This is a genomic window from Streptomyces sp. TAA040 (assembly GCF_000424845.1).
On record NZ_AUKR01000023.1, the window covers coordinates 1 to 56,827 of the forward strand.

The following is a 56,827-nucleotide window of genomic DNA, read 5'->3' on the forward strand; positions in this document are numbered from 1 at the left end:
CCTACCGGAACCTCGCCATCGGCGCCTTCCGCCTGGCCGGCGTCCGCAACATCGCCTCGGGCCTCCGCCGCACCGCCCGCGACCAGACCCGCCCCCTCACCCTGCTCGGCCTCAACTGATCAAAAGGGACGACATCGAACTACGCCGAAGCCCTGGTGCAGGATCGGCCAGGTCTCAGCGCAGACGATGTCCTTGTCGTCCAGGCAGATCCCGGTGTGCCGGCCCTCGGGCCACCCTCGGGTGTGGCTCGGCCCAGGCGTTGTGCGCGGTCGCGCGGAACGGTGCAGATCTCATGGGCCGAACGGCGGGCGAGGAGCGTCCGTGAGTCGGTCAGGTGGAGGGGCCTTTCGAGGACGGGCGGCGTGCGGCGGAGCCGGTGCGCGTACTCAGATCAGTCAGGAGCTGGGCGAGGTCGCGGAGGCCCTTCACGGCGCGCTCGGCGCCAACTCGCGGAAGGGTGCCTCACACGTGACGTGTGCCGAAGGAGTTCGCGGACGTCATCGTGACGGGCATGGTCGCCCTCGACACCGTGAGCGGGGACGGCGCGGCGGTGGTGGAGCACCAGCTCCAGGGCCGCGCGCCGGATGAGATCACCGGCGGCTGGGGACATCCGGCTCCTCCAGGTCCTCGCGATCAACGGGGACATGGGGGAACTCGCCATCGCGGTGTACGGGGCACGGGTCCGCACGGTGAGGCAGTCGAGGTGACGCACGCGTGGGAGGACATGGAAGCGCGCCTCGGTCGGCTCACCCTCACGGCCGCGGCCGCGCTGGACGACCTCACCGGCGATGCCTGGGACACGGTGGACGAGCGGCTGCGTTTCCTCGTGGCGAGGGTCGCGGCCTGGGCCGGACATGAACCTCAGCTGACCCGCTCTACCCTTTGCATGGAAGGGCCCGCATAGCAAGCCGTGCGGGCCCTTCCATGTCATCCCTTGCTTTGCGGACGCACACGTCCTAGTGGGGCGTATCCCACCTCTCCGGGGGGGGAGATGAGTGGGAGACAAATGGGAGATGATCATGGCGTGGTGCTGCAATCAGGCGCTAGAAAATGCTAGATAGCGCTACCTGTGCGGCCCTGGTTCAGCCGCCGGATTCGCCCGCGTGTGGGCTCAGCACACCGGCCCCGACCAGCACGAACAGCAGGATGCCCAGCACGATCCGGTACCAGACGAACGGCATGAAACTCTTGCTGGAGATAAACCTCATGAACCAGGCGATGACCGCGTAGCCGACCAGCCCGCCGACCACGGTCGCCAGGATGGTCGGGCCCCAGGACACGTGCCCGGCCGCTTCGCCGCCGATCTCCTTCAACTCGTACATGCCGGAACCGAGCACTGCCGGGATGGCCAGCAGGAACGAGTAGCGCGCCGCTGCCGCCCGGTCGTACCCGAGGAAGAGACCACCGGTCATGGTCACGCCGGAACGGGACATGCCGGGAATGAGCGCGAGGGCCTGCCAGAGCCCGTAGAAGATGCCGTCGCGAACGGTGAGCTGCTCCAAGCCCTTGCGCGGCGCGGCGGCACGGTGCCGCCCGCCCTTCTCGGCGCGGGTGGTCATCCGGTCGGCGATGCCGAGCGCGATGCCGAGCGCGATGAAGCTGAAGGCGATCAGCCGCAGGTCCCGGAACGGCCCCTCGATCTGGTCCTTGAGGGTCACGCCCAGCACCCCGATGGGGAGGGTACCCACGATGACCAGCCAGCCGATGCGGGCGTCCAGTTCCCGCCGGGCCTCCCGGCTGAAGAGGGACCGGCACCAGGCGCCGACGATCCGCACGATGTCCTTGCGGAAGTAGATCAGGATGGCGATCTCGGTGCCGATCTGGGAGACCGCGGTGAACGCCGCACCGGGGTCCTCCCAGCCGGCCACCACGGTGACGAGCCGGATGTGGGCGCTGGAGGAGATCGGCAGGAACTCGGTCAGCCCCTGGACGAGCCCGAGGATGATGGATTCGAACCAAGACATGGCGGGGTGTGCTCGTCCTTGTGATCGTCGGTCAAGTTGGATCAGATGCTATGGCCCGTCAGGAGCGGGCCGGTGGGCGGGTGCGGTCAACCGGCCGCCGGCCCGGGCAGCCGGCGCCGCCGGCACCAGGCCGCGACGGCCCCGGGGATCGCGATGAAGCCGAACGCGACGAGGAACGCGGGAGACCCCGGCTCGTCCGCCCGGCTGCCGGCCACCACGTACGCGGCCGTGTTCGGCACGCTGCCCAGCGCGGTGGCGGCGAGGAAGGCCGCCCAGCGCATCCGGGACACGGCGGCGCCGTAGTTGGAGGCGGCGAAGGGCACTCCCGGCAGCAGCCGCAGTACGAGCATCGTGCGGAAACCGTGCCGGCTGAGCTGGCGGTCGCCGGCGGTGAGCACCCGGCCGCGCAGCAGCGGGCGGAGCGCGTCCCGTCCCAGGAACCGGCCGAGGCCGAAGGCGATGCCGGCGCCGAGCACCGTACCGGCGAGCGCCGCCGCGACGCCGGCCTGCGCGCCGAACAGCACCCCCGCGCCCAGGTTCAGCACCGGCCTGGGGACGAAGGCCGTCGTGCCCAGGCCGTAGGCGGCGGTGAAGACGGCCACCGCCGTACCGCCGGTCAGCGCCGTCGGCCACGGCTCGGTCAGCAGCCGCTGCGGCTGCTGGGCCAGCGCGGTCGCCACCGCTGCGGACAGCAGCACCAGGAGGAGCACGAGGCGGGCCGAGGGCGAGCGCCACAGCGGAACGGCCGGGGCGCCGGTCGGCACCGGGGTGTCGGTGACGGGCACCGGGGGAGAGTATCCGACGAAGATGGCGCGCCGGATCCGGGCCGGTGCACTGCGGCCCGCCCGGGCCCGCCCGGCCCCTTGGACCGCGAGGTGCGCCGCGGCCCGGGGGCCCGCCACAATGGGCCGGTGAGCGAGCCGATACCCGTCGTCCGGGACGTCGACCACGGGACCGCCCGGCTGCTGCCGGACGTGGACCGCGCACGCGCCTGGCTGCTGACCGTGGACGGCGCCCCGCAGTCCTACGTCGACCTTGACGACCCCGCGCACCTGGAGTTCGAGTACCTGCGGCGCGTCGCCCACACGGTCGACGCCGCCGCGGGGCGTCCGGGGGAGGAGATCGAGGTGCTGCACCTGGGCGGTGGGGCGCTCACCCTGCCCCGCTACCTCGCCGCCACGCGCCCCGGCTCGCGGCAACTCGTGTGCGAGGCGGACGCGGGCCTCCTCGCGCTCGTCGACACGCACCTGCCGCTGGCGCCGGGAGACGGCGTGCGGGTGCGCGCGGCCGACGCCAGGGCGGCGCTGGCCGGGATCCCGGCCGGCTCCCAGGACGCGGTGGTGGCCGACGTCTTCTCGGGCTCGCGGATACCGGCGCACCTGACCACCGTGGAGTACGTCCGTGCCGCCGCCCGGGTGCTGCGCGAGGACGGGGTGTACGTCGCCAACCTGGCGGACGCGGCGCCGTTCGGCTTCCTGCGCGGTCAGCTCGCGACGGTTGCCGCGGTCCTGCCCGAGCTCGCGCTGCTCGCCGAGCCGGCGGTGCTGCGCGGCCGCCGCTACGGCAACGCCGTCCTGGCCGCGTCCCGCACGCCGCTGCCGCTGGCCGAGCTGGCCCGCCGCGTGGCGGCCGACCCGTTCCCCGCCAGGGTGGTGTACGGGTCGCGGCTGGACCGGCTCGTTCGCGGTGCGGCGCCGGTTCAGGACGGTGCGGAGGCGCGGTCGCCGCTGCCGCCCGGCGGCTCCTTCACCGTCGGCTGAACGCGGCCGTCAGCGCCGACGGCTGTCGTCCGGTCCGCGAGGACCGCCGCCTCCGGCGCGGGGCGTCGGCGCATCCCGCGCACCTGCGGCACGCAGAGCACCGCGGCGGTCAGCACGAGGATGAGGGCGGAGCAGGCCCACAGCGCGGGGGACCGGCCGAAGGCCGCCTCGGCGGGCCCGGCCAGCGCCGTCGCGACCGGGACGAGTGCGAGGGAGCCGAGCCAGTCGTAGGAGGAGACCCGGGAGAACTTCTCCTCCGGGATCTCCTGGTGCAGGGTCATCATCCAGGTGACGGCGAACACCTCGATGCTGATGCCGCTGACGAACATCACCGCGACCAGCGTCACCGCGCCCACCGGGACGGCGAGGGCGGCGGAGGGCAGGGCGAGCGGGAAGACGCACAGCGCCCCGACCAGCAGCATCCGGTCCGGTCTCCAGCGCGTCATGACCAGGGCGCCCACCACCGTGCCCGCTCCGAAGGCGGCCAGGGCGAGCCCCCAGGGCCGTGCGCCGCCGAGGTGCTCCTCGGCCACCTGCGGTCCGTACACCGCCTCCGCGGCGGCCACCATCCCGTTCACGACGGCGCACTGCAGGACCACCGCCCACAGCCAGGGCCGCCCGGAGACCTCGCTCCAGCCGTCCCGCAGATCCCTCAGCAGCCCGCCCCCGGGCGCCCGGGCTGGGGCCCCGCTGACGTCGAGGAAGGCGCGCAGGGCCCCGGCGAGGGCGAACGCGGCGGCGTCCACGGCCAGTACCCACCCGGGTCCGACCGCGGCGACCATCGCCCCGCCCAGTGCGGCCCCGCCGATCGCGGAGCCGTTCATGCCCATCCGGAAGACGGCGAAGGCGCGGCCGGCCTGCTCACCGGTCACGGTGGCCAGCACCATTCCCTCGGCGGCCGGGGAGAAGAACGCCTGACCGGTGCCGCCGAGTGCGGCCAGCAGCGCCATCTGCCAGAGCTGGGCGTGGCCGGTGAGCACCAGCGTGGCGAAGGCGGCCTGCGAGACGCAGTTGAGCGCGTTGGCGGCGACCATCACCCGGTGCCGCGGGAAGCGGTCCGCGACCGCCCCGCCGACGAGCACGAACACCACGAGCGGCACCGTGCGGGCGGCTGCCACCAGCCCGACGTCGGTGCCGCTGCCGCCCGCCTGTAGGACGGCGAAGGCCGCGGCGATCAATGCGCCGGAACTGCCCAGGCCGGTGATGACCGCCGCCGCGGTCAGCAGCGTGTAGTTGCGCCCCGCCCACTGTGGGCGGCGCCACCGCCCGGCCCGGGAGGCGGGCGCTCCGGGCCCGCACCCGGGGACGGCCGGCACGTCCTCAGTCCGACTCGTTGTAGGGGCGCAGGCTCTCGGTCATCTTCTCGATGGTCGCCTCCGGGACCTCGTCGTCCACGCCCGCGTCGGTGATCAGCACCCACAGGCGCAGGTCGCGCGAGCTGTCCAGCCAGGAGATCGCGACGGCCTTGCCGTCGGCGTCGCACTTCTCCGAGGTGTCGACGCCGGTCATCGTCGCGGTGGCGATGTGGCCCTTGATGCCGTGGCTGTTCGAGAACGTCTCGGAGCCGGTGTCGTCGAGCTTGTCCTTCTCCTCGCCGTGCCGGTAGAAGACGAAGCTCCGGGCCGCGTTCAGCGCGGCCTCCTTCGTGTTCCGCGACCCCTGCGCGCCCTTCGTTCCCACGACGGCGCGGCTGGAGGTGTCCGAGCAGTAGCCGTCCATGAAGTAGGCCGGAGCGCTCATGGCGACCTGCGGCGTCGCGAACATCGCGTCCTCGTCCTCCTTCTCGCCCCAGCCGACGATGGTGCCGGGCGACTCCGCCTTCCAGCCCTCGGGCACGTCGAAGGCGCTGTGGTGCTTGGGGTTGACCACGACCTCCCACCCGTCGACGACCGGGTCGGGCTTCGGCTCGTCCGAGGAGCCGCGGGGGCTGTCGGGGTTCGGCGCGCGTCCGTTCTCCTCGTCGTCCGCTCCCTGCTCCTCTTCCTCGGAGCCGCCCGGAGCGCCGGCGGAGGCGGACGGGCCGTCGGCGCTGTCGCCGCCGTCCTCGCGCAGCAGGAAGAAGCCGGTGGCCGCGGTGGCGGCGATCACGGCGAGCGAGGCCACGACGGCGATCACCGCGTTGCGCTTCGAACCGCCCCCGCCGGGCCCGTCCGGCTTGCCGCCGAGAGGCCCGGGAGGGCCCCACTGCCCGGGCGGCTGGTAGGGATTGGGCTGCTGATGCCCCTGGTGCCCCGGCTGCTGGTACGGGTTCGGCTGCTGGTACCCCGGCTGCTGATACGGGTTGGGTTGCTGCTGGTTCTGCTCGCCCCCGGGCGGCTGCTGTCCTGGCCACATGACCTGAACTCTAGGCACGCCCTGTTGACGGTGTCATGACGGCCCCGGGTTCGCCGCTCGGCCGTTCACCGTCCCTTCACCGCCGCACCCCTCCACCGTCTGACCTACTCGCTGGTAATGTCGTGCCATGTCCAGCAACCAGCCGTCGATCGGCGCAATGATGGCGGCCACCGTGCCGATGGCCCGCACCCTGAACCTGGAGTTCGTCGAGGCCGCTCCCGAGCGCGCGGTGGTACGCCTCCCGGACCAGCCCGACTTCCACAACCACGTGGGGGGCCCGCACGCCGGAGCCATGTTCACCCTGGGGGAGTCGGCCAGCGGCGCCGTCGTGCTCGCCGCCTTCGGAGAGCAGCTCTCCCGCGCGGTCCCGCTGGCGGTGCGTGCGGAGATCGGGTACCGCAAGCTCGCCAGGGGACCCGTGACCGCCACGGCCGAGCTGGGCCGCCCGGCCGCCGGGGTCGTGGCCGAACTCGACGCGGGGGAGCGCCCCGAGTTCCCGGTGCGGGTGGCGCTCAGCCGGGAGGACGGCGCCGTCACGGGCGAGCTGACCATTGTCTGGACCCTCCGCCCGAAGGACTGACGGGGTCCGAAGGCGCTGGTCCCGCCACCCTCCCGCCCTCCGCGGCCGTGCGGCCGGGCCCGCACGATCGGATACGCTTCACGGGGTGTGCACCCGATGCGCGGGCGCGTGCGGGGACCGGCCACACCACACCGGGAGGGTACGGCGTTGGACATCCAGGGCTGGCTCGCGACGATTCCGCCGCTTGCCATCTACTCGCTGCTCACTGCGGTGATCCTGATCGAGATGCTCGGGGTCCCGCTGCCCGGGGAGATCATTCTCGTCAGTGCGGCGCTGCTCTCCTCCCAGGGCTACGTCGACCCGGTCCTGGTCGCCGTCTGCGCGACGGTTGGCGCCTGCGTCGGCGACACCCTCGGCTACCTGATCGGACGCAGAGGTGGGCGGCCGCTGTTCGGCTGGCTCGGCCGCAAGTTCCCCAAGCACTTCTCGCCGGAGAACGTGGCCATGGCGGAACGCTCCTTCGAGCGGTGGGGCGCCTGGGCCGTCTTCTTCGGCCGCTTCGTCGCCCTGCTGCGCATCTTCGCGGGACCGCTCGCCGGCGTGCTGCGGATGCCGTACTGGAAGTTCGCGCTCGCCGACATCCCGGGCGGCATCCTCTGGGCGAGCGGCACCACCGCCGTCGTCTACTACGCGGGCGTCGTCGCCGAGGAGTGGCTCAAGCGGTTCTCCTGGCTGGGACTGGTGATCGCGGTGCTCGCGGGCGTCGGCTCCTTCCTCTTCATCAAGCGCCGTGCCCGCAGGACCGTCGGTTCCCGGAGTGGTTCGGAATCCGAGGCGGCCGACTCCGCCCGTGAGCCGGTGCCCGCCGGCGACTGACCCGCTGCCCGGACCGGCGCCTCCCCGGGCACCCGCGGCCCCGGTCCACGCGGCGCCCGTCGCCGCTCCGTTCGGGCACTGAGCAGCGGGCGCGCACCTCAGGAGGAACCCATGGCATCCCAGCCGCTGATCGCCGCCGTGGCCGGCCAGGCGCCCCGCGTCGACGCGGAGGCCTACGTCGCCCCCACTGCCGTCGTCCTCGGCGAGGTCGCCCTGGAGCCCGGGGCGAGTATCTGGTACCAATGCGTGCTGCGGGCCGACGGCGGCCCGATCCTGATCGGTGCCGGCAGCAACATCCAGGACAACTGCACGGTCCACGTGGACCCCGGCTTCCCGGTCGAGGTGGGGGAGCGGGTCTCGGTCGGCCACAACGCCGTCCTGCACGGCTGCACGGTGGAGGACGACGTACTCGTCGGCATGGGCGCCACCGTGCTCAACGGGGCCCGGGTGGGCGCGGGCTCGCTCGTCGCCGCCCAGGCCCTGGTGCCGCAGGGCATGCAGGTGCCGCCCGGCACTCTGGTCGCCGGAGTGCCCGCGCGGGTCAGACGCGAGCTGACCGAGGAGGAGCGCGCGCACATCGGGCTGAACGCCGCGCACTACACGGAACTCGCCGCGCTCCACCGGGAGGCGCACCGGCCGTGACCCGGCGCGCCCGGGTCCGGAGCGGCCCCCCCCGGGTGGGGTGGAGATCACAGTGCCCCTCCTGCGCGGCGGTGTGCGGGTCCGGTCTACCGTGACGGGGTGCGATCCTGCCGCGAGTTCACGTCCTCGCTCCTTTCCCGGGGAGTGCACCGGTTCTGGCGCGGCATGCAGCGGGCCGGTGCGGTCACGGCCGAGCACCCCGGTCCCCACCGCTTCCGCCGGATCGGCCCCGGCACCCGGCTCGCGTTCCCGCAGGGCACCCTGTTCGGCACGGAAGCGATCGAGATCGGAGCGCACTGCGTCATCGGGGCGGAGGTCACCCTCACCGCGGGGATGATGCCCGACCAGGACCTCGGACCCGACACGGCCCTCCGGCTCGGCGACGGTGTGGTGCTCGGTCGCGGCAGCCACGTCATCGCCGACACCTCGGTGGTCATCGGCGACGACGTCTTCTTCGGCCCCTACTGCTACGTGACCTCCACCAACCACTCGTACGACGACCCGGACCAGCCGATCGGCCGCCAGTGGCCCCGGACCGCTCCGGTGCGGATCGGCTCAGGCAGCTGGCTCGGCCACGGGGCGGTCGTGCTGCCCGGCACCAGCCTGGGCCGCAACACGGTGGTGGCGGCGGGTGCGGTGGTCCGCGGCGAGGTGCCCGACCACGCGGTCGTCGCCGGGGCACCGGCCAGAGTGGTGCGGCGGTGGGACTCGGAAATGGGCTGGCAGCCACCCATGCGTACCCCCGCCCCGGCGCCGCCGCCCCGGGGCGTCACCCGGGAGCAACTGCTCGCCCTCGCCGGGTCCGGGGAAGGCTCCGAGGAGGCGTCGGCGGGCCGCTCCGGTGCGCTGCCGGAGGTGCGCGCGGACGGAGCGGGCGCGGGGCCGTCGGGCGAGGGCCCGTGCGGGTCCGGCGTGGAGAGCGGGAGACCGCGGTGACTCCCCGCACCCCGCGGAGGCTGTACTTCGTCCTCGCCGTGCTGCACGCCCTCGCCCTGGCCGCCCTCGCCGCACGCCACCTTCTCTGAACGACCCGCGCCCGGTTCCGGGCGGCCGGCGCCGGAGCCCCGCTCGCGATCGCCCTCTGCCCCGTCGCTGGCACCCGCCAGGTCAGCCGGTGGCCAGCAGGACGGTCCCCATCAGCGCCAGGCCCGCCCCCGCCGTCTGCACGGTCCGCATCCGCTCACGCAGCATGCCGCGCGCCGCGAGAGCGGTGACCACCGGGTAGAGCGATGCCAGGACCGCGGCGACCGTGACCGGGCCGTACTGCGCGGCCAGCACATAGGTGCCGTTGGCCGCGACGTCCGCCAGCCCCACCAGCGCGAGAGCCGGCAGGGCGGGCCGCAGGCCCCGCAGGCCGCCTTCCGGCATCTGCCAGGCACCGCGACCGGCTTGGACGAGCAGGGCCGTGCCGCCGACCGCCACGTTCAGCACCCGCTGGACGAGGAGGGCCAGGAACAGGCCGGGCACGGTGTGCGAGGCGTGCTCGATCAGCGCCATGACGGAGCCGAAGCCCAGCGCGGCGACCAGCGTGAGGAGCAGCGTCTGCCGTGCCACGGGGGCGCCGAGGCGGGGTCCGCAGGCCAGACCGACACCGACCAGCGCCACGACGACACCGACGCCCTGCAACCAACCGGGCCGTTCGCCCAGGATTAGCGCGACCCCGATCGGCACCGCCACGCCGCCCAGCGCGCCGAGCGGCGAGACGACCCCCATCGGGCCCAGCGCCAGCGCGCGGTAGAAGGCGAGCATGCCCAGCGGGCCGACCACCCCGGCGGCCGCGGCATACCAGAGGTGAGGGCCGACGTGGGTCCAGCCGCCGGTGGCGACCACGACGGCCGCCAGCGCCGCGGCGGCCAGGACCTGGGAGACGACGACCACCGTCAGTGCGGACGTCCGCCGGGTCAGGAGTCCGCCGCCGAAGTCGGCGAGCCCCCACATCAGGCTGGTGAGCAGAGCCAGCACGGCCGTCATCGCTTGCCTCGCAGTACAGTGTGGTGAACGGTTCGGTCCACTGCACCGTAGTACAGTGGAGTGAACCTTGCAATCGAGTGTAGTGGACTACGAAGGGCGATCGTGACCGACCTCGACCACCTCACGCACGCGCTGGCCCGCAATCTCAAGCGGTTGCGCACCGAACGCGGATTCACCCTGGACGCACTCGCCGCCCGTGCGGGCGTCAGCCGGGGCATGGTGATCCAGATCGAGCAGGCGCGCACCAACCCGAGCGTCGGCACCGTGGTGAAGGTTGCCGACGCGCTCGGTGTCAGCATCACCGGACTGCTCGACCACGACGCCCCTCCGGCCGTCCGGACGGTGTCCCCCGAGCAGGCAATCCGGCTCTGGTCGACCGGTGCGGGCAGCCACAGCATCCTGCTGGTCGGGGCGGAGGCCCCGGGGCCGCTGGAACTCTGGGCCTGGCGGCTCATGCCGGGGGAGGGCAGCCACTCCGACCCGCACCCGGCGGGCACCACCGAGCTGCTGCACATCACGGCCGGTGTGCTGACCCTGAGCGTGGACGGCACCGACCACTCTGTCCCGTCCGGGACCTCGGCGGCGTTCGGTTCGCACGTGCCGCACGGCTACCGCAACGACGGGGACGTCCCGGTGGAGATGACGCTCGCCGTCGCCGTGCCGGAACCCGGATGACCGGCGCCGCCCGCCGCCAGTACCCGGGCGCCCGGCGCCGGGTCAGCCGGTCCGGGGCCCGTTCTCCGGGCGCCCGAACTCGATGGCCGGGCAGCGGTTCATCACCATCTCCAGCCCGGCCGCGCGCGTCCGCTCCTGCGCCGCCCCGTCCACCACGCCCAGTTGGAACCAGACCGCCCCCGCGCCGATCGCGACGGCCTCGTCCGCCACACGGCCGGCCCCGGCCGAGTTCACGAAGACGTCCACCACGTCCACCGGGAACGGGATGTCGTGCAGTGAGACGTAACCCGTCTCGCCGTGCACCGTCTCGGCCTTCGGGTGGACGGGGACCACCCGCTTGCCGTGGCGCTGCAGCACGGCCGCCACTCCGTATGCGGGGCGTGCGGTGTTCGCCGAGAGCCCCACGACCGCCCAGGTGTCGCCCGTCGAGTGCAGGATCCGGCGTACTGCTTCGTCGTCCGTATGCATGTTCCGGTCAACCTTCGCCCAGCCGATGGCATTCCCCGCGCAGCCCATAGGCTGGCCCGATGCAGGAGCACTACGCGACCGTCGCGGCGGAGGGCGTCCACGAGACGGAGGTCAAACGGTCGCGGTTCCTCTGCGCGCTGGCCCCGGTGGCCACCGAGGACGAGGCCCGCACGTTCGTCGCCCGGGTCCGAGCGGCGCACCCGACCGCGGCGCACCACTGCTTCGCCTACGTGATCGGAGCCGAGGGAGGCATCCGCCGGGCCGACGACGACGGCGAGCCCGGCGGCACGGCCGGCCGGCCGATGCTCCAGATGCTGCTCCGCCGCGACATCCGCTTCACCGCGGCGGTGGTCACCCGGTACTTCGGCGGTACCAAGCTCGGAGCCGGCGGGCTGATCCGCGCCTACGGCGGGGCGGTGGGGGAGGCGCTGGACGTGCTCGGCACCGTCGTGCGCCGACAGGTCCGCCGGGTCACGATCACGGTCGAACCGCGTCGCGCGGGCAAACTGGAGAACGAGCTGCGGGCCCTCGGCCGGGATGTGCTGGAGGTCCGCTACGGCGGTGACCGGGTGACGCTGGCGGTCGGGGTGCCCGTGGCGGAGATGGAGCCGTTCGGCGCGTGGCTCGCCGCCGCCACGGCCGGTGCGGCGCTCCTGGAGGCGGACGAGGAGACCTACGGCGGTCCCTGACCGGCGCTCGGCTCCCGTCGCCCACCGGCCGAAGGTGTTTGGCGCACCGTCAAACGGAAACCCGTCTGCTGACAGACAATGTGATCACACTTGGAGTGCTGCGATGACCATTATCGGCTGGATCGTTCTCGGGCTGATCGCCGGAGCCATTGCCAAGGCGCTCATGCCCGGCAAGGACCCCGGGGGCTGCCTGATCACGATGCTGCTCGGCATCGTCGGTGCCCTCCTGGGCGGCTGGCTGAGCCGTGCGGTCTTCGGGATCGAGTCGGTGGACGGGTTCTTCCAGCTCTCGACGTGGATCGCCGCAGTGGTCGGTTCGGTGATCATTCTGCTCCTCTACCGCGTGGTGGCCGGCAGGCGCTGACTCTGTTCCGGCCGCCCCGTCCCTCCCGCCGACCGGCACCGTCCCCCGCGACGGCGCCGGTCGCTGCGGTGCGTGACCGGTGAGGGGGTGCTCCGCCGGAGGCCCCGGAGCCGCCCTGGGAGCGGCGTGCGACGATCCTGTTGCGGGGCCGGGCGTCCGGCCCCGCAACAGGATCGTGCCCGGGCGGCAGGCCCGCACCGCCCGACCCGGGCGGTGCGGGCCGGGTGGTGCGGGCCGGGCGGCCCCGGCGCGGAGAGAGGCGGCACGCACGTGGAGGCGCTCGAACTGGTGGCGATCGGGGCCGCCGGACTGATGGCCGGCGGGATCAACGCGGTGGTCGGCTCCGGAACCCTCATCACCTTCCCCGTCCTGCTGGCTTTCGGCTACCCGCCGGTCCTCGCCAACGTCTCGAACAACGTCGGTCTCGTCCCGGGGGTCCTGGGTGCCGTCTACGGCTACCGGCGTGAACTGGTGGGCCAGCGGGCCCGTCTGCTCCGGTTCGGAGCCGCCTCGCTGATCGGCGGGGCGCTGGGCGCCGTGCTGCTGCTGAACCTGCCGGCCGCGGCCTTCGACGCGGTGGTGCCCGTACTGATCCTCCTGGCCTGTGCGCTCGTCCTGGTGCAGCCGCGGCTGCACCGCAGGCTCCGGGAGCGCGGGGCGCGCCGCCGGGACGGCGGGCTGCCGCTGTGGTGCGGCGTGCTGGGCACGGGGGTCTACGGAGGTTACTTCGGTGCGGCGCAGGGGGTGCTGCTGATGGGCCTGTTCGGCAGCTTCCTCGACGACGACCTGCAGCGGCTGAACGCGGTGAAGAACGTGCTGGCGGCACTGGTCAACGGCGTGGCCGCGGCCGTCTTCATCGCGGTGGCCGAGGTGGACTGGGCGGTCGCCGGTGCCATCGCCTGCGGAGCGGTCGCGGGCGGGTTGCTGGGGGCTCGCGTCGGACGCAGGCTTCCGCCGAACGTCCTGCGCGCGGTCATCGTCGTGGTCGGCGGCACCGCAGCCGTGACCATGATCGCCCGCTGAGCGCCCTCCCGCGGACCTGCCGCCTGCTCCCTTCGCGTCCTCTTCCCGCAGGGGTGCCCTCCCCGCCCGGGCCACGTCTTCCAGGGTGATCGCCCGGGGCGGTGCGGGCTGCGAGGACATGCTGCTGCCATGCCGTCCGCGCCCCGGCCATCGCGCCCGCCGGGGCTGCTCGCCACCCGCCCGGGCGGGGTGACGCGGCGGGGGACCGTCCCGGTGGGGCCGGCGCGCGGTGCATGCTTGAACCTGGGACACGAGGACGAGATGATCCGGGCAGTCCGGCCGCCGCGTCGGCCGGACGAGCACCGCAGAGAGGAAGTTCCTGATGGCTCAGGACGTCCGTGGGGTCATCGCCCCCGGAAAGGACCAGCCGCTGAGGCTGGAGACCGTGGTGGTACCCGACCCGGGGCCCGGCGAGGCCGTGGTGAAGGTGCAGGCCTGCGGGGTCTGCCACACCGACCTGCACTACCAGCAGGGCGGCATCAACGACGACTTCCCGTTCCTGCTCGGCCACGAGGCGGCCGGTGTCGTGGAGGCCGTCGGAGACGGCGTGACGGACGTCGCCCCCGGGGACTTCGTGGTCCTCAACTGGCGCGCGGTGTGCGGGCAGTGCCGTGCCTGCCGCCGGGGCCGGCCCTGGTACTGCTTCGACACCCACAACGCCCGCCGTCCGATGACGCTCACCGACGGCACCGTACTCACCCCGGCTCTGGGTATCGGCGCCTTCGCGGAGAAGACGCTGGTCGCCGCGGGCCAGTGCACCAAGGTGGACTCGCAGGTGTCGCCCGCGGTGGCGGGCCTGCTGGGCTGCGGAGTGATGGCCGGCATCGGAGCGGCGCTCAACACGGGCGAGGTGGGCCGCGGTGACACGGTCGCCGTCATCGGCTGCGGCGGTGTCGGCGACGCCGCCGTCGCGGGTGCCCGGATCGCCGGCGCCTCCCGCATCATCGCGGTCGACGTCGAGGACCGGAAGCTCGCCCTGGCGACCGCACTCGGAGCCACCCACACCGTCAACTCCCGCGAGACGGACCCGGTCGAGGCGATCCGCGAGGCCACCGGAGGCTTCGGCGCCGACGTGGTGATCGACGCCGTGGGCCGTCCGGAGACCTACCGGCAGGCGTTCTACGCCCGCGACCTCGCCGGAACGGTGGTTCTCGTCGGGGTACCCACCCCGGAGATGACCCTCGAACTCCCGCTCCTCGACGTCTTCGGCCGCGGCGGGTCGCTGAAGTCCTCCTGGTACGGGGACTGCCTCCCGTCCCGCGACTTCCCCGTGCTCGTCGACCTCCACCTCCAGGGCCGACTCGACCTGTCCGCTTTCGTCAGCGAGACCGTCGCCCTGGACGACGTGGAGTCGGCCTTCGCGAAGATGCACACCGGTGAGGTCCTCCGCTCGGTGGTGATGATCCCGTGACCGCGCAGATCGACCGTCTCGTCACCTCGGGCTTCTTCACCCTCGACGGCGGAAGCTGGGAGGTGGACAACAACGTCTGGATCATCGGCGACGACGAGGAGGTGGTCGTCGTGGACGCCGCCCACGACGCGGCGGCCATCCGGGCAGCGGTGGGCGATCGCGCCCTGCGCGCCATCCTGTGCACCCACGCGCACAGCGACCACGTCGACGCGGCGCCCGAACTGGCCGAGCTCACCGGGGCGCCAGTCCTGCTCCACGCCGCTGACCTGCCACTGTGGGAGCTCACCCATCCGGACCGCACCCCGGAGGGCGAACTGGTCGACGGGCAGGTCGTCACGGTCGCCGGCACCGAACTGACGGTGCTGCACACACCGGGGCACGCACCCGGGGCGGTGTGCCTCTACTCCGAGGAGCTGGGCACACTCTTCTCGGGGGACACCCTGTTCCAGGGCGGTCCCGGTGCCACCGGCCGGTCGTTCTCCGACTACCCCACGATCGTGGGATCGATCAGGGAGCGGCTGCTCACCCTGCCCGCCGAGACGGTGGTCTGCACCGGCCACGGCGACAGCACCACCATCGGAGTGGAGGCCGCCGCCGCGCACGACTGGCCGCAGCCCTGATCCCGCGCCCCGCGTGTCCGGCGGGCGCCCGCCGGCAGCCGTAACCGGGGTGGGCGTGTACCTCAGAGCGCGGCGACGAGCGCGCCGGTGAACTCCTCGGTGGTCGCGGTGCCGCCCAGATCCGGCGTGCGCACCTCGCCCCCGGCCAGTATCCGGGTCATCGCGGAGGTGATGCGCTCGGCCGCCGTCCGGTGGCCGAGGTGCTCCAGCATCATCGCCGCGGACCAGACCGCGCCGAGCGGATTGGCGACACCCCGCCCCGCGATGTCCGGAGCGGAGCCGTGCACCGGCTCGAACATGGACGGGAAGTCGCCCTCGGGGTTGATGTTCGCCGAGGGCGCGATCCCGATGCTTCCCGCGACCGCCGCGGCGAGGTCGCTGAGGATGTCGCCGAACAGGTTCGAGGCGGCCACCACGTCGAAGCGGCCCGGGTCCAGGACGAACTTCGCCGCCAGCGCGTCCACGTGCTCCTGGTCCCACGGCACCTCGGGGCGCAGGGCCGCGCGCCCGGCGACCAGCTCGTCCCAGAACGGCATGGTGTGCACGATGCCGTTCGACTTCGTCGCCGAGGTGAGGCGCCCCCCGCGGCGCTCGGCCAGCTCGAACGCGTAGTCCAGCAGCCTGGTCACGCCGGGCCTGGTGAACACCGACTCCTGCACGGCCATCTCGTCCGGGAAGCCCCGGTTGAGCCGGCCCCCGATCTCGCTGTACTCGCCCTCGCAGTTCTCCCGCACCACCACGAAGTCGATCTCCGAGGTGTCGGCCGCGCGCAGCGGGCCCGGCAGCCCGGGGAAGACCCGGATCGGCCGCAGGCTGACGTACTGCCGGAACCGCCGCCTGATCGGGATGAGCAGTCCCCACAGCGACACGTGGTCCGGCACTCCCGGGTCGCCGACCGCCCCGAGCAGGATGGCGTCGTGCTCCCGCAACCGGTCCAGGCCGTCGCTCGGCATCATCGCCCCCTCGCGCAGGTACCGGTCGCAGGACCAGTCGTACGTGCGGTACTCCAGAGACAGCCCCTCGTGCTCCGCGACGGCGTCCAGGACCCGGCGGGCCGCCGGGATCACCTCCGTCCCGATGCCGTCCCCGGGAACGAGGGCGATCCGGTGGGGGGCTGCGGGTGACTCGTGGTTCGACATGCCCCGATTCCAGCAGGCCGCCGGCACCGGCGTCCAAGACCGATCACCGATCGGAGCCATAGGTGCTGCCTATGATGCCTGGCCGCGCTCCCGGCGCCGCTCCTTCGCCGACGGCCCTCGCGTTCCGCTGAACTCCCCGGGTGAACCCGCCGTGGTCGACGACTGCCAGGAAGTACTCCAACTGCCGGACGTCCATCGTCCTCCCTCCGGGCGCCACCGATAGGCGTCTCCTATCAGTGTGCACCTGGTCACCGACCCTCCTCGCCCTCCCCGCTCCTGCCGCCTCCTCGCAGTCCGCAGTCCGCTCCCGGCGTCCCGACGCCTGCTACGAGCCGGGGACCCGCGATCGCATGAGTGCGGGCCGGGCGGTCACATGCCACCGGAGCCCTCCCGAAGTGGGTCCGCTGGGTGCGAGGCACGCAGGGCCGCGTCCAGGGCACTCATGAGCCGTGCAACGCGGCTCCTGCCTCCCGGCGCGAGCGGATACCGTTCAAGAACACCGATCAGGGTCGGCGTGGCGTGCCGCGCGGCCTGCGCGACGCGCTGGTCCCCGGTGTCGGGGTCATCGCCTGCACGCAACTCGGCCACGCGCGCTGCGCATGCGGCGCCGCGCAGGATGTGACCCACCTGAGTGGCCTTCGCAAGGGGGTGCAGGTACGCGGCAGCCGCGGCGTCCCCGGCGGCGCGCGCGGCAAGGCGCGAGGTCTCGGTGGGTGCCTCTTTCGCAGCGCGGTGCGCGGCCGACGCGACAACGCGCTGCAGCCTGGTCCTTCTCGCCCCGTTCACGAACTGCCAGGCGGCATCGACCGCTGCGCGAGGCCGGGTGTCGCCGGGGACGGCGTCCTCGAACACTGGAAGGACCTCCTGGGCGCTCTCCACCGCGTAGCGCGCCACCGCGCGAAGCTCGTCCGGGGTCAGCTCGAAGTCACCGGGTCTCGTGGTCATGGTCCGATTCTCCCCTTGTGCGCCGGCGGTGGGCGGTGCCGGCCACGAGAAGCGTGCCCCCGGCCCGCGGTGTGCCCCGCCCGCTGCTCACTGCGGGCCGGGGGTGTACCGCCTGTCCACGATCAGCCGGTCGCACCGACCCCTTGAACAACCCTGCGGTCGATACGACTAGCGCTTCGCGTCGGCGTAGCACTCGACGCTCTCCACCGTGAACGGGAACCGGACCGGGGTGTCTCCGAACGCCACCCGCCCTGCCGTCTCCCCGGCGGCGCGCACGGCGTCCGCCACCCGCTCTGCCTCCTCCTCGGCGCAGTGCACGATGACCTCGTCATGCTGGAAGAACACCAGTTCGGCGTCCATGTCCCGCAACGCGTGGCGCAACCCGGCGAGCAGCAGCAGTGCCCAGTCCGCAGCGCTGCCCTGCACCACGAAGTTCCGGGTGAACCGCCCGCGGGCCCGCGCCGCCGCGGAGCCGCCCGGCGGCCCCCGATCCTCCGGTGGCGGGGAAGTGTCCTCCTCACCCGCCGAGCCGGTGGCGTGGGCGGGCGGGCAGGTCCGGCCCAGCCACGTGCGGACGAGCCGACCCTCCACGCCCTCCCGCGCCGCGTCGTCGACGTGGCCGATCGCGGCGGGGAAGCGCCGCCTGAGCTCCGCCAGGTGCCGGAGCCCGTCGCCCGAGGTCTGCCCGTACACCGCACCGAGCAGTGCGAGCTTCGCCCGGGCGCGGTCGCCGGCGAAGGCCCGGTCGGACAGCACCGTGTAGAGGTCGCGGTCGCTGCCCGCGACGCGCATCAGCTCCGGATCGCGGGAGACCGCGGCCAGCACCCGCGGTTCGAGCTGCTTCGCGTCGGCCACGACCAGCCGCCGTCCCGGGTCGGCGACCACCGCCCTGCGCAGTACCCTGGGGATCTGGAGTGCGCCGCCGCCGTTGGTGGTCCACCGGCCCGACGGCGCTCCGCCGGGGACGTAGTCGGTGCGGAACCTGCCGTCCCTGACCCAGGTGCGCAGCCAGGACCAGCCGTGGGCGGTGTGGAGGCGGTAGAGCTGCTTGTACCGGAGCAGCGGAGCGACGGCGGGGTGGTCCACCTCCCGCAGCTCCCAGGCGCGGGTCGAGGAGAGCCGGACGCCCTGCTCGGCGAAGGCCCGCAGGATGTCGGAGGCCAAGTCGGGACGCACCCGCGCCTGCGGGCCGAACGCCCGCGAGACCTCCTCGGCCAGGTCGGCCAGCCGCCGTGGCTCCTGTCCGCCGGCGTACCGCTCGCCGAGGAGTTCGTCGAGCAGCGGCTTGGACGTCGGCACGCCAGGGGACGCCCGCCCGCCCCATCTCCACGGCCACCAGCCATCCGGCGGACTCGGACGCCAGCAGCAGCGCCATGCGCTCCGGGTGCGCCGTCGCGGCCGCCCGGGCCAGTTGCCCGGCGTAGACCCCGAGCAGCGACTCCAGCGGGTCGGCGCCCTCCGGCAGCGGGACCGGACCGGTGTCGAAGAGCGAGGGCTGGGCATCCGGCGGCGCCACCGGCGGGTCGGGCGGTTCCGGCAGGCCCTGCTGCCGGGCCAGCGCCGCGGCCAGCGAGCGCGGCCTGCCGAAGCGGCCCTCGTGAGCCAGCAGCAGCGCCTCGGCCGCCTCCACGTCGTAGGCCCGCTCGATGCGGACTCCGGCGTCCAGCAGCGCCGGGAGTACCGCGGCCGTCGACCGCCACACCCAGCGGGCCGCGCCCGGTTGCGCGCGCACGGCCTCTGCGGGCCCCGCGGCCCGTCGCACCGAGCCTGCACGCCGTCCCTGCCCGTTCACCGGGCAGGTCAGGGCGCTGCCGTCGGGCGCGGTGGCGAGCGCCCAGCGCGCGCCAGCGGGGTGCTCGGTTTCCATGGACCGAGTCTCGCAGCAGCCTCCGACAGCACGGAGCTGCGCCGCCGCCCGCGCCGCCGACCCGGCCGCCACGGCGCCTCCGACCGGACTGCCTCCGACCGGGCCGCGGCCCGCGGCGGAAAGACGCTGGTGGGACGGACAGCGTACCGACCTCCGCTGCCCGTCCCACCAGGGTCTTCTTCCGTGCCGGCCGGCCGGCGGGTGGCCGCGGGCGTTGGGGTCAGGAACCTGCCTTGGCCTTCTTGCCCTCCGGGGTGACCGCGTGCCACAGGTTCTGCTTCAGGTGGCCCTCGGTGTCGCCGGGCTCGGTGTCACCGGTGAACCAGTACACCGGCCAGCAGTCGATCGCGAGCTGCTCGCTGCCGTCCGAGCGCTTCACCGTGAAGATGTGCTCCGGGTCGACCCCGTCGAGGTCGTTCTTGCCGACCGGCTTGGCCGGCTTCCAGGTGTCCAGGCAGTCGCCCTCGCAGTTGGACTTCATCGGCCAGGCCGTGTCCTTGTCGAACCGGTACAGGGTCCGGCCCTGCTCGTCGGTGACGATCTCGCCCAGCTCCGGGTCCCGCACCGCGGTCAGCTCCGCCGAGGGCTCCTCCGCGCCGTCGCCGCCACTCGCCGGTTCCCCGCCCCCGGCGGGCGCGCCGCCGTCCTGTCCGGCCTTGCCGCCGTTCGCGGCGAGCGCGTTCCAGGTGCCGCCGACGCCGTGGCCCTTGACGTCGCCGGGAGCGGTGTCCTTGGCGTAGCGGTAGACCGGCCAGCCGCCGAGGGTGAGCTGCGAGGCCCCGTCGGTGCGCCGGACGCTGCCGAGCTCGGCCTCGTCGATGCCGTCCGTCGCCGAGGCGTCGTCCGCGGGCACCACCGGCCAGGCGGTGGCGCAGTCACCCTCGCAGTTGGACGTGGGCGGGTCGGCGGTGTCGTCGTCGAAGCGGTACAGCGTCCAGCCCGCGCTGTCGGTGACCACGTCGCCCAGCTCGGCGTCCTGACGCAGCGACAGGGCCTTCGCCGGACCGCTCCGGTCGCCCTGCGCGGCTGCGCCGTCGTCGCCGTACCCGTCCGACCCGTACCCCGGCGCGAGCGACGAGGTGTCACCCGCGGGCTGCACCTGCCCGTTGCCCTCCTCGGCGGACTCCCCGCCGCACGCGGCGGTCATCATGATGACCGCCGCGACCGCCGCGCCTGCCGCCGTCGTCCGACGCCGATTCGTCATGGTCGCTCCCTCGGTTCCACTTCAGGTCCGGCGACTTCCGCCGTTCGAGGGGGGATACGCGGCGCGGCTGCCGCAGCGTTCAGCCGCCGGGGAGAAATCTCCGGGGACGGGCGGCGCTCACTGCTGCATGCGGAGGGCCAGCGCCGGGCAGCGCCGCACGGCGCGCAGTGCCTCCTGGCGCAGCCCGGCCGGCACGGGGGAGGAGGCGCGGCCCGGATAGCCGTCCGGACCGAGCTGGACGACCCCGGGGACGATGTCCGCGCACAGCCCGTGCCCCTGGCAGAGTGTCCAGTCGACGACCAGCCGCTCGGAGCTCTCGTCGCCGCCCGCGGGCGGTCCGGTCAGCGCCTTGGGCGCGGCGGACTCGTCGTCCTCTCCCAGCGGCAGCACTCCGGCGACCGGCAGCCCGCAGTCGCCGTTGACCGCGTGCAGGGTGAAGTGCTGCTCGAAAACGGCCAGCGCCGACTTCACGAAACGTGCCGTGCCGTCCGGATGGCTGCACGCGCCCCGGCCGGTGACCGCGTCGATGCGGGCGACGACGCCGTCCAGCGCGTCCCGGCCGCCGCCCTTCGCCACCTTCTCCAGGTCGTCCGCGAGGGCGGGCAGACCGATGAAGCAGGGGCCGCACTGGCCGGCCGACTCGCCGGCCATCCAGCGTGCCACCCGGATCGTCTCGCCGACCGCGCAGGTGGTCTCCGGCACCGGCATCACGGCCCCGGCCCCGAGCCCGGCGCCGGCGGCCTTCATCGACTCCCGCGAGACGACGGTCGACCAGGCAGCCTGCGGTGTCAGCCAACCGCCGTGGTAGCCGCCGACGAGGACGCCCTGCCCGGTCTGCTCACCGCAGACCTGGAGGATGTACGGCAGCGGGACTCCGGTGGGAGTCTCCACCACCAGGGACCCCGAGACGGTGAGCATGACCGTGCCGGGCTCGGAGGGCAGGCCGAGTCCGCGGAAGTCCAGCGCGCCCATCCGGGCGGCTACGCCGAGTTGGGCGTACGTCTCGGTGTTGGACAGCAGCGTGGGCAGTCCGCCCAGCCCGCTGTCGCTGGAGCGGACCCGGCGTCCGGACGGCAGTGCGGGGTTCTGCCCGATCCCGTTGATGAGCGCGGTGCCCTCGCCGGTGACGAAACGCTCGGGCAGCGGCGCGATGTTCAGCCGGGGGGAGGCCCGGCCCCGCTCGGCGATGGCGTCCCGCACCGAGCGCTCCACGTCGGGGCGGGTGATCCCGAGCCATACGTCCTCCGCGCCCAGCGCCCGGGCCGCCAGGGCGGCGCCGTCCAGCACGAGGTGCGGCACGTGCAGCAGAAGGGCGGCGTCCTTGAGGCAACTCGGCTCGCCCTCACTGGCGTTCACCACCACAGTGGTGCGGCCGTCGCGCTTCTGGGCGGAACTGATCACGGCCTGCAGCTTCCGGGCGAAGGGGAAGCCCGCACCGCCGCGGCCGCGCAGATCGATGTTCTCCGCCAGATCGACGAGTTCGCCCGCCCGCAGGTCGGGCAGCGAACCGTGCACCGTCAGATGGCGCACCCGGTCCATCCGGGACGCCTCGTCCAACCCGGCAAGCAGCCGGGGTGGCCCGATCGACATCACCGAGGGGGTCACCGGAGCCATGTCCGCCACCCCCGCCCGCCGCCCCCGGCGGCGCGGGGCCCGCCGCCGCGCGGAAAGAGCCGTGCGGCGAGCACGGCGGCGACCCCGACGATGCACAGGGCGTACGAGACCGTCACCCAGCCGCTCGCGGCCCGTCCGGCCTTGAGCCCGTGCACGAGCGCCGCGCCCCACGCCGGGTACGCGAGCATGTGCAGGGCCCGCCACCACCGGGTCCTGCCGCTCTTGGCGAAGACGCTCCGGCCCGCGCCGACGATCGCCACGATCAGGAACAGGTAGGCGGAAGAGGTGCCGAGCCCGATCAGGAAGGGTCGTGCGTCGTCGGTGAAGGGAACCGCTGCCGCGCTCGCGGCCGTGCGGCTCTCCACGATCTTCACCCAGATGTGCAGACCGAGGAAGCCCAGGCCGGCCACCGCGGTGCCGCGGTGCACGCCCTGGGCGAGCAGCCGGTGGCTGGAATTCAGGATCAACCGGTCCGTGGCGGCCAGCCCCCACAGCACCGTCGCGGTGAGCGAGACCAGCGCGAGCACGCCCGCGCCGAAGTCCAGGAACTCACGGGTCCGGTGGAAGGCGCCCGCGCTCACGGCCACCAGCAGCGACAGCAGCGCGGTGAGCCCCAGGCCCGGCCTCAGAGACTGGCCGAGAGTGGGCGGGACGGGAGCGCCGAGGGGGCCGCGCCGCCGGGAAGGTCCGGCGCGGAGCGGGGCGCGGGCCCGGGACCGCGCCCGGTTGCGCAGCGGGGGCGGTGGCGGAAGCGGGGACAACGAGACCTCCCGAGCGAGCGGTTCTCCGAGCACTGCGGCCGTGTGCCGCCGCGGTCGGCGACGGGTGCGCGACGGACGGTCCGCTGCCGACGGTGGGTGGCCGCTGGCGGCGGACCGGCCGCTTCGCGCGACCGGAGGGCAGGGTTCGGGGTGCATGAGCATCTCCGAACTTCGCGGAATCTTCATAAGATTTATCGTGCTGTGACAAATTCCTGCGGTCGGATCGCCGCTACGCTCACACCCTGCGGATGATGCCCCTCCAGGGCGGTCCGGCTGTTCCCGTCTTCCGGCCCGGGCCTGATCCCGTGACGGAGGGCTGAATCCGCAGGCCGCCCGCAGTACCGTCAACTCCCTTCCCGGCCAGGGGATCCGGGGAGGGACGTCACCTCCCACGGGCCCGCCCGCTCCCCGCTCAGGGCGGGCCCCCCCGGCAGGAACGAGGTTAAGATGTGTGAACTGCCCAATCGCATCTGGTCACGCCCCCGCGACGAGTGGACCCGGGTTCTGCACGACGAACTCCCCGCCATCGCCGACCAGGTCGTCGATGCACTGCAGCGCAGCATTCCGGAGTTTTCTGCACTTCCACCGCTGACCGGCCGCGATGACGCGAGGCGGGCCGTGGAAGCGGCCCTGCACACCGCCCTGGGATCTCAGGACGCTGACGGGAACGCCGGGCCCTGTGCCGGGCCCGTCACGTCCCCGGTGCCCATCGACCGGGCACGCCGCGGGCTCTTCGCGGCGCTGACCGCCGACCACGGCCTGTCCGCCGTCCGGCTGTCCGAGCTCGCACGGGCCGCCCGGTGGCCTCTTCCCGGCTCCGTCCGCGCGGTGGTGCTCGCTTCTCCGGGCGAGGCCGCCCAACTGGCCGCCACCCTCGGCGACACCCTGGCCAGCCTCGCCGACGGTGAGACCTGCCTGCTGATCCCCGACGAGGGTGTCGGCACTCGCAGCACGCTGGAGAACGCCCTGCGCGGACGGGCGGCCTCCGTCGGCCATCCGGTCCCACTCGGCGACGCGTCCTCCTCGCTGCGGTGGGCACGCAGACTGCTCGCCCTCACCCCGGTGAGAACCGGCCAGAACGCCGAGCCCACCTTCGCGGACGACCACTTGACGCTGCTCCTGCTGCTCCAGGACGAGTCGCTCAGCCGCGCACTCTCCGCCCGCTGGCTCACCCCCCTGGACGACCTGACGCCGCGGCAGAGCGAACGACTCGAAGTCACCTTGCTGGCGTGGCTGGAGGGCGGCGGCGCCCCCGAAGCCGCACGGACCCTCCAGGTGCACCCGCAGACGGTCCGGTACCGGTTGCGCCAGATAGAGAAACTCTTCGGAGCGGCGCTCCGAGACCCCCGCACCCGGTTCGAGCTGGAGATGACCCTGCGCAGCCGCCGCCTGCTGTCGCACGTCCGGCGGCGGCAGTCCCGGGGCGGACGCAGGGTCCGCGCGGTGGCAGTCGGGATGCGTCCGCCGGGCGTCGCGAGGGAGGCCCGGGTGAACGGGCTGTGAGCCGGCCGGCCGCTACGTCCCGGTGAGGGGCGGGCCCCCGTGGTGCACGCCGCGGGGGCCCGCCCCTCACCGGGACGTGGGGCCGCCCCTCACCGGTCCGTGCCGCTCGTCGGCCCGGGCTCGCGCGAGGTGCTGAGCACTCCGGGGGTGGCGGTGGCCCGGGGGGCGGGTGGCACCGAGTCGCTCGCCAGTGACTCGAAGTCGACGAGACCGGTGTCCTCCAGCACGGTGATGTGGTCGAGGACCACCGCGTTGGCGCGGGTGGCGAGCGAGCGCACCATCGAGTTGCGCGTCTCGTCGCGAACCTGGGCGATCAGGCCGAAGACCTGGCCGTGTGCCCGGCGCAGCAAATTCGTGAACAGCCGGTCGAACTCGTCGTCGCTGGCTGCGCCGTTCATTCGGCTCAGCCACTCCTGCTGCTGTTCCGTCGGCTGGTTGGCCAGGTCGATCCCCAGCGCCCGGCCGGTCTCGATGGCGCGCTCGTCCAACTCGGTGTGTCCTTCAACGAGGTGGTCGCCGGCCTCGATGACCGAGTCCCGCGCACTGCGCTCCTGGGCCTGCCTCCCGGCCGGCAGCTCCCACAGGCCGGCGAGTCGGACCTTCCGGACGAAGTCCCGGTCGAGCGCGGTGAGCGGGCCGTACTCCGAACTCACCGTCCCGCGTCCGTCGTCGTCGAAGCTCCGGCCGGTGCTGACGACCGGGTCGGCGCCGTCGAACATCTGGACCGGTACCAGCAGCGCCGTCAGTGTGGCGGCGAGCGCGGCCACGACGAGCGCGGTGCCCACCGCTCGCCCCGACGGGACCGGCTTGCCGTTGACGTGGTGCATGGGTCCTCCTCGGTGCACGTGCGCCCCTTGCTACGAGGGGACGCTAGCGCCGATGGGGGAGTGGTCGCCCAAGGTTCATCACCAACGGACAAAGACCCGGGCCCCGGAGCCTCCGCTGCCAGGGGTATCGATCACGAGCGTGGTCAACGCCGACCGGGCTTGATCATGGCGAGCTCCGCCCACCCACGCCGGTCAGTGGTGCTCCACGGGTGAGGCCCCGGACGCGCCGCGCTGGAGTCACACCGGTGTCGTCGCCGTCGGGCTCGGGAGGGCGCCTCGGCGGTCGCCGGGTCGAGCGAGGACGGGCCGGGGACCCTCGTCCAGGGCGTGCACCTGGCGGCCGCGGACACCGGCATGATGGCGGGAAGCGACGACCCGACCGAGGTCGCACGCGCCGCTCTCGACGGTGTGCGGAACGGAGCCGTCGAGGTACTGCTCGACGGCCCCCGCCGCTCCGTCAAAGTCGCCTGGGCGGGTGACCCCGCGCAGCTCTACGGTCCGCCCACCCGGAACCTGATCCCGCCCCGGTACGGCCGTGCACGGCGCGTGCCCGGGTCCGCGGCACCTCCGGCGGGCAGCCCGCCCGCGGGTGACGCCTCCGCCGGAGACCCGGCCCTGTTGCCGGCACCCGCGCCCGTGGGTGACGCGAGGCCCCTGGCGGTCCGGTCAGGAGTCCGGTGCGTCCGGACGCGCAACGGCCCACCGCGAGCGGGCCGGCTGCGCCCCTCCCGCTCAGATGCGCTGCGGCTGCCGGGGAGCCCGCAGCCGCAGCGGGCGCGAGCCCGGGCCCCCGGCGTGTGAGAAGGGCTGCGTCCGCCAGTCCAGGCCGTCCGGGAGCGTGAGGGTCAAACCCTCCTCCTCGCCGGCCCGCTGACCGCCGGCGACTGGCCGGCTCTCGGGTGCCCGGCGACCGGATCCCTGGCACACCGTCAGCCCGAACGGGTCCCACGGGGTGGGGCACAAGGCGTGCAGCGGCAGGGCCGAGTCCTCCGCGAACAGTGCGATGGGCCGTGCGCAGTCGGGGCAGTGGACCCGGCGGAACTCCAGACCGTCGTCCTCCTCGACGGCCATCGGCTCGTCGTGCGTCTCCAGGGCTTCGGCGCGGAGCGGCTTGATCATGCGCATGCAATCCCCCTCGGGTGAACCGGCCGGGCAACCGGGCCTCGGCCACTGCAAGCAATGCCCGTCATGCCGCGCGCATAATCGCCCCGCCCCGGCGGGCACCGAAGCACGGGTGTGGCGTTCCTCACACCCGTGCGGGTTTCGATGCCCCGCCACGCCGTCCGCCGTGCTTCCGCGCGCCGGGCACAGTAGGTTGACGTGCTGTGGAGGAGCTGGACAGGCAGATCGTGGAATTGCTCGTCAAGGACGGGCGGACGAGCTACACCGACCTGGGCAAGGCCACGGGCCTGTCCACCTCGGCCGTGCACCAGCGGGTCCGCAGACTCGAGCAGCGGGGGGTGATCCGCGGATACGCCGCCCTGGTCGACCCGGAGGCCGTCGGCCTGCCGCTGACCGCGTTCATCTCGGTGAAGCCGTTCGATCCCAGCGCACCCGACGACATCGCCGAGCGGCTCGCCGACGTGCCCGAGATCGAGGCCTGCCACAGCGTTGCCGGGGACGAGAACTACATCCTCAAGGTCCGGGTGGCGACCCCCATCGAGCTGGAGCACCTGCTGGCGCGGCTCCGCTCGCTCTCCGGTGTCTCCACCCGTACGACGGTGGTCCTCTCGACTCCGTACGAGGCCAGGCCGCCGAGAATCTGAGCGGGCCCGCCGCCGCCCGGCACCCCGCCCGGCGGCCGGCCGCGCCGGGGCGGGAAACTGGTCCCATGAGTGAGAGCACCGCCCCCCAGGAGACCGGACGTACCGTACTGCTGCGTGAGGGCGAGGTGCACAGCCCCGCCGATCCGTTCGCCACCGCCATGGTGGTGCAGGGCGACCGGATCGCCTGGGTGGGCTCCGAGGGCGCCGCCGATTCCTTCGTCGACGCCGTGGACGAGGTCGTCCGGCTGGACGGCGCGCTCGTCACGCCGGCGTTCACGGACGCACACGTGCACACCACGGCCACCGGGCTCGCGCTGACCGGCCTCGACCTCGGCCCGGCGCGCTCGCTCCCCGACGCGCTGGAGCGGGTACGCGGGCACGCCGCCGCCCGGCCCGCGGAGCCGGTGCTGCTCGGCCACGGGTGGGACTGCACCGACTGGCCGGAGGGCCGGCCGCCGTCCCGGACGGAGCTGGACGCCGCGACCGGAGGGCGCCCGGTCTACCTCAGCCGTGCGGACGTGCACTCCGCTATGGCGGGGACGGCCCTGCTGGACCTGGTGCCGGGTGTGCGGGACCTCGCCGGCTTCCGCGCGGACGGGCCGCTGACCGACGCCGCCCATCATGCGGTGCGTGCGGTGGCCCTGGGCTCGGTGACCCCGGACCAGCGAGCCCACGCCCAGCGCGCCGCGCTGCGCCGGGCCGCTGCGCTCGGCATCGGCTCCGTGCACGAGTGCGCCGGCCCGGGGATCTCCGGCGCCGAGGACTTCGTGGGGCTGCTGGCGCTCGCCGCGGCCGAGCCGGGACCGAGGGTCTTCGGCTACTGGGCGGAAGCCGTCACCACCGCGAAGGATCTCGCGCGCGTACGGGAGCTCGGCGCGGTCGGCGCGGCCGGCGACCTCTTCGTGGACGGCTCGATCGGCTCGCACACCGCGCACCTGCACGCTCCCTACCTGGACCACGCGGACCCCGGCCACACGGGGGCCTCCGGTCTGGACGCCGGCGCCGTCGCCGAACACGTCGCGCTGTGCACCGAGGCCGGTGTGCAGGCCGGGTTCCACGCGATCGGCGACGCCGCGCTGACCGCGGTCACCGAGGGAGTCCGCGCCGCCGCGGAACGGGTCGGGCCGGGGCGGGTCAGGGCGCTCAGGCATCGGGTGGAGCACGCCGAGATGCTCACCCTCGAGACCGTCGCCGCCTTCGCCGACCTGGCACTCACCGCCTCGGTGCAACCCGCCTTCGACGCCGCGTGGGGCGGCGAGGAGGGCATGTACGCGCGCCGGCTGGGGACGGACCGGGCCCGCACACTCAACCCGTACGCGGCGCTGCAGCGCGCCGGTGTGCCGCTCGCCCTGGGCTCGGACAGCCCGGTCACCCCGCTCGATCCTTGGGGAGGCGTACGCGCCGCTGCCTTCCACCGCACACCGGAGCACCGCATCTCCGTCCGCGGGGCGTTCATGGCCCACACCCGGGGCGGTTGGCGGGCCCTCGGCAGGGACGACGCGGGCACCCTGGTCCCCGGCGCCCCGGCCGACTACGCGATCTGGCGCACCGGTGCGCTGATCGTGCAGACGCCGGACTCGCGGGTTGCCAACTGGTCGACGGACCCGCGCTCCGGAACCCCCGGCCTCCCCGACCTCACTCCGGGCAACCCGCTGCCGGTGTGCCTGCGTACCGTGGTGGGCGGTCGGACCGTCCACACAGGGCCGAACGAGTGATCCACCGACGCGGCGTTCCGCCGAATGATGAGTGCTCAGCGGGCGGCCACCCCGGGGGCGGCTTGCCACTGACCTGCTGAGATGGCGAAACGCCGCAGGTCGTCGGGCTGTTGACAGGCAGCACTCGGAGCCCGGTAGGTTCGGCCGGGTCCACCACAGGACGTCCGACCGGGAAGCCTCCGCGCAGTCGTCGAACGCCGCTGGGCCATGGTGGTGCGCCGCGCCGGCACACCACCACCAGAAGCCAGGTCCAGCGCCCGCGGCACGCGGGCGGAAGGTTTCAGCAGGTTGGCAGGTGCGACCCGGGTGGGGCCCGGACGCTCAGTAGACAACGGCTCTCGGTCGACCCGCAGCCAGCGGGCCCCAGGTCGGCCCGAAGGGCGCCGGGCCCCGACCGCCGCAGCGGTCGGCCGCCCCCGCGGCCCGCTCCGGCGCGAGCGACTCCGCCGTCGGCCCGCCGCCGTCGCGCTCTGCCGCTCCCGCCGGCCACTCCCGCCGCGGCCCCTCTGCCGTACGGCAGACGGCCGCCCGGGCCGGTACGCCGGTCACCGGGATCGCGCCCTTGCCCGGCCCACCCGCTCCGGCGCGGGACCGGCTCGTTGTACCGTCGGGATATCACCGCGCACCACCTCGGACGACCTGCAGAAAGGCAGCGACCGTGCCATCGGGACCGGACACCTCCGCCGTCACCGCGCGGCCCTCGGGAGCGGTGCCGGCCCCCGGCGCCCCGAGCACCGCACCGGCGCCGTCGGCAACCGGCCGCGCCGGCCGCCTGCGGCGGGCCGCGCGCCGCGGCGCACCGCGCGCCGGGCTCGCCCTCCTCGCGGGCCTCGCGCTGGCCGCCGCCTTCCCGCCTCTCGGCCTGTGGCCGCTGTCGCTGGTGGCCGTGGCCGCGCTCAGCCTGCTGAGCCGGGGGCGCGGTGTGCGCGGGGGAGCGCTGAGCGGCCTCCTGCTCGGAGTGGCGTTCTTCGTCGGGCTGCTGCACTGGCTGAGCGCGATCGGCTGGGACGCGGTCCTGGGACTCGCCGTGCTCCAGGCGCTGTTCCTCGCGGCACTGGGCGGAGCGCTCGCCGCCACCTCGGGGTTGCGGCTCTGGCCGCTGTGGGCCGCCTGCCTGTGGGTCGCCCAGGAAGCCGCCCGCGACCGGATCCCGCTGGGCGGGTTCCCGTGGGGGCGGCTGGCCTTCGCCAACACCGACTCGCCCTTCACGCCGCTCGCCGCGCTCGGCGGCGCCCCGTTGGTGACCTTCGCGGTGGCCCTCAGCGGGGCGCTGCTGGCCTGGGCGGCCCTCGCCGCCCTCCGGGCCCGCGTGGCCTCCTCCCGGGGCGCCGGAGTGGTCCTTCCGGCCCTCGGTGGTACGGCACTGGCGGTGGCGGTGGGTGCCGCGGGTTACGCGGTGCCCATCCCGACGGCGGCGGACGACACGGTGGACATCGCGGTCGTCCAGGGCAACGTGCAGCAGCCCGGCATGGACTTCCTCGGCCGCCCGATGATGATCCTCGACAACCACGTCGAGCCCACCCTCGAACTCGCCGAGGCAGTCGAGGCGGGCCGGGTCGCGCAGCCCGACCTCGTCATCTGGCCGGAGAACGCCTCCGACCTCGACCCCTACCGCCACCCGGAGGCCGGGGCCGCCATCGACCGCGCCGCGCGGGCGATCGGGGTACCGATCCTGGTGGGCGCGCTCGTGGACCACCCGACGCGGGAGGGCTATGTCGAGAACCAGGGCATCGTCTGGGACCCGCGTACCGGCCCGGGCGACTCGTACACCAAGCAGCACCCGGTCCCGTTCGGCGAGTACGTCCCCTTCCGGGAGCAGCTCAGCAAGGTCGTCACCCGGCTCGATCGCGTCCCCCGCGACTTCTGGCCGGGTGAGAGCACCGGGGTGCTCCAGGTGGGTCCGGCCCGGCTCGGTGACGTGATCTGCTTCGAGGTGGCCTACGACGGGATCGTCCGCGACACGGTCAGGGACGGTGCGCGGGCCCTCGTCGTGCAGACCAACAACGCGACCTACGGGCTCACCGGCCAGCCCGAGCAGCAGCTCGCCATGTCGAGCCTGCGGGCGATGGAGCACGGCCGCGCCGTCGTGACCGCCGCACCGAGCGGCATCAGCGCCGTCGTCGCCCCGGACGGCACCGTCGAACAGCGGACCGAGGAGTTCACCCAGGAGGTGCTCACCGCACGGCTCCCGTTGCGGGACGGTCTCACCGTGGCGGACCGTGTGGGTGCCGCTCCCGAGTGGCTGCTCGCTATGGTGGGCGCTCTGTCGGTGGTGGCCGCTGCGGCACTCGGCAGGCGCGGACGGACGGACGAGGAAGGGCACCAGCCGTGAACGACCACGCTGCCGAGCGACGCCGCGGCCCCCTGGGCGACGTTCTGGTGATCGTCCCCACCTACAACGAGGCGGACAACGTCCGCTCGGTCGTCGCCCGGGTGCGCGCGGCGGTTCCCGACGCCCACGTCCTGATCGCCGACGACAACAGCCCGGATGGCACCGGGAAGATCGCCGACGAGGCCGCAGCCGACGACGACCACGTCGAGGTGCTGCACCGCAAGGGCAAGGAGGGACTCGGGGCGGCCTACCTGGCCGGTTTCCGCTGGGGGATCGAGCACGGCTTCGACGTCCTCGTCGAGATGGACGCCGACGGTTCCCACCAGCCGGAGGAACTGCCCCGGCTGCTGACTGCGCTGAAGGGCGCCGACCTGGTGCTCGGCAGCCGGTGGATGCCCGGCGGCCGCGTGGTCAACTGGCCGAGGTCCCGGGAGCTGCTCTCCCGGGGCGGCAGCACCTACTCGCGGCTGGCCCTGGACATCCCCATCCGGGACGTCACCGGCGGTTTCCGCGCCTTCCGGAAGGAGACGCTCCAGGGCCTGGGTATGGACGGCGTCGCCTCCCAGGGCTACTGCTTCCAGGTCGATCTTGCCCATCGTGCCGTGCGGTCCGGATACCACGTGGTGGAGGTGCCCATCACCTTCGTGGAACGGGAGCGCGGCGACAGCAAGATGAGCCGGGACATCGTCGTCGAGGCACTGTGGCGCGTCACTGCCTGGGGCGTGGCCGCCCGCTTCGGGAAAGTCCTCGGACACAGGCACACTGGACACCATGACGAGCGGTGAACCGACCCCCTTCCAGCCCCCGCGGGACGACTTCGGCGCCGGGGCGCGCGCCCCGGGTGGCGCCACGCCGCCCAACCGGCGGCGGCGCCCCCTGCTGCCGGTCGCGGTGGCCCTGTGGGCGCTGCTGGAGATCTGGCTCCTGATCCTGCTGGCCGACGCAGCCGGAGGGCCGGCGGTCTTCCTGGTCGTCGCCGCAGGCTTCGTGCTCGGATCCCTCGCGGTGAAGCGCGCCGGCCGCCGTGCCTGGCGCGCTCTCTCGCAGACCCTGCAGGGCCCGGCGGAAGCGGACGCGGCGCCGCCCGCCGCCCGGGGCGGCAACGGGCTGGCCATGCTGGGCGGGTTGCTGCTGATGCTGCCCGGGCTGCTCACCGACCTGATCGGCCTGTGCTGCCTCTTCCCGCCGACGGCCCGGCTGCTGCGCTCCGCCGCCGGAGTATGGGCGGCGCGCGGGAACTTCACCCCCGGAAGCCTCGGCCACGCCGTGCAGGAGGCCCGCACGGCGGGCGATCAGCTGCGGGCGCACCGGCCGGACGGCAAGGTCGTCCAGGGCGAGGTCATCCGCGACGAGGACGGCCGCGGACGGCCCTGAGCGCCCGCGCCCGGCAGGTCCCGGGCATGGAAGAGCCGGGGAGCGCGTACGCCGACGCGTACCTGCTCCCCGGCCCCATTCGCGCACCGGTGCCGCCCTCAGGCGGACTTGCGGCTGCTGTCGCGCGGATGCACCGCGATGTTCATGGCGCCGGAGCGCAGGACCGCGAGCCGCTCGGCCAGCACTTCCTCCAGCTCCTCGCGGGTGCGCCGCTCCATGAGCATGTCCCAGTGCGTACGCGCTGGCTTGCCCTTCTTCTCCTCCGGACCCTCGCCGTCCACCAGCAAGGCCTGGGAGCCGCAGACCTTGCACTCCCATTCCGGCGGAATCTCCGCCTCAACCGAGAACGGCATCTCGAAACGATGTCCGTTCTGGCATGCGTACTCCACCGCCTGGCGTGGTGCCAGGTCGATGCCGCGGTCGGTCTCGTAGCTGGTCACCACAAGTCGCGTGCCGCGTAGAGCTCGCTCGCTCATGAATCGTGCCTCCCGGGCTGGTCGCCCACAGGACAGGTGTCGCTGTCGTCGTCATCCGGTCAACGTCCGGTCGGCGGTGAAGATTCCCGATCCGGGACATGCGTCGCCCGTCGTGCCGCCCCCTGTTGTACCCGCCGGCGCCCGCTTTGTCACATCTGTGGCGCGATCCCACCCAGGGGTCGGGTGCTGGTGCCCTGCAGTAACGGTCCGCTCGGCGAGCCGAACGCGTACACTACCGGCCCCGTGGCCCCAGGCCTAAATCCGTTCCGGCACCGGGTTGCCCACCGCCCGTGCCGCCCGTGCCACCGGGACCCTCAGCAGCACCAGGAACCCCAGGACGAAGAACACGACCAGGGAGATGATGGCATCCCGGTAGCTCCCCGTGAGCTGGAACGTGAGACCGAACACCAGTGGGCCCAGCCAGCTGGTGCCGCGGTCGCTCACCTCGTAGAGGGAGAAGTACTCGGCCTCCTTCCCGCGGGGCACCAGCTGGGAGAACAGCGAGCGGGAGAGCGCCTGGCTGCCGCCGAGCACGAGGCCGATCGCCGCGGCGAGCGCGAAGAAGTACAGTGGCTCGCCCGCGGGCAGGAAGTAGCCTGCCGCGACGGTGAGCGTCCAGGCGACCAGCGAGCCGAGAATGGTCCGCTTGGCCCCGTGGCGCTGCGCCAGGCGGCCCAGCAGCAGCGCCCCGGCCACCGCGAGGACCTGCACCAGCAGGATCGCGCCGATCAGCACCTCCTGCTCCATATCCAGCTCCTCCGCCCCGTAGATCGACGCCTGCGAGATCACGGTCTGCACGCCGTCGTTGTAGAGCAGGTAGGCCAGCAGGAACATCAGCGTCAGCGGGTAGCGGCGCAGCTCACGGAAGGTGGCCAGGAGCTGTCGCCAACCGCCGCCCAGCGAGGCCGCCCCCGGCCCGCTCCCGGCGCCGTGGTCCGCCGTGCCGGGCCGCTCCCGCAGCCGCCGCAGCGGAACGAGCGTGAACAGCCCCCACCACAGGCCGGCAGACGCCAGGCAGATCCGCACCGCCGTGCCCTCGGTGACCCCGAAGGCCTCGTGGCCGAGGAAGAGGCCCAGGTTGGCCAGCAGGACGAGGGCGCCGGCCGCGTAGCCGAAGGCCCAGCCCTTCGAGGAGACCGCATCCCGCTCTTCGGGGGCGGCGATCTGAGGGAGGAAGGCGTTGTAGACGACCACCGACACCGCCAGCGACACGTTCGCCACGATCAGCAGCGCACCGCCCAGCAGATAGCGGTCGCCGTCCAGGAGGAACATCGCCGAGGTCGCGCCCGCGCCCAGGTACGCGAAGCCGCCCAGGATGGGCTTCTTCCGGCCTGTGCGGTCCGCGATCGCCCCGGCGAGCGGCATCACCAGCACGGACAGCAGCACCGACGCCGAGATCACGTAGGCGAAGTAGGAGCCGTCGCGGACCGGGATGCCCAGCGGATGGACGTAGCCGTCGGCGTCCGCCGCGCTCTTCGCGATCCCGGTCAGGTACGGCCCGAGGAAGACCGTGATCACACTGGTGGAGAAGACCGAGTTTGCCCAGTCGTAGTAGTACCAGCCCCGCTGCTCGCGCCTGCGCGCGGCCGCCCCGTCGGCGGATTCGCTCACGGCCTCCGTGCTCACCCGTGCCCCCTCGATGCCGCTGCCGCGTGCTCCGGATCCGTCATGCCTCCCAGGCACCCCGCTCGCTCAGGACCTCGCGCAGCAGCTCGATGTGATCGGTCATGATGCCATCCACCCCGAGGTCGAGGAGCCGGCGCATTTCCGACGCCTCGTTCACGGTCCAGACGTGCACCTCCAGCCCGCGGCGCCGCGCGGCGGCCAGCATCCGGCGGTCCACCACCGGCAGGCCCGCGTGGCGCACCGGCACCTGCATGCACCGCGCCCCGCGCCGGACAGGGAAGGGCAGCCGGCAGGAGCGCAGCCGCATCCCGAGCACTCCGCCGGTGCCGAGCGACGTGGCCAGCCGGGGCCCGGCGAGAGCGGCGGCCCCGGCCACCCGCCGCTCGCTGAAGGAGCCCACGCAGACGCGGTCCCAGGCGTCCGCCTCGTCCAGCACCCGCAGCAGCGGACGGACGGAGGCGTCCGCCTTCACGTCGATGTTCCAGCGGGTGTGCGGGAACGCCCGCAGCAGTTCCCCGAACAGCGGCACCGGCTCGCCGCCGACGCGCGCCTCCCGCACCCGCTCCCACGGCAGTTCGGCGATGCGGCCGTGCCTGTCGGTCAGCCGGTCCAGGGTCGAGTCGTGGAAGGCCGCCAACCGGCCGTCCGACGTGACGTGCACGTCGGTCTCCAGATAGCGGTAGCCGAGGTCGACCGCCCGCCGGAACGCCCGAAGGGTGTTCTCGCAGCCGTCCGCGGCCCCGCCCCGGTGGGCGAAGGGCAGCGGGTGAGGATGGTCGAAGAAGGGGTGGGATGCTCTGCTCACCGAGGCAGTATCGCCCCTCGCCCCTCCGGCGCAGCCACCCGCCCACCGGACGGTACGGGCTCCCGCTGGCCGAAGCGCCGGAGGAAGAACTGAGCCAGGGGCCCGATCGTCAGCGCGTAGGCCGCGGTGCCCGCTCCCGCGGACCCGCCGAGCAGTACTCCCGCCGCCAGCACGGTGAGTTCGATGCCGGTCCGCACCAGCCGGATCGAACGTCCGGTGACGCGGTGCAGGCCGGTCATCAGCCCGTCCCGCGGCCCGGCCCCGTGGCGGGCCGAGAGGTACAGTCCGGTGGCGGCTCCGTTCAGCACCACTCCGGCCACCAGGAGCGGGATCCGCACCGCCAGCGCCTCCCCCTGCGGAGTGACGAGCAGCGTGGCATCCATCGACACCCCGACCAGGACGACGTTGGACACGGTGCCGAGGCCCGGGCGCTGTCGCAGCGGAATCCACAACAGCAGCACCAGCGCGCCCACGGCCACCGACACCGTCCCGATCGACAGCCCCGTGCGGCCCGCGACACCCTGGTGGAACACGTCCCACGGCCCCAGGCCCAGCTCGGCCCGGACCATCAGCCCGCAGCTCGCCCCGTAGAGCCACAAGCCCGCGTAGAGCCGTGCGAGCCGACCCGCTCCGCCGCCTCGGGCCCCCTTGGTTCCGGTCAACGCTCCCCCTTGTCCGGCGCCCGTCGGCAGGCGCCGCGGGGACGGCCGGCTTGGTTTCTCCGGTTGGTTCGGGGACACTCTCTCCCAAGAATGCGGGCCAATCCCAAGGCCAATCGAGAGAAGGTGGACCGCATGTCGCCCTGGACCCCAGCCGTCGGCGCGCGCCAACTGGCGCGGCTGCTCGGCTCCCAGCAGTCCGCTTCGGACGAGGGAAGCAGGAAACCCGCTTACCGCGCCCTCGCCGACGGGGTCCGTCTGCTGGTGCTCGAGGGGCGGGTGCCGGTCGCCGCTCGGCTGCCGGCGGAACGCCAACTGGCGGCGGCGCTCTCCGTGAGCCGCACGACCGTGGCCACCGCCTACGAGGCGCTGCGCGCCGACGGCCTCCTGGAGTCCCGCCGCGGGGCGGGAAGCTGGACGGCCGTGCCGGCCGGGAACCCGCTGCCGACCCGGGGCCTCGAACCGCTGCCTCCCGAGGCCTCGGAGACGATGATCGACCTCGGCTGCGCCGCGCTGCCCGCCCCCGAGCCGTGGCTGAGCCGCGCGTTCCGCGGGGCTCTGGACGACCTGCCGCCCTACGCGCGCACGCACGGTGACTACCCGGCCGGTCTGCCGGCGCTCCGCAGGGCGCTCGCCGACCGCTACACGGCGGCCGGCGTGCCGACCATGCCCGAGCAGATCATGGTCACCACCGGGGCGATGGGCGCCGTGGCCGCGCTGTGCCGGCTGCTGGTGCCGCACGGCGAGCGCATCGCCGTCGAGCACCCCTCGTACGCCAACGTCCTGCAACTGATGCGGGAGGCGGGCGCACGGCTCGTGCCGGTGCCGATGGCCGATCGACTCGCGGGCTGGGACCTCACCGCCTGGCAGCAGGCGCTGCGCGCGGCCGCCCCCCGGATGGCGTACGTGGTCGCCGACTTCCACAACCCCACCGGCGCGCTGGTGCCCGAGGAGCAGCGTCGCGACCTGGTGGCCGCCACCCGGGCTGCGGGTACCGCGCTGGTCGTCGACGAGTCGATGGCCCCCCTCGCCCTCGACCCCGGGGCGGAGGGCGCCCTGCCCCGGCCGGTCTGCGCCTTCGACCCCGGGGGCGCGGCCGTCATCACGGTCGGCTCGGCCAGCAAGGCCCTCTGGGCGGGCATGCGCATCGGCTGGGTGCGGGCGGCGCCGGACGTCATCCGGCGCCTGGTCGCCGCCCGCGCCTACGCGGACCTCGGAAGTCCGGTGCTCGAACAACTGGCCCTCGGGCGGCTGATGGCCGGGGACGGTTGGGAGCAGGCGGTGGCGGTGCGGCGCGAGCTGGCCCGGGGCAACCGGGACGCACTCGTCGCCGCGGTCCGCCGGGAACTGCCCGAGTGGGAGTTCACGGTGCCGGGCGGCGGGCTGACCCTGTGGACGCGGACCGGCGGCCTGTCCGGGTCCCGCATCGCGGCGGCGGGGGAGCGGCTCGGGGTGCGGGTCCCGGCCGGTACGCGGTTCGGGGTGGACGGCGCCTTCGAGGGCTACGTGCGGCTCCCGTTCACCGTGGCCGGGCCGGTCGCGACCGAGGCCGCCGGGCGGCTCGCCGCGGCGGCCCGGCTGGTCGCGAGAGGGGAGGCGGCGGCGGACGTCCCGCGCACCTTCGTCGCCTGAGGGACGCCCCGTCGCTCCCGCCGGGTGCACGGCGCCGGACAGCCCCCGGACCAGTGGGAGCCTCGGAGTTCAAAGAGGCGGCCCGGCTCCGGGCGCCGCGCCGCAGGACGCGGCGGCCGCTCCTGCCCCGCCGCCGGAGCGGCCCGGTTCTGCGCAGCCCCCTCGGTGCGGCCTCATTCGGAGGGGCCGGCCAGGGTGACGGGCCGCTCCGGCAGCAAACGGAGCACCGCCTCCCGGTCCGCTTCCGCGGCGGACTCGTCGAAGGGGTCCGGGGTCGCGGGTACCTGGAGGCGCAGGACCGGTCCGCTCCCGAGTCGGGCCCAGCCCCGCCCGGGCGGCATCCCCACCGCCGCCGAGGTGTGCGGTGGCTCGCCCAGCACCGCCCGGACCTGCTCGGTGGTGGCCGGCCCGAGTACGGCCCGCGCCGCGGTGCAGGCGCGGACCGGACGGCTCAGGTCGTCGGCACCCTCGAACTGCTCGGCCAGCGCGACGGTGACCCGGGCCGCCCGGCCGTGCCGCAGCGCTCCCTCCAGGAGCTCCTGCGGATCGGTGCGCCCCTCGGTCCTGGCCAGATGGCTCAGCACACCCGGCCGGTCCACGAGCACCCACAGTGGTCGGCGTACGTCCTCGGGTGCCTCCCGGCCCTCCTGCCGGGCCCGGCCCGCCTCCAGCAGCCGACGCTGGGTCTCGTGCGCCGCCCACTCCAGCGCGGCCAGCGCGCCCACCAGGGTGTTCTCCACCGAGAGCACGCCCGCCCGGCCGCTCAGACACGCGTACTCGCCCGATCCCGAACCGTCCACCACCACCACGTCGCCGTGCTGGAGCGCCTGCAGGGCCACGGAGCGCAGCAGTGTGGTCGTGCCGGAACCGGGCTGTCCGAGCGCCAGCAGATGGGCCTCGGAGGACCGGGGGCCCGTCCGCCAGAGGACCGCGGGAGCGTCCTTCGTCTCCTCCCCGCACTCCACCGGTACGGTCCGCGGCACGGCCTCGGCGTCGGTGAAACCGAGCACCGTCTCCCCGGGCGAGGTCACGAACCGCTGGGCGACGACGTCCGTCGGCAACGGCTCCAGTACCGCCAGGCCGAGCCGGTTGTCCTCCTCGTCCCAGTCGAAGCGGTACTCGCGTCCCCGGCCGGCCCTGGCGCACAGCACCTGCTGGACCCGGACCCGCGCGTCGGCCTCTCCGTCCGGGAAGTAGGGGGGATAGCGCAGCCGCAGCCGCGTGAGCCTCCCGGCGGAGGTGAACGCGTACTCCTCGAAGGCTCGCTCCCACTCGCCGTCGTGGGTGTAGAGCGGGTCGGGGTGGCCCCCGTCGGGCAGTGCGAAGTACGGCACGAGCGATTCGTACAGGGCCCGCAGCCGCGCCGCCTGCTCCTCGGTGGGCCCCTCGGGCTCCTCCTCCGCCGGCTCGGCGCGGTCGCGCCCTTGCCAGGCCGCGGTGATCAGCAGCGCGGCACCGGCGGCGAGCGGTCCGTACGGGGTGAGCACCACCAGCAGCAGGCACGCGCTGCCGAGGAAGAGCGCCGGTCCGCGCCGGTCGGCGGGCAGGCCCGACCAGCGGGCGCGGCCGGCCGCTGCGAGACGGGAGAGCCCCCGGCCGACGACGACGAGCGGGCGGAAGGCCTCAGCCGCGTGGCCGGGTGCCGCCGTCGCGAACGCACGCCCTCGGGCGAGCGCCGCGCCGACGGGCGGCACGCGGCGGGGAAGCAGTCGGGTCATGGTGTCCCACCTCGTGTCGGACAGTCAGAGATCGAGCCCGCCGAGCAGATTGGCCAGGCTCTCGCCGCCCGCCTGGATGCCGGGAGCGATGGCGGTGCCGGCCAGGTAGAAGCCGAACAGCGCGCAGACCACGGCGTGCGAGGGCTTGAGTCCGTCCTTGCGGAAGAACAGGAAGACGATCACTCCGAACAGGAGGACGCCGGAGATCGACAGGACCATGAGGTCTCCTGCGGTAGCGGTAACGGTCACGCTTAGTGTCCCCCGCTGCACAGACAGTACCGAACATTTGTGGCCCGCAAACGGGTGATTCCGTGACTCAGCCGACAATAGGACCGGCGAGTCTTCGTGGATTCCGACCCCGCGCCCCGGACCTGCTCGCCGTGCGTCACGGCCCGCGGGCCGACGGGAGGCGCCGGAATGCCCGCACCGCGGCGGACGGGAGCTGACGCCTCCCGGGTCGGGGTCACGGAACGTTGACGCACGCGTTCAGCCGGTCGACGCCGTCGCTGGCCTGTCCGAGGTCGTAGTGGTCCACCGCCACGTAGTTCGGCTTCTTGCGGGCGGCGGGGGCGCAGAAGCTCTCCGCACGGTTGAGCAGCTTGGCGTTGTCGGATGCCGCAGTGCCGGTGAGCGGGACGTCCCGGAAGTGGTTCATCACGAAGAGCGGCGTGGAGCCGGTCTCCTCACGGGTGAGCGGCACGTTGACGCCCGATCCGTACCAGCGGCTGTAGCAGGACCAGTCCGAGGTGCCGACGCCCGGACCCAACGACCAGTGGTTCTCCACCGTCCACTCGCGCTGGTACATCACCCCGAAGTCCTCCCGCACCGTGCCCGAGAGCGCGTCCTGCGCCCGGGTGCGGTCGGAGAAGACCAGCAGCTGCTTCCCGTCCGCGGCGAGCTCCGCCATCGTCGGCCAGCCGTTCTCCCGGACGTCGGACCGGTCCGGGCGGAACAGCAGTTCGTCGAGGCCGTCCACCCGGGCGAGTTCGTCGCGCAGCAGCGAGGCGGGGACGTAGTCCTCCAGGAACACCGTCGCGAATCCCCCCGGATGCTGCCGCAGATGGTCCACGATCTGCTGAACGCCCACCCAGAGTGCCACCGGCCGGGTCACCAGCGTGCAGCTGTTGTGGCACATGATCGCCCCGTCGGGGGTGTGGTGCACGTCCAGCATGAAGCCGCGGACGCCGTCGGAGAGCTGCTGCCGCAGGCCGCGGGTCTGGTTGGGGAAGGCGTTGACGAAGGGTGGCGCGAAACCGCCGTCGACGCCGTTGGCGTAGGCGTTGTGCGCGGTCAGGAAGGTCATGTCGGCCAGGGTCGTTCGCCGGTTCCCGGCATCGGCGCACGAGGGAGTGGACGAGGGGTGAGGTACCAGCGGGCGCCTTCGCCGTCTCCGTCGAGCACCGGTCGCTCCGGGTGCGCCCCGCCCGCGGCCGCCGCCACCGAGAGGAACTCCGTCCGACCGGGGACGCCGAGCCGGTGCGTCCCGTCCTCGGCCTCGGCCTCGGTCAGCTCCCAGCCCGACGCGGTCTCCCCGCAGGCCACGACCGCTGCGTCGCCGCCTGCGCGGCCCAGGCAGCGGCCGGGGTCATCGACGCCGCGGAGGCGGTGCACACCGTCTGTGGCCTCCATCGTCCACAACTGGCGGCCCTCGTCGCCGCGGGGGCGGTGCAGCAGAACGGCTCCGTCCGAGCTGCTGTCGGCGGCGTTCAGCCCCTTCACCGTGCTGTGCACGTGCACCGGGCCCGCCGGCGTCGCGGCGGGCGCCGGCGGCTCCGCGGTGGGAGAGGCCCCCGCGGGTCCGGCCAGTGCGGTGAAGGTGACGGCGAGGACCGCCGCGCCGCACCCTGTTCCTCTGCTGTGGCCGCGCCCGGCGTTCCGCCCGTCGTCGCGGTCCGGCACGGGTCGGGATGGCCCGCTCCGGCGGCTCCCCACAGCAACGAGATCCGGCCACCCGCCGCGTTCGCTGCCCCGCGCCGGGAGCCGCTCGCGGACGCCCGGTCCCGACACCGGCCCGGAGAGCCACGCCGTGTGGTGGGGTGGAAGTGGACCACGGCACTCCGGGGGCGAACGGGTCACACCCGCCCGCCCTGCCGACCGTCGGCTGTGCTGAGTCGGGAGCGCGCGCATGCGGAGCAGGAGCACCTGGGGGGCGGCGGCGGTTCCGGCCACGCTGGGCACGGTACTGCTGGCGCTGGTCGCGGTTGCCTGGGCCCCTCTCGTCACCGCCGACCGCCGCATCTCGGACGCCCTGCACCGGGTGGCCGGCGACGAACCCGGGCTCACCGAGGTGGTGCGGATTCTCAGCGACTGGGTGTGGGACCCGGTGACCCTGCGGCTGGTGACGGCAGCCGTCGTCCTCGCCCTGCTCAGTCGCGGCAGGCAGTTCGACGCCGGCTGGCTCGCGGCGGTCTGCGGGCTCGGGTGGGTGGCGCAGTTCCTGCTCAAGACCGCGGTGGAACGCGCCCGTCCGGTGTTCCGGGAGCCGATCGCCACCGCCGACTACTGGTCCTTCCCCTCCGGTCACGTCATGACGGCGACCGTCATCCTGGGGGCACTCCTGCTGGTGCCGTCCACCACGGGAGCGTCGAAGCGCCGGATGCTGTGGACGCTCGCGGTGCTGAGCATGGTCGGTGTGGGATTCACCCGCGTCCACCTGGGAGTGCACTGGCCCACGGACGTGCTCGCGGGGTGGCTGTTCGGTGCCGCGGTACTGACCGCCTGCGTGGCGTGGCGGCCGGCGTCCGGCTGGCGCCCGACCGAGCGGCCCGTTCCGCGGAGCGCCGCACCACCGCCCTGAGTGGCCGGACGCGCCTGCGGCCGCCCCTCGCGGTGCGGGGGGCGGCCGCAGGCGCGTCCGCCGGAGAGACGGTCCGGGTCAGGGTTGGACCTCGTCTGTGAAGTCCTGCTGGCACTGGTCCCGTTCCGACTGGGACTGGGCCTGGTCCAGGCAGTCCTGGAGGTTGCTGAACTCCTCACTGTTGAGGAACGAGACACCGACGGCGAGCAGCACCCCCGAGATCACCAGCGCCAGGACGCTCAGCGCACCGCCCACGAGGGCCATCACCCCGTTGGTCGCGATGCCCTTGCGCTTGCGGAGATAGCCCAGGACCGCGAAGACGACGCCCAGCAGGCCGAAGAGCAGCCCGCCGAACACGGTCCAGAAGAGGAGGAGGGCGACCAGGCCCAGCACAAGGGCCGTGATGCCGAATCCGTTGCGCGGGCTGCTCGGCGGCGGTTGGACGGGGTCGGCGGCCGGGTAACTCATGGGCTCCTCATTTCGTGCTCGGTACTCGGTACTCGGTGGTCGTGCGCCGGGCGCACCCGGCGGAGCGGTGGTGTGTGTGGGCCACGCTGCATGCTGATACCCCGAATCGCGGCGGTGAAAAGGACTTCCCCCCTCGGCGTGCAGGCGCCCGTGCGGCGCGGACCGCCTGCGGGTGAACGGCGGGGGCCGCCCGTCCGTACCGGAGTGCGGACGCGGGCGGCCGTCGGGTGCCCGCGCCGCCCGTCCGCACGTCGTTGTCCGCCGGGGGCCGAGAACTCGGCCTCGCGCTCCCGCCGACCTGTTGCCAAGGAGACGTCGATGACCGAACGCAGCCGCCCGCCCCTGCACGCGCTGCCGGACGGGGAGGCGGAACTCACCGTGGTGCTGCGTCTGCGCTGGGAGGACGTGTCCGCCCTCGGCCACGAAGCCGCCCGTCTCGCCCACCGGTTCCAGCGGCCCGTCACTCTCGACGAGGCCGCGGGGCACCGCCTCCGGCTCCGCACGGTACCGGGCGCTGCCGACCGGGAGCGGGCCGCGGCCTCCCCGCCGCCACCGGTGGCGCTCGCCGGCCGGAGCGGCCCCACTGCGTCGCCGAAGGCCGTCGGACCGCCGGGCGGCGTCGCGGCTCCGGAGGTGGCGCGGTCCGCCGGGAGCACGGCTCCCGGGGAGTCCTCGGGCCCCGCGGCACGCGAGGCCGCCCCGGTCCCCGAGACCGCGTCGGCGCCGCACCCGCCGCCCGTATCCGCGCGCGGCGAGTACTCCGACGTTCCGGCCGCGGGCCGGAACGGGATGGCGGCCCCCGGCCCGCCGGGGGCGTCGCGCGCCGTGCAGTGATCCGGACCCGCCCGCGTACCCGCCGCGCCCACCGGATCCGGTGACCGGCCCGGGTGACGGGTCGTCGGTCCGCCCCGACACACCGCGGGTGCTGCCGCGCGCGGCAGCCGTGATGCGGTAGGACACCCCAGGGACGTCCCTGGGGTGTCCTACCGGCTGCCGCACGGCGGCCGGTGTCATGGAGGGGAGCGGTACGGATGGCAGCCGGACAGCGCATGGTCGTGATCGGCGGGGACGCGGCGGGGATGTCCGCCGCGTCCCAGGCGCGGCGTCTGCGGGGCGAGGAGGAACTGGACATCGTCGCCTTCGAGCGGGGCCCGTTCACCTCGTACTCCGCGTGCGGCATCCCGTACTGGATCGGCGGCGACGTCGCGGACTCGGCCGACCTGGTCGCGCGCACCCCGCAGGAGCACCGCGAACGCGGTATCGACCTGCACACGCGCACCGAGGTGACGGAGATCGACCTGCCCGGCTGCCGGGTGTGGACCAGAGGGACGGGCGAGGGCGGGCGGGAGGGCTGGACGGACTTCGACCACCTCGTGGTGGCCACCGGAGCCCGTCCGATCCGGCCTCCGCTGCCCGGCATCGACGCCGTCGGCGTGCACGGGGTGCAGACCCTCGACGACGGGATGCGGCTCATCGAGGCCCTGGACCGGGTGGTCGCGCCCGGGGGCGAGCGGCGTGCGGTGGTGATCGGCGCCGGCTACATCGGCGTGGAGATGGCCGAGGCGATGCTGCGTCACGGCTACCGGGTGACCGTGGTCGACCGGGCCGAGCAGCCGATGACGACCCTCGACCCGGACATGGGCGCCCTGGTCGGCGAGGCGATGCGGGGGATGGGCATCGAGACGGTGGGCGGAGCCGCGGTGACCGGTATCGACACCGACGCGTCCGGCCGTGCCTGCGCGGTACGGACGGAGGACGACCGCTTCCCCGCCGACCTCGTGGTGCTCGGGCTGGGGGTGCGGCCGGAGACGGAGCTGGCCCGGTCGGCCGGTCTCCCGCTGGGGGAGTCGGGCGGGCTGGTCACCGACCGGGCGATGCGGGTGCGCGGGCACGGCAACATCTGGGCCGGCGGCGACTGCGTCGAGGTGGCGGACATCGTCTCGGGGCGGTCCCGGCACATCCCGCTGGGAACGCACGCCAATAAGCACGGCCGGGTGATCGGCTCCAACGTGGCCGGCGGCTACGAGACCTTTCCCGGCGTGGTGGGCACCGCCGTCAGCAAGGTCTGCAGCCTGGAGATCGCCAGGACGGGGCTGCTGGAGGCCCAGGCCGCCGAGATCGGGCTGCGGTTCGAGACGGTCACGGTCGACGCGACGAGCCGCGCCGGGTACTTCCCCGGAGCCGAGCCGATGCGGGTGAAGATGCTCGCCGAACACCGGACCGGCCGGCTCCTGGGGGTGCAGATCGTCGGCCGGGAGGGCGCTGGGAAGCGGGTGGACATCGCGGCGGTGGCCCTCACGGCAGGCATGACCGTCGAGCAGCTCGTGGCTCTCGACCTGGGTTACGCGCCCCCTTTCTCGCCGGTGTGGGACCCGGTGCTGGTGGCCGCCCGCAAGGCGGTCGGTGCGGTGCGCGCCGCCCGCTGATCCGGCCCGTGTGCCCTGCCCCGGGCGGCGCGGGAGCCCGTCGGGGCCGGGCGGTGGTGCGCCACCGGCCGCACCGCCAATGGTATGGACATGAAGAAAAGCGGTCCCTACGATGCACCGGAGCCAGTCTGAGAGCGCTCTCGAACTGCCGCTGTTCCAACCCCACTTCATGGAACAACAGGGAGGCAATCACCATGCGAACGACGTCAGGCATCCGAATAGGTCTGTCCGCCCTCGTGACCGCCGGCGCGCTGGGCGCGGCGAGTCTGGCCCCCGCCGCCGCAGCCCCCGAACCGGCGCCGGAGCAGGCCTCCATCGGACTCCTCACCGCCATGCAGGAGGACCTCGGTCTGACGGCGAAGCAGGCCCGGGTGCGGCTGAGCCAGGAAACCGCGGCCATTGAGGCCGCGCCGAAGGCCGAGCGTGCGGCCGGTTCGGCCTACGCCGGCTCCTGGTTCGACGCCGAGGCAGGCAAGCTGACGGTGGCCGTCAGCAGCAGATCCAAGGTCGACGAGGTCCGCGCCGCCGACGCGAACGCCGAGGTCGTCAGACACGACGCGGACACGCTGGAGCGGACCAAGAAGGCCCTCGACCGGCGCTCGGCGGATCAGGGCGCCCCCGCCGGTGTCAGCAGCTGGCACGTCGACCCCGAGAGCAACAGCGTCGTGATCAAGGTGGTCGAGGACAGCCGCAAGGACGCCGACGTGCGGAAGTTCCTCGACCGGGCCGAGAACGCCGGCCCGGTGTCGGTCGAGGCGGACGTCACCGAGGCGCCGGACACCCTCGCCGCCGGAACGGTGGGCGGCGACCCCTACTACACCGGCAACGTCCGCTGCTCCATCGGATTCTCGGTCCACGGCGGCTTCGTGACGGCCGGTCACTGCGGCCAGACCGGTGCCTCGGTGCGCGGCTGGGACAACTCGCAGATCGGCGACTTCCGGGGTTCTTCCTTCCCCGGTGACGACATGGCCTGGGTCAGCGTAGGCCACGGCTGGTGGACGACCCCCGTCGTGCTCGGCTGGGGCACCACCTCGGACCGGCTCGTCCGCGGTTCGGCCGAGGCGCCGATCGGGGCCTCGGTCTGCCGCTCCGGTTCCACCACCGGATGGCACTGCGGCACTGTGCTCGGCAAGAACGAGACCGTCAACTACGGCGGCGGTGCCCAGGTCCGTCAGCTGACCCGGACCAGCGTCTGCGCCGAGCCCGGCGACTCGGGCGGCTCCTTCATCAGCGGGGACCAGGCGCAGGGCGTCACCTCCGGTGGCTGGGGCAACTGCAGCGGCGGCGGCGAGACCTGGCACCAGCCGGTCAACGAGATCCTCAACCGCTACGGACTGTCCCTGGTGACGGCCTGACGCGCCGCTCGTACGAGTCCCCGGGGCCCGTACGGACGCGCGCCGCGACCGCTCCCCGACCGCGGTCGGGGAGCGGTCGCGGCGAAGTGGCCCCGTCCCGCGTTCGCCGGGGGCGCGCTCCCCACCGGACCGGGCGTGTCTCCGCCCCGAAGACAGGCAGGGGAGGCCGCGGGTGGCCGGGCGGATCGGCGCGGTGGTGCTCAGCGGGGCTGCAGTGCGAAGCGGGCCGCCTTGGCCTCGGTGACGCTGCTGATCCACCCCTCCTGTTCGGCGAACCCGCCTCGTGGGAACGCCGGACGAGCCTCCCCACCGCCCCTGCTCCCGCCCCGGCCCCGGCGGGCTGCGGCGGCGCGGGGACCGGCGGCTGGGGCAGGATCTGCGCGGTGGCCCTCCAGAGTGCCCGGAGCCGACCGTCGCAGGGGTGACGCCGACCCCATCCGCCAACCGGCCACGGCTCAGCTCCCAGGCCTCCCGCAGCCGTCTCCGCTCCCGGGGCATCGGTTGGAGCGGGTGCCGGGCCGGACGACCGGCCCTCCCACTCCCGGCGGCCGGCACCCGGGTGTGCCGCCCCGCGGTCGCTGGCCTGCCGCGGGACCCCGGATGCGCGTTCATCAAGGGGGGTGACGAAATGGCATGTGGTCAAGTGAGGAGTCGGCCCGGTGGCGGGCCACGGCCTGTCACCGGGCTCCGTGTGTCGTCCGGGAGCCGAAGAGGCCCGCCGACTCGGCCGGAGACGAGCACGCGCGGTGCCGAACCGACCCCCGCCCGCGCGGAAGCGTCACGGACGGAGGTGTTCCGTCACTCGAACGGGAAGCGGGGTCGCCCTTCTGCCCGTCCGGCGGTGGAAGGCCGCCCGGCGCCGCGCGGCGACGAGCGGCCGAGGCCCCAGGGACGAGGTTCCAATCGTTCGGCTCAGCCAGGTGGCGGGCGCGCTGCCGAGGACGGCCACGGCCCGGAGCGGTGGTGCCGGGGCGGGCCCCGTGGCTCCGCAGTGCCGAGCGACTCTCGCACACCCCATCGGGCCGCCGTTCCCGCACTGCCCACGAAGGGGTGGCGCACCCCGCTCTGCGCGCCCGCTGCTGGTACAGATCGCAGTTCGCCATTCGCGTTTCTGGGAGCACTCGGTGTCACATACCCCCTCCGTCCCCTGTCCGGCCGCGGCCCGCGCCACCTCGGGACCGGACCGTTCCGGACCCGTCGAGCCGGTACGGGTCGAGGAACGGGACCTGCGCTTCGCGGGTTTCGGTTTCACCTGCCGCGTCGTCAGGCAGGAACGTCCGCTCGTCCCGCCCTTGGTGCTCCTCGGCGGGTCGTCGCAGGACCGCTGGTCCTGGGTGCGGCACGAGCGGTGGCTGGCGCCGCTCGGGAGCGTGGTCACCGTCGACCTCCCCGGCTACGGCACGTCGGACTTCCTGCCGGCCCGCTACGGCATCGACTTCCTGGCCGCCGCCACCCGCCACATGCTCACCGAGCTCGGAATGGAGCGGGTCAACCTGGTGGGGGCCTGCTTCGGGGGTGCGATCGCCGTCCGCCTCGCACAGCACTGTCCCGGCCTGCTCAACCGGCTGGTGCTGGTCGGGATGACGATGCGGGTGCCGCGCGACTACGAGGAGAGCGCCGCCCGGTGGTCCCGGATGCTCGCGCAGGGCAGGACCGCGGAGATCGCCGCCGAGCTGGTGGAGCGGTTCGTCGCCCCGCCGGAGCACGGAACCGTCCGCAAGCAGGCCGCGGTGGTCCGCTTCCTGGAGCGCCAGTTCCTCGACCAGGGCGCGCGCGAGCTGTCGATGTGGGACGAGCACAACACCCGGCTGGTGCGGCACGAGTGGTTCCGGCCGGGGCCGCTGCCCGACGTACCGTCCCTGGTGCTGACGGGGGAGCACGACACCCTCACTCCGCCCCGCCACGGACGGGAGATCGCCGGCCTGCTCCCGGACGTCCGCTTCACCACGGTGAAGGAGGCCGACCACCTCGCGCCGGTGGAACGGATGGCCGAGTTCGCCGAACTCCTCGCCCGCTTCTGCACCGGACGGGCACTCGACGACCTGGAGTTCTGCAACGCCGTGGAGAGCCTCGGACCGGCCCGGGCCGCTGCCCCGGCCGCCGCCGTCCGCCCCTGAACGCTGCCCTCCCGCCCCGCCAGTCGGCTCACCGCCGGTGCGCCCGCGCCACCGATGCGCCCGCCCTCCCGGCCCGCCCGAGAGGCCGCGGAACCGTGCCGCCGACCGCCCCCTGCGGGCCCCCGGACGGAGCAGGAGTCGCCGCGTAGCATGGGCGCCATGGAACAGCGCGTACTGGGCAGGACAGGCCGGAAGGTCTCCGTCGTCGGATTGGGCACGTGGCAGTTGGGCTCGGACTGGGGCGAGGTGGCCGAGGCGGATGCCCTCGACGTGCTCGACGCGGCCGTCGAGTCGGGCGTCACCCTCCTCGACACCGCGGACGTCTACGGGGACGGGCGGAGCGAGCAGACCATCGGCCGCTATCTCCGGGAACGCCCCGATGCGGGCGTCGTCGTGGCGACCAAGATGGGACGCCGGACCGAGCAGCTCCCCGAGAACTACAACCTGGCGAACTTCCGTGCCTGGAACGACCGTTCGCGGGCGAATCTGGGGGTCGACACCCTCGACCTCGTCCAGCTGCACTGCCCGCCGACCGCGGCGTACGCACGCGACGAGGTGTTCGACGGGCTGGACACCCTCGTGGCCGAGGGCAGGATCAGCGCTTACGGGGTGAGCGTGGAGACGTGCGCCGAGGCGTTGGCCGCCCTCGCGCGCCCCGGCATCGCGAGCGTGCAGATCATCCTGAACCCCTTCCGTCTCAAGCCGTTGGAAGAGGTCCTGCCTGCTGCGGCCGGCGCAGGTGTCGGCGTCATCGCCCGGGTGCCGCTCGCCTCGGGCCTGCTGTCCGGCAAGTACACCCGCGACACCGTCTTCGCCGCCGACGACCACCGGAACTTCAACCGCCGGGGGGAGGTGTTCGATCAGGGTGAGACCTTCTCCGGCGTCGACTTCACGACCGGGCTCGAAGCCGCCGTGGAGTTCGCCGCGTTGGCGCCCCGAGACGCGACGCCCGCCATGACGGCGCTGCGCTGGATCATCCAGCAGCCCGGGGTCAGCAGTGTGATCCCGGGTGCCCGCTCGGTCGGCCAGGCGCGGTCGAACGCCGCGGCGGCCGAACTGCCACCTCTGTCGCAGAGCGTCCTCGACGGCGTCCGGGACCTGTACGACCGCCGGTTCCGCGCCCAGGTGCACCACCGCTGGTGAGCGCGGTACCGGAGCGGCCTGGCCCCGCGGGCACGGGCCGGGCCGCCGCTCCGGATCACGGGGTCGTCACCTGCAGGTAGGATTCCCTTCCGGAGCGTGATTCCCGGCCCGACGGTGGACAGCGACTTCGACAAGCCCCATCCACCCGGCCGGGAGCACGCTCTTCCGCCCCTGGGGTTGAGTACCGGTGCTCATGTTCCGCGGCGTGGCCGGCGCAACGAGGGAGTGCATGCAGCCGAACGTTCGAGGAAGTGTGCTCAGTACCGTGGCCGCCGCCGTCGTCCCCGCGATCGCCCGGCTCACGGTCTCAGCCGACCGCGCGACGGATGCCGCCCTGCCGCCCGGCAGCATTCTGGCCGCCAACCACACCTCGCTGATCGACCCCGCGGTGGTGCTCGCCGCACTGCGCGGTTTCGGGGCCGAACCGGTCGTGCTCGCCACCGCCGGGCTGTGGCGGATACCGCTGCTCGGGCGGTTGCTCACCGCCGAGGGGTACGTCCCGGTGCGCCGTGGCACTACCGAGGCCGCGCGGTCCCTGGACGCCGCCGCTGCGGCACTCGCCGCCGGGCGGCTCGTGCTCCTCTACGGCGAGGGCGGTCTGCCGCGCCGCGCCGACGCCAAGGAGGCCCCGCCCGGCCCGTTCCGCAGCGGACTGGCCCGACTCGCCCGCCGCACCGGAGCCCCCGTGGTGCCCGTCGGGCAGGCCGGTGCCCGGCACGTCACCTCCGGTACGCGCGGCAAGCAGATCGGCGGGCTGCTCTCCGCCCCGGTGCGCCGTCCATGCCTCCATGTGCACCTGGGTACCCCGGTGGTGCTCGACGGCGACCTCGCGGAAGCGACGGCGCACGCCAGGGCGGCCGTCACGGTCGCCTGGTCGGTCGCCGCCGGCCGAGCGGCGGGTCCCCTCCCGGCCGGCTGACCGCCCGCGCCGCCCGTAGGGGCGCAGACACCTCCGCATCCGGACAACGTGGCCGCTCTCGACCGCGGCCCGCCCCGCTCGCCTCCCGCCGGTTCCGGCCGTCGCGCGTCCCGGCAGTTCGCGCTCCCTGCCGCCTGCCCGCATCGCCCGGCGGCACCGGACGAATTCCCGGCAGGCCCCTTGTCCCGGCCCCGGGAAGCTCATTGACATGACAGACACGTCATCGAATCGATTCGATGAATGCACCGGGCATCCGGACCGACCGCAAGGGAGCGGGCGTGGCAACGATCAGGGATGTGGCCCAGCGGGTCGGCGTGGCACCCAGCACCGTCTCCTATGCTTTCAACGGCTCGCGGAAGATCTCCGAGGAAACTCGCCGCGCCGTCAGGGAAGCCGTCGACGAACTCGGCTACCACCCGCGGGCCAGCGTCCGCTCGCTCCGCAGCGCCCAGACCCGCGTCCTGCCCCTCGCCGTACCGCGGATGGTCGGCGAGTACCGTGCCTCGGGCGGTGCCTTCGCCATCGACATCAGCGATGCCGCCCGGGCCCGCGGCGAGGACGACCCCCGGCTGCCCTGGGCGGACGTCGACCGGGAGGCGGCGGTCCGTCTCGCGCTGCGCCGCACGGTCGATGCCGCGGAGGTGTCCCCCGCCCTGGCCGCCCGCCGTCTGCTCGGCGACTGACCACCCCGCTGGCCGTGCCGCGCCGCCCCCGACCCGCTCCACCCTTCCTCGCTTCCGAGCGCGGTGCGGCGGCCCGCGGCGACGGTAGGATCGGCGCCCGGCCCGAATCGCCCGGCCCGAATCGCCCGGCCGGGGCCGCCGGGCGCCGCCCCTCCGCCGCGGCCAGGGGGCTCCGCCCCCGCTCGACCGACCGCCCGCCACCCGGAGCCGCCATGAGCACCCGCTACCGTCGGGACAACCGCGTCCTCGTGCGCTGCGACCTCTGCCCGGGACAGCCGGTCCTGCCCACCCCCTGCGAGATCGACACCCGGCGCTGCGTCCGCTGCCAGGGGGAGGGGCGGGTCCTGCCGGTCCCGCACCCCGAGGACCATCTCTGCGCCATGTGCCGGACCGAGTGTCCCGGGTGCGCCGCGCCCACCGGCGACCCCGAGGGCGGGCCGTGCCGCTCCTGCCGCGGTCAGTGCCGCTCCTGCCGGTCACCGCTGCCCGACCGGCGCCCTGCGGAGACCGTCCGCAAGGAGGCGCCGGTCAGGACCGACGCGACGGGACGTCGCTGGGCGCGGGTCTACCCGCCCCGCTCCCACCACCAGGACTTGTGCGAGGACTGCCGACACGCGGCCGGCGCCGCCGACCCGGTCCGCGCCGTCCTCGCGTCGCTGCCGGACAAGGTCGTCCGCGCCTGCGGCGGCTCCGCCCCGCCTGCCGTCGTCCGGACCATCCGCGCCGAACTCCGCCACCACACCGCCCCGCAGCTCGCCGGCCGCATCGAGCGCCGCTGGTGGAACGGCTGGGCCGACCGGCCGCTGCGCCGCGAGGAGGACGGCCCACAGGCGGCCTACCGGCCCGACGACGTGGCACTGTGGCTAGTCGCCCCCGGCGGCTGCCCAGCCCGGTGCGACGACGGCTGGGCTCCGGGCGACCCCGACCGGCGCTGCCCCCACTGCGCCGCCCCGCCCGGTGAGGCGATCGCCGGTCGCGCCGCGTCCGCCCCGGGCACCGACCGCACCGCAGCCCAGGCGATCGCCCACCGGCCGCCGATGCGGGAGTGCGAGGGCGGGGACGGCTCCTGCGGAGTCCCGGTCGCGGCTCCCCGCACCCGCTGCCCGAGTTGTGCGAACTGGCCCCGCTGCGCCTGCGGCAGCCGCTACGACCCGGACCTGGGCAGCGCCTGCGGGGTCTGCGGTCCCGGCCGTCCCGACCGCTGACCGCTCCGGCGGGCGGGGCGTGCCGCCGTCGAGGCGACGCGCGGCGTGCCGACCGTCCCATCGTCCGCCTCCGCGGGGGCCGGGCCACGGATCGGCCGCGGGCGGCGTCCGTCCGGATGCCGCCCGCATTCCTCCCGTGCTCCGCTCAGACCTTGCGCCAGCGGGCGAGGGCGAACGAGAACAGCCCGAACAGGCCCAACCCGACCGCGATGACCGCGAGCAGCCACGGGCCGACCGGTGTCTCCGCGAAGCTGCGCAGCGTGGCGTCCAGGCCCTTCGCCTCGTCGGGGTCGAAGTCCACCGCGGCGACCACGGCGAAGCAGCCCGCCGCGGCGAACACCGTGCCGCGGGCGACACCGCCGCTCACTCCGAGCACGTCCACGACCTGCCGCACGCGGTGGGACAACCGGGCCCGCTTCAGCTCCTCGTGGAACTTGCGCATCGCCGCGCTCACGCCGATGTAGCCGCCGACACCGGCCAGCACCAGCCCGCCGATACCCACCAGCCACTGGCCGCCGGGCATCTCCAGCAACCGGGCCGTGACGTCCTGCGACTGCTTGTCGCTGGAACCGCTGCCGGACTCGCCGGACGCGAACCGCAGCACCGAGTAGGCGATCAGGGTGTAGACGACCCCCCGGACCGCGGAGAGGGCCCGCTTCGACGGCTTGTTGCCGTCCGGCACCGCCGCCCCGAACAGGGCCTCGGAGAGACGCCACAGAGCCATACCCGCCAGCCCGACACCTACCGCCCAGACCAGGAACGAGCCGAACGGCCGCCCGGCGAGCTCCTGCAGAGCGCCACCGCGGTCCGCCTCCTGACCGCCGCCGCCGAACGCGATGCGGAAGGCGAGCAGGCCGATCAACAGGTAGATGGCCCCCCGGGCCGCGAGGCCCCAGCGCGCCGCCGCCTCCATCGCCGTTCCGTTCGCGGCCTGCCTCGCGCCGCGCTGCGCCTTGCGCTTGCCGGTGCTGATCGACCCCGTGCTCATTTGCTCTCTCCTCCTGATCGACGGCCCCGGTCGGGGCTTTGAGCGTGTGCCCGTCAACCGCGCCGGGAAACGGACGCTCCCGCGGCGGTCGCGTCCTCGCCCGCCGGAGAGGATTCGCCGGAGGAGAGGAGGAGAATAGGGCCGAAGGAGAGGACCGTCCCCCCCCCGTGGGACACGGCCCTCTCCGGACTCGGCGGGGCACGGGTGATCCGTCAGGACGCCCGTGTGCCGCTCACCTCACGGGAGCGGCGGGTAGGCGTTCGCCAGCAGCTCCTCGAACTGGGCCTGGAACCAGTGCCCCGAGACCGGCGCGTCGGGAAGTGCGCCGGAGGGGTTGTCCAGGTTGCGCGGGTTTCCCTGGTAGGTCGGGTCGCACATCCGGTCGAAGCCCTTGCCTTCGTCGTTCGGGATCTCCTCGCTCGAACCGTCCGACTCGCCGGGGGGCTTGATCCACGTGTAGGCGTCGATCCCCGGCGCGGGTGCGGCGGCGGGACGTTCCCCGAGCCCCGCTCCGCTCTGGTTGCACCAGTTCCCGAGGTGGATCCGCTGGTCCACCCGGCTGCCCTCGACGTACGCCTCCACACTGGTCTGCGGTCCGGGGCCGCTGGGCCGGTCCGCCCCGCCCCAGCCGTTCCGGGAGGTGTCGATGACCACCCCGACGTTCGCGTTGAAGCCGACCTGCACGGCCTCCTCACGGAACGCCTGCGAGAACGAGATCTCGTCCACGTACCGGTTCCAGTCCACCCACGAGGACTGGCGCACCGAGGTGCCGTTCACCGTGTCGTCGATGGAGAAGTGCGGCTCCCGCAGCGCTCCGTAGTTGGCGACGTTCGCCGCGAAGCCCGCCACGTCGTCCACGGTGGCTCCCGCGGTGTTGGCGGCCTCGTGCAGCAGTTCGGCGGTCGCCGTGAAGTTGTCGTCCCAACCGATCCAGCCGTGGTGGCCGATGTCGATGTAGTTGTAGACGTTGGGAATGGCACCCAGGGTCGCCAGGGCGTAGCCGACGCCCTCGACGTAGTTGCCGTTGGCGAGCATCACGTCGCACTCGGGAGTGGCCGTGGCCCGGCTTCCCACGTTCGTGATGAGGTTGGGCAGCGAGTCGATCTCGACCGTGTTCACGATCCGCAGACCGGCGTACTTCTCGTCGGAGAGGATCTCCGCGATCGGGTCGATGAACTCGTCGCGGTACCGGTCGATCTCCTCCGGCCCCAGCTCGCCGTTGGACGCGAGCGCCGAGCAGTCGCGGCCGGGCAGGTTGTACGTGACCATCTGCAGCACGTCGGCGTTCTGCTCCAGCGCCTCGTCCAGGTGGTCGCGCAGGCCCATGGTGTTCTCACCGGCGGAGCCCGAGTCGATCGCGGCGATCCGGTCCAGCCATACGGCTGTCGGCTCGTCGGCGACCGCCTCACCACCGTTCGCGGCGGCCTGGCGGGACCAGTCGGGGTTCACGTACAGCTTCGCGTCCTCATAGGGGTTGTCGACCCGGTCGGCGGGGTCCGTCGGGTCCGTCGGATCGGTGGGGTCCGTCGGCTCCTCCTCGTTGCAGGCGACGCCGTTGAGGGTGAACGCGCCCGGGTCGGTGTTCGTCCCGGAGTGCGTCGCCTGGAATCCGAAGGTCGCGGAGGCACCGCTGCCCAGCCCACCGCCCCACGAGGGGTTCGCGGCCGTGACGTGCGCACCGCTCTGCGCGACATCCGCGTTCCAGCCCTGCGTCACCTGCTGCGATCCGGCGAAGTCCCATTCCACCTGCCAGCCGTCGAGGGCCGTGCTGTTGTTGGTGACGGTGACCGAAGCCGTGAAGCCATCGCTCCACGCGTTCTGCACCTCGTACGTGACGGCGCAGGCCGGGGCGGCGGCCGAGGCGGCTCCGGAGAGCGCACCTCCGGTCGCCGCGGTGCCCAGCACCAGCGCGCCTGTCGCGAGTAATCCGATCGGGCGCCTGCGCGCCGCGGTTCTGCTTCCTGCCATGCGGGTTTCCTCCAGTTGGTCGGTGCCGGCTCCGTGCACGCCCTTTCAGGACCGGGCACGCACGGAGGTGGTGCGCCGCGCCGCTGTGACCGGCGCGGCAGTCGGTGGGGCCGGTGGTACGACCGGCCGGGTGGAGTGCTGCCGGACGCGGCGGTCCGTCACGGGCTGCGCGGGCCGGGGGGAGGGGCCTGCCCTGGCGGGCGGGAGGTGCGGGGCGCGCGAACGGCGCCGCCCCGGTGCAGCAGGCGGCACAGATTGCGGTGGTGCGCCGCCGGAAGATGTGGAGCGCGTGCGTGACACATGTGCATTGGAGCGACTCCTTGCTGTCCGATCCGCGCCGTCCCGGGCGCCCGACAGGTGGAACCGCTCCCACTGGTTCAGCAGAACGTAGCGGCAAGAATGCGTGACGGCCAGACGGCGGACAGAAATCGGGCCGCAAAATTATCGGTCAGGGCAGCATCGTGCCGGGCCCTTGACAGTGGACACGGGCGGCTCGACTATGGGAGCGCTCCCACTGGTTGCTCCACGGAACGGCTCCGTCGGCATTTTCTGGCTCTCCTGCCGGCCCGGCGCACCACGGGTCCGGCACCGCGGCCCTGGTGCCACTGCTCCGCGGTCGACCGGCCCGGCGCGCCCCGACGCTCGGGCCGGCGCACCCGTGCCAAGCGGCGGCAGCGCCCTGTGTCGATCAGCACCCTTTCCAGTTGTTCGGAAAGGAAGGAGTACTTTTGTCCCGGATGTCCGCGCCGGGGCTGTTCGGGACAACCCGGAACCCTTCCGGCTGCCCGCGGTGCTCGAACGCCCGGGGGCGGCCGGACCCTCGGCTCGCCGTACCGGGTCCCGGCAGCGGCACGGCGAGCTGTTCTGCCGGGAGAGTGAGCCGCGGGTCAACATCATTCCCGGGCGGCGGACTTGAGGTATCTTGGCAGCCCTCACCAGCACACGAGCAGGAGGCACGCCAGTGAGCGGAGCAGGCAGCGAGTCCGAATCCGCCGACGCACTCGACCTGGCCACCGGTCGGGCCCATGGTGCACGGATCTACGACTACATCCTCGGCGGCAAGGACAACTACGCCATCGACCGGGAGGCGGGCAACGCCTCGCTGCAGGTCTGGCCCTCGCTCCGGATCCACATGCATGCCAACCGGTCCTTCATGCACCGGGTGGCACGCTACCTGGTGTCCGAGAAGGGTATCCGCCACTTCCTCGACATCGGCACCGGCATCCCTACGCCCCCCAACCTCCACGAGGTGGTGCAGCAGATCGCGCCCGAGTCGCGGGTCGTGTACGTCGACAACGACCCGATTGTGCTCGCGCACGCGAGGGCGCTGATGGACAGCACGCCGGAGGGCCGGACGGCGTACATCCAGGCGGACATGCGGGATCCGGACAAGATCATCTCGGCTCCCGCGCTGCGGGAGACCCTCGACCTGAACGAGCCCGTCGGCCTCACCGTCATCGCGATGGTGCACTTCATCG

Annotated in this window: 51 protein-coding genes and 2 pseudogenes (1 of these 53 cut by a window edge); 29 read left to right on the forward strand and 24 right to left on the reverse strand. The window is 73.8% G+C overall.

Annotation, left to right across the window (positions count from 1 at the left end; genetic code table 11):
- Positions 1 to 475 precede the first annotated feature (475 nt).
- Positions 476 to 904: a hypothetical protein gene (locus H300_RS31560; protein WP_158678385.1), complete on the forward strand. Its 429-nt coding sequence runs from the start codon at positions 476 to 478 to the stop codon at positions 902 to 904.
- Between the two features lie 178 nt (positions 905 to 1,082).
- Here the strand turns inward: H300_RS31560 and H300_RS0117980 are convergent, their stop codons facing one another.
- Both H300_RS0117980 and H300_RS27610 read right to left on the reverse strand, forming a co-directional pair.
- Positions 1,083 to 1,964, reverse strand: coding sequence for an undecaprenyl-diphosphate phosphatase (locus tag H300_RS0117980; RefSeq protein WP_028428538.1), 882 nt, complete (start codon positions 1,962 to 1,964; stop codon positions 1,083 to 1,085).
- An 86-nt stretch (positions 1,965 to 2,050) separates the two neighbouring features.
- A complete protein-coding gene (locus H300_RS27610; protein WP_051270171.1) occupies positions 2,051 to 2,749 on the reverse strand; it encodes a VTT domain-containing protein in 699 nt (232 codons plus the stop codon).
- 126 nt (positions 2,750 to 2,875) lie between these two features.
- On the opposite strand from H300_RS27610, the gene H300_RS0117990 reads away from it, so the two are divergent.
- The gene (locus H300_RS0117990) at positions 2,876 to 3,724 is read left to right on the forward strand and encodes a fused MFS/spermidine synthase (RefSeq protein ID WP_028428539.1); all 849 of its coding nucleotides are present in this window, start codon (positions 2,876 to 2,878) and stop codon (positions 3,722 to 3,724) included.
- Here the strand turns inward: H300_RS0117990 and H300_RS0117995 are convergent.
- Both H300_RS0117995 and H300_RS0118000 read right to left on the reverse strand, forming a co-directional pair.
- Entirely contained in the window at positions 3,664 to 5,040 is a 1,377-nt protein-coding gene (locus tag H300_RS0117995; protein WP_028428540.1) for an MFS transporter, read from the reverse strand. The genes H300_RS0117990 and H300_RS0117995 overlap by 61 nt on opposite strands.
- 4 nt (positions 5,041 to 5,044) lie before the next feature.
- The gene (locus H300_RS0118000) at positions 5,045 to 6,058 is read right to left on the reverse strand and encodes a DUF8017 domain-containing protein (protein WP_028428541.1); all 1,014 of its coding nucleotides are present in this window, start codon (positions 6,056 to 6,058) and stop codon (positions 5,045 to 5,047) included.
- Between the two features lie 127 nt (positions 6,059 to 6,185).
- Between H300_RS0118000 and H300_RS0118005 the strand changes: the two genes are divergently transcribed.
- The 4 genes from H300_RS0118005 (at position 6,186) to H300_RS27615 (ending at position 9,032) form a co-directional block, all read left to right on the forward strand.
- The gene (locus tag H300_RS0118005) at positions 6,186 to 6,638 is read left to right on the forward strand and encodes a DUF4442 domain-containing protein (RefSeq protein ID WP_028428542.1); all 453 of its coding nucleotides are present in this window, start codon (positions 6,186 to 6,188) and stop codon (positions 6,636 to 6,638) included.
- A 147-nt stretch (positions 6,639 to 6,785) separates the two neighbouring features.
- Positions 6,786 to 7,454, forward strand: a complete 669-nt coding sequence (locus H300_RS0118010) for a DedA family protein (protein WP_028428543.1) — start codon at positions 6,786 to 6,788, stop codon at positions 7,452 to 7,454.
- Positions 7,455 to 7,565: 111 nt separating this feature from the next.
- Positions 7,566 to 8,096 (forward strand): gamma carbonic anhydrase family protein, encoded by a 531-nt coding sequence (locus H300_RS0118015; protein WP_028428544.1) that lies wholly within the window; start codon positions 7,566 to 7,568, stop codon positions 8,094 to 8,096.
- A gap of 165 nt (positions 8,097 to 8,261) precedes the next feature.
- On the forward strand, positions 8,262 to 9,032 hold the full coding sequence (locus H300_RS27615; RefSeq protein ID WP_078516116.1) for an acyltransferase: 771 nt from the start codon (positions 8,262 to 8,264) through the stop codon (positions 9,030 to 9,032).
- A gap of 171 nt (positions 9,033 to 9,203) precedes the next feature.
- On the opposite strand, the gene H300_RS0118030 is transcribed toward H300_RS27615, so the two are convergent.
- A complete protein-coding gene (locus H300_RS0118030) occupies positions 9,204 to 10,067 on the reverse strand; it encodes a DMT family transporter (protein ID WP_028428545.1) in 864 nt (287 codons plus the stop codon).
- Positions 10,068 to 10,169: 102 nt separating this feature from the next.
- Between H300_RS0118030 and H300_RS0118035 the strand changes: the two genes are divergently transcribed.
- Positions 10,170 to 10,742 (forward strand): helix-turn-helix domain-containing protein, encoded by a 573-nt coding sequence (locus tag H300_RS0118035; RefSeq protein WP_028428546.1) that lies wholly within the window; start codon positions 10,170 to 10,172, stop codon positions 10,740 to 10,742.
- 42 nt (positions 10,743 to 10,784) lie between these two features.
- Here H300_RS0118035 and H300_RS0118040 read toward each other — a convergent pair whose 3' ends face one another.
- Positions 10,785 to 11,210 (reverse strand): CoA-binding protein, encoded by a 426-nt coding sequence (locus H300_RS0118040; protein ID WP_028428547.1) that lies wholly within the window; start codon positions 11,208 to 11,210, stop codon positions 10,785 to 10,787.
- A gap of 59 nt (positions 11,211 to 11,269) precedes the next feature.
- Between H300_RS0118040 and H300_RS0118045 the strand changes: the two genes are divergently transcribed.
- The 5 genes from H300_RS0118045 (at position 11,270) to H300_RS0118065 (ending at position 15,317) form a co-directional block, all read left to right on the forward strand.
- The gene (locus tag H300_RS0118045) at positions 11,270 to 11,899 is read left to right on the forward strand and encodes a YigZ family protein (protein WP_028428548.1); all 630 of its coding nucleotides are present in this window, start codon (positions 11,270 to 11,272) and stop codon (positions 11,897 to 11,899) included.
- Between the two features lie 103 nt (positions 11,900 to 12,002).
- Positions 12,003 to 12,263, forward strand: a complete 261-nt coding sequence (locus H300_RS0118050; protein WP_028428549.1) for a GlsB/YeaQ/YmgE family stress response membrane protein — start codon at positions 12,003 to 12,005, stop codon at positions 12,261 to 12,263.
- Positions 12,264 to 12,533: 270 nt separating this feature from the next.
- Complete coding sequence (locus tag H300_RS0118055) at positions 12,534 to 13,286, forward strand: sulfite exporter TauE/SafE family protein (protein ID WP_028428550.1); 753 nt, start codon at positions 12,534 to 12,536, stop codon at positions 13,284 to 13,286.
- Between the two features lie 322 nt (positions 13,287 to 13,608).
- The gene (locus H300_RS0118060; protein WP_028428551.1) at positions 13,609 to 14,697 is read left to right on the forward strand and encodes an S-(hydroxymethyl)mycothiol dehydrogenase; all 1,089 of its coding nucleotides are present in this window, start codon (positions 13,609 to 13,611) and stop codon (positions 14,695 to 14,697) included.
- Entirely contained in the window at positions 14,694 to 15,317 is a 624-nt protein-coding gene (locus H300_RS0118065; protein ID WP_028428552.1) for an MBL fold metallo-hydrolase, read from the forward strand. The genes H300_RS0118060 and H300_RS0118065 overlap by 4 nt, the downstream gene beginning before the upstream one ends.
- Positions 15,318 to 15,379: 62 nt before the next feature.
- On the opposite strand, the gene H300_RS0118070 is transcribed toward H300_RS0118065, so the two are convergent.
- From H300_RS0118070 to H300_RS27625, 6 genes and pseudogenes are all read right to left on the reverse strand, one after another.
- Entirely contained in the window at positions 15,380 to 16,456 is a 1,077-nt protein-coding gene (locus H300_RS0118070) for a tartrate dehydrogenase (RefSeq protein ID WP_028428553.1), read from the reverse strand.
- Positions 16,457 to 16,825: 369 nt separating this feature from the next.
- Positions 16,826 to 17,401, reverse strand: coding sequence for a putative immunity protein (locus H300_RS0118080; RefSeq protein WP_028428554.1), 576 nt, complete (start codon positions 17,399 to 17,401; stop codon positions 16,826 to 16,828).
- A gap of 168 nt (positions 17,402 to 17,569) precedes the next feature.
- A pseudogene (locus tag H300_RS27620) lies at positions 17,570 to 19,268 on the reverse strand (bifunctional 3'-5' exonuclease/DNA polymerase).
- A gap of 220 nt (positions 19,269 to 19,488) precedes the next feature.
- Entirely contained in the window at positions 19,489 to 20,472 is a 984-nt protein-coding gene (locus tag H300_RS0118090) for an SCO0930 family lipoprotein (protein WP_028428555.1), read from the reverse strand.
- A 117-nt stretch (positions 20,473 to 20,589) separates the two neighbouring features.
- Positions 20,590 to 22,086: an NADH-quinone oxidoreductase subunit NuoF family protein gene (locus H300_RS0118095; protein ID WP_028428556.1), complete on the reverse strand. Its 1,497-nt coding sequence runs from the start codon at positions 22,084 to 22,086 to the stop codon at positions 20,590 to 20,592.
- Positions 22,074 to 22,847 carry a hypothetical protein gene (locus H300_RS27625; RefSeq protein ID WP_486583927.1) on the reverse strand — a complete coding sequence of 258 codons (774 nt, stop codon included), beginning with the start codon at positions 22,845 to 22,847 and terminating at the stop codon, positions 22,074 to 22,076. The genes H300_RS0118095 and H300_RS27625 overlap by 13 nt, the downstream gene beginning before the upstream one ends.
- Before the next feature lie 447 nt (positions 22,848 to 23,294).
- On the opposite strand from H300_RS27625, the gene H300_RS0118105 reads away from it, so the two are divergent.
- On the forward strand, positions 23,295 to 24,350 hold the full coding sequence (locus H300_RS0118105) for a PucR family transcriptional regulator (RefSeq protein ID WP_028428557.1): 1,056 nt from the start codon (positions 23,295 to 23,297) through the stop codon (positions 24,348 to 24,350).
- A gap of 89 nt (positions 24,351 to 24,439) precedes the next feature.
- Here the strand turns inward: H300_RS0118105 and H300_RS27630 are convergent, their stop codons facing one another.
- A complete protein-coding gene (locus H300_RS27630; RefSeq protein WP_106966870.1) occupies positions 24,440 to 25,177 on the reverse strand; it encodes a DUF4142 domain-containing protein in 738 nt (245 codons plus the stop codon).
- Between the two features lie 732 nt (positions 25,178 to 25,909).
- A complete protein-coding gene (locus H300_RS0118120) occupies positions 25,910 to 26,296 on the reverse strand; it encodes a hypothetical protein (protein WP_486583928.1) in 387 nt (128 codons plus the stop codon).
- Positions 26,297 to 26,502: 206 nt separating this feature from the next.
- Between H300_RS0118120 and H300_RS0118125 the strand changes: the two genes are divergently transcribed.
- The 5 genes from H300_RS0118125 (at position 26,503) to fxsA (ending at position 32,364) form a co-directional block, all read left to right on the forward strand.
- Positions 26,503 to 26,943, forward strand: a complete 441-nt coding sequence (locus tag H300_RS0118125) for an Lrp/AsnC family transcriptional regulator (protein WP_028428560.1) — start codon at positions 26,503 to 26,505, stop codon at positions 26,941 to 26,943.
- 65 nt (positions 26,944 to 27,008) lie between these two features.
- Positions 27,009 to 28,658, forward strand: coding sequence for an amidohydrolase (locus tag H300_RS0118130; protein WP_028428561.1), 1,650 nt, complete (start codon positions 27,009 to 27,011; stop codon positions 28,656 to 28,658).
- 658 nt (positions 28,659 to 29,316) lie between these two features.
- Positions 29,317 to 30,990, forward strand: a complete 1,674-nt coding sequence (lnt, locus tag H300_RS0118135; protein WP_028428562.1) for an apolipoprotein N-acyltransferase — start codon at positions 29,317 to 29,319, stop codon at positions 30,988 to 30,990.
- Positions 30,987 to 31,775, forward strand: a complete 789-nt coding sequence (locus tag H300_RS0118140) for a polyprenol monophosphomannose synthase (RefSeq protein ID WP_028428563.1) — start codon at positions 30,987 to 30,989, stop codon at positions 31,773 to 31,775. Before lnt ends, H300_RS0118140 begins: the two co-directional genes overlap by 4 nt.
- Positions 31,762 to 32,364, forward strand: a complete 603-nt coding sequence (fxsA, locus tag H300_RS0118145) for an FxsA family membrane protein (protein WP_028428564.1) — start codon at positions 31,762 to 31,764, stop codon at positions 32,362 to 32,364. Before H300_RS0118140 ends, fxsA begins: the two co-directional genes overlap by 14 nt.
- Positions 32,365 to 32,462: 98 nt before the next feature.
- Here fxsA and H300_RS0118150 read toward each other — a convergent pair whose 3' ends face one another.
- From H300_RS0118150 to yczE, 4 genes are all read right to left on the reverse strand, one after another.
- The gene (locus H300_RS0118150) at positions 32,463 to 32,840 is read right to left on the reverse strand and encodes an RNA polymerase-binding protein RbpA (protein WP_028428565.1); all 378 of its coding nucleotides are present in this window, start codon (positions 32,838 to 32,840) and stop codon (positions 32,463 to 32,465) included.
- A 255-nt stretch (positions 32,841 to 33,095) separates the two neighbouring features.
- Positions 33,096 to 34,451: an MFS transporter gene (locus H300_RS0118155; RefSeq protein ID WP_486583929.1), complete on the reverse strand. Its 1,356-nt coding sequence runs from the start codon at positions 34,449 to 34,451 to the stop codon at positions 33,096 to 33,098.
- Between the two features lie 55 nt (positions 34,452 to 34,506).
- Positions 34,507 to 35,271 (reverse strand): glycerophosphodiester phosphodiesterase family protein, encoded by a 765-nt coding sequence (locus H300_RS0118160; RefSeq protein WP_028428567.1) that lies wholly within the window; start codon positions 35,269 to 35,271, stop codon positions 34,507 to 34,509.
- Positions 35,268 to 35,933 carry a membrane protein YczE gene (gene yczE / locus H300_RS27635; RefSeq protein ID WP_051270167.1) on the reverse strand — a complete coding sequence of 222 codons (666 nt, stop codon included), beginning with the start codon at positions 35,931 to 35,933 and terminating at the stop codon, positions 35,268 to 35,270. Before yczE ends, H300_RS0118160 begins: the two co-directional genes overlap by 4 nt.
- Before the next feature lie 132 nt (positions 35,934 to 36,065).
- Here yczE and H300_RS0118170 point away from each other — a divergent pair, with 132 nt between their 5' ends.
- Positions 36,066 to 37,562, forward strand: a complete 1,497-nt coding sequence (locus H300_RS0118170) for an SCO1417 family PLP biosynthesis transcription factor (protein WP_028428568.1) — start codon at positions 36,066 to 36,068, stop codon at positions 37,560 to 37,562.
- A 173-nt stretch (positions 37,563 to 37,735) separates the two neighbouring features.
- On the opposite strand, the gene H300_RS27640 is transcribed toward H300_RS0118170, so the two are convergent.
- From H300_RS27640 to H300_RS27645, 3 genes and pseudogenes are all read right to left on the reverse strand, one after another.
- On the reverse strand, positions 37,736 to 39,280 hold the full coding sequence (locus H300_RS27640; RefSeq protein WP_037980917.1) for a hypothetical protein: 1,545 nt from the start codon (positions 39,278 to 39,280) through the stop codon (positions 37,736 to 37,738).
- A 24-nt stretch (positions 39,281 to 39,304) separates the two neighbouring features.
- Complete coding sequence (locus H300_RS0118180; protein ID WP_028428569.1) at positions 39,305 to 39,499, reverse strand: hypothetical protein; 195 nt, start codon at positions 39,497 to 39,499, stop codon at positions 39,305 to 39,307.
- Between the two features lie 244 nt (positions 39,500 to 39,743).
- A pseudogene (locus tag H300_RS27645) lies at positions 39,744 to 41,086 on the reverse strand (phosphoinositide-specific phospholipase C-related protein).
- A gap of 319 nt (positions 41,087 to 41,405) precedes the next feature.
- Between H300_RS27645 and H300_RS27650 the strand changes: the two are divergent.
- Complete coding sequence (locus H300_RS27650) at positions 41,406 to 42,077, forward strand: phosphatase PAP2 family protein (RefSeq protein ID WP_078516112.1); 672 nt, start codon at positions 41,406 to 41,408, stop codon at positions 42,075 to 42,077.
- A gap of 78 nt (positions 42,078 to 42,155) precedes the next feature.
- On the opposite strand, the gene H300_RS0118195 is transcribed toward H300_RS27650, so the two are convergent.
- Positions 42,156 to 42,545 (reverse strand): hypothetical protein, encoded by a 390-nt coding sequence (locus H300_RS0118195; protein WP_028428570.1) that lies wholly within the window; start codon positions 42,543 to 42,545, stop codon positions 42,156 to 42,158.
- A 318-nt stretch (positions 42,546 to 42,863) separates the two neighbouring features.
- Here H300_RS0118195 and H300_RS27655 point away from each other — a divergent pair, with 318 nt between their 5' ends.
- From H300_RS27655 to H300_RS27665, 8 genes are all read left to right on the forward strand, one after another.
- Positions 42,864 to 43,379, forward strand: a complete 516-nt coding sequence (locus tag H300_RS27655) for a hypothetical protein (protein WP_051270168.1) — start codon at positions 42,864 to 42,866, stop codon at positions 43,377 to 43,379.
- Positions 43,380 to 43,576: 197 nt separating this feature from the next.
- Positions 43,577 to 44,971: an FAD-dependent oxidoreductase gene (locus tag H300_RS0118205; RefSeq protein ID WP_028428571.1), complete on the forward strand. Its 1,395-nt coding sequence runs from the start codon at positions 43,577 to 43,579 to the stop codon at positions 44,969 to 44,971.
- 194 nt (positions 44,972 to 45,165) lie between these two features.
- The gene (locus tag H300_RS0118210; RefSeq protein WP_028428572.1) at positions 45,166 to 46,326 is read left to right on the forward strand and encodes an alpha-lytic protease prodomain-containing protein; all 1,161 of its coding nucleotides are present in this window, start codon (positions 45,166 to 45,168) and stop codon (positions 46,324 to 46,326) included.
- A 1,124-nt stretch (positions 46,327 to 47,450) separates the two neighbouring features.
- Positions 47,451 to 48,443: an alpha/beta fold hydrolase gene (locus H300_RS27660; protein ID WP_078516113.1), complete on the forward strand. Its 993-nt coding sequence runs from the start codon at positions 47,451 to 47,453 to the stop codon at positions 48,441 to 48,443.
- Positions 48,444 to 48,593: 150 nt separating this feature from the next.
- The gene (locus H300_RS0118220; protein WP_486583930.1) at positions 48,594 to 49,586 is read left to right on the forward strand and encodes an aldo/keto reductase; all 993 of its coding nucleotides are present in this window, start codon (positions 48,594 to 48,596) and stop codon (positions 49,584 to 49,586) included.
- Between the two features lie 253 nt (positions 49,587 to 49,839).
- Positions 49,840 to 50,505, forward strand: a complete 666-nt coding sequence (locus H300_RS0118225; protein WP_028428574.1) for a lysophospholipid acyltransferase family protein — start codon at positions 49,840 to 49,842, stop codon at positions 50,503 to 50,505.
- A 278-nt stretch (positions 50,506 to 50,783) separates the two neighbouring features.
- Positions 50,784 to 51,188, forward strand: coding sequence for a LacI family DNA-binding transcriptional regulator (locus H300_RS0118230; protein WP_078516117.1), 405 nt, complete (start codon positions 50,784 to 50,786; stop codon positions 51,186 to 51,188).
- Positions 51,189 to 51,400: 212 nt separating this feature from the next.
- Positions 51,401 to 52,393 carry a hypothetical protein gene (locus tag H300_RS27665; RefSeq protein ID WP_037980919.1) on the forward strand — a complete coding sequence of 331 codons (993 nt, stop codon included), beginning with the start codon at positions 51,401 to 51,403 and terminating at the stop codon, positions 52,391 to 52,393.
- Between the two features lie 145 nt (positions 52,394 to 52,538).
- On the opposite strand, the gene H300_RS0118240 is transcribed toward H300_RS27665, so the two are convergent.
- A complete protein-coding gene (locus H300_RS0118240; RefSeq protein ID WP_028428576.1) occupies positions 52,539 to 53,381 on the reverse strand; it encodes a DUF1206 domain-containing protein in 843 nt (280 codons plus the stop codon).
- A 237-nt stretch (positions 53,382 to 53,618) separates the two neighbouring features.
- Complete coding sequence (locus H300_RS0118245) at positions 53,619 to 55,349, reverse strand: glycoside hydrolase family 6 protein (protein ID WP_028428577.1); 1,731 nt, start codon at positions 55,347 to 55,349, stop codon at positions 53,619 to 53,621.
- Between the two features lie 961 nt (positions 55,350 to 56,310).
- Here H300_RS0118245 and H300_RS0118250 point away from each other — a divergent pair.
- Positions 56,311 to 56,827, forward strand: partial view of an SAM-dependent methyltransferase gene (locus H300_RS0118250; RefSeq protein WP_028428578.1) — the 5' portion only. Its footprint extends 314 nt past the window's final position; 517 of the gene's 831 nt are visible here — the first part of the coding sequence; it begins with the start codon at positions 56,311 to 56,313; its stop codon lies off the right edge, out of view.

Bases quoted from the DNA above. Each gene is read 5' to 3' on its own strand.
- H300_RS0117980 (WP_028428538.1), bottom strand. From the start codon at position 1,964: ATGTCTTGGTTCGAATCCATCATCCTCGGGCTCGTCCAGGGGCTGACC.
- H300_RS0118000 (WP_028428541.1), bottom strand. From the start codon at position 6,058: ATGTGGCCAGGACAGCAGCCGCCCGGGGGCGAGCAGAACCAGCAGCAA.
- H300_RS0118005 (WP_028428542.1), top strand. From the start codon at position 6,186: ATGTCCAGCAACCAGCCGTCGATCGGCGCAATGATGGCGGCCACCGTG.
- H300_RS0118015 (WP_028428544.1), top strand. From the start codon at position 7,566: ATGGCATCCCAGCCGCTGATCGCCGCCGTGGCCGGCCAGGCGCCCCGC.
- H300_RS27615 (WP_078516116.1), top strand. From the start codon at position 8,262: ATGCAGCGGGCCGGTGCGGTCACGGCCGAGCACCCCGGTCCCCACCGC.
- H300_RS0118030 (WP_028428545.1), bottom strand. From the start codon at position 10,067: ATGACGGCCGTGCTGGCTCTGCTCACCAGCCTGATGTGGGGGCTCGCC.
- H300_RS0118040 (WP_028428547.1), bottom strand. From the start codon at position 11,210: ATGCATACGGACGACGAAGCAGTACGCCGGATCCTGCACTCGACGGGC.
- H300_RS0118045 (WP_028428548.1), top strand. From the start codon at position 11,270: ATGCAGGAGCACTACGCGACCGTCGCGGCGGAGGGCGTCCACGAGACG.
- H300_RS0118050 (WP_028428549.1), top strand. From the start codon at position 12,003: ATGACCATTATCGGCTGGATCGTTCTCGGGCTGATCGCCGGAGCCATT.
- H300_RS0118060 (WP_028428551.1), top strand. From the start codon at position 13,609: ATGGCTCAGGACGTCCGTGGGGTCATCGCCCCCGGAAAGGACCAGCCG.
- H300_RS0118070 (WP_028428553.1), bottom strand. From the start codon at position 16,456: ATGTCGAACCACGAGTCACCCGCAGCCCCCCACCGGATCGCCCTCGTT.
- H300_RS0118080 (WP_028428554.1), bottom strand. From the start codon at position 17,401: ATGACCACGAGACCCGGTGACTTCGAGCTGACCCCGGACGAGCTTCGC.
- H300_RS0118090 (WP_028428555.1), bottom strand. From the start codon at position 20,472: ATGACGAATCGGCGTCGGACGACGGCGGCAGGCGCGGCGGTCGCGGCG.
- H300_RS0118095 (WP_028428556.1), bottom strand. From the start codon at position 22,086: ATGGCTCCGGTGACCCCCTCGGTGATGTCGATCGGGCCACCCCGGCTG.
- H300_RS0118105 (WP_028428557.1), top strand. From the start codon at position 23,295: ATGTGTGAACTGCCCAATCGCATCTGGTCACGCCCCCGCGACGAGTGG.
- H300_RS27630 (WP_106966870.1), bottom strand. From the start codon at position 25,177: ATGCACCACGTCAACGGCAAGCCGGTCCCGTCGGGGCGAGCGGTGGGC.
- H300_RS0118120 (WP_486583928.1), bottom strand. From the start codon at position 26,296: ATGATCAAGCCGCTCCGCGCCGAAGCCCTGGAGACGCACGACGAGCCG.
- H300_RS0118130 (WP_028428561.1), top strand. From the start codon at position 27,009: ATGAGTGAGAGCACCGCCCCCCAGGAGACCGGACGTACCGTACTGCTG.
- fxsA (WP_028428564.1), top strand. From the start codon at position 31,762: ATGACGAGCGGTGAACCGACCCCCTTCCAGCCCCCGCGGGACGACTTC.
- H300_RS0118150 (WP_028428565.1), bottom strand. From the start codon at position 32,840: ATGAGCGAGCGAGCTCTACGCGGCACGCGACTTGTGGTGACCAGCTAC.
- H300_RS0118170 (WP_028428568.1), top strand. From the start codon at position 36,066: ATGTCGCCCTGGACCCCAGCCGTCGGCGCGCGCCAACTGGCGCGGCTG.
- H300_RS27640 (WP_037980917.1), bottom strand. From the start codon at position 39,280: ATGACCCGACTGCTTCCCCGCCGCGTGCCGCCCGTCGGCGCGGCGCTC.
- H300_RS0118180 (WP_028428569.1), bottom strand. From the start codon at position 39,499: ATGGTCCTGTCGATCTCCGGCGTCCTCCTGTTCGGAGTGATCGTCTTC.
- H300_RS27650 (WP_078516112.1), top strand. From the start codon at position 41,406: ATGCGGAGCAGGAGCACCTGGGGGGCGGCGGCGGTTCCGGCCACGCTG.
- H300_RS0118195 (WP_028428570.1), bottom strand. From the start codon at position 42,545: ATGAGTTACCCGGCCGCCGACCCCGTCCAACCGCCGCCGAGCAGCCCG.
- H300_RS27655 (WP_051270168.1), top strand. From the start codon at position 42,864: ATGACCGAACGCAGCCGCCCGCCCCTGCACGCGCTGCCGGACGGGGAG.
- H300_RS0118205 (WP_028428571.1), top strand. From the start codon at position 43,577: ATGGCAGCCGGACAGCGCATGGTCGTGATCGGCGGGGACGCGGCGGGG.
- H300_RS0118210 (WP_028428572.1), top strand. From the start codon at position 45,166: ATGCGAACGACGTCAGGCATCCGAATAGGTCTGTCCGCCCTCGTGACC.
- H300_RS0118220 (WP_486583930.1), top strand. From the start codon at position 48,594: ATGGGCGCCATGGAACAGCGCGTACTGGGCAGGACAGGCCGGAAGGTC.
- H300_RS27665 (WP_037980919.1), top strand. From the start codon at position 51,401: ATGAGCACCCGCTACCGTCGGGACAACCGCGTCCTCGTGCGCTGCGAC.
- H300_RS0118240 (WP_028428576.1), bottom strand. From the start codon at position 53,381: ATGAGCACGGGGTCGATCAGCACCGGCAAGCGCAAGGCGCAGCGCGGC.
- H300_RS0118245 (WP_028428577.1), bottom strand. From the start codon at position 55,349: ATGGCAGGAAGCAGAACCGCGGCGCGCAGGCGCCCGATCGGATTACTC.